Genomic DNA, 40,975 nt, shown 5'->3' with positions numbered 1-40,975 from the left:
CGTCCTGATGGATATCCGGATGCCTGACGGAGATGGACTCTGGGCGACCGAGCAGATCGTCGCCGACCCCGCGCTCGCTGGGACTCACGTCGTCGTAGTCACCACTTTCGAACTCGACGAGTACGTTGCTCAGGCGATCCGAGCCGGAGCGAGCGGGTTCCTCGTGAAAGACACCGAACCGGTGGAACTGATCCGCGCCGTGCGGGTGGTCGCAGGCGGCGACGCGCTCCTGAGCCCGAGCGTCACGAAACGTTTGCTGGAGCGCGTCGCGGGCAATCTGCGAGCTGAGCCCGACGTCTCGGCGCTGGTGAACCTGACCGATCGCGAGCGCGAGGTGTTGACGCTCGTCGGGCAGGGTCTGACGAACGACGAGATCGGCGGCCGCCTCTACCTGAGCCCCCTGACGGCAAAAACCCACGTCTCACGCATCATGTCGAAGCTCCTCGCCCGCGATCGCGTGCAACTCGTCGTCATCGCCTACGAGAGCGGCCTGGTCACACCCGGCTCGGAGTAGCGTCAGCGCCGAAACTTGCTCCCGCGGGAGTAGCCGGATCACTCCCGGCAGCGGATTCGCTTCTCGCGACATCGGACGAATGTGGGGATGTCGGATCCACTCAGGATTCGCAGAAACGGAGACACCCCACATGTTCACCGCACTTGCTGTGAGCGCCCTCGCCTTCCACCACTGGGGCGGCGGCTTGTTCTTGCTCTTCATCCCGCTGTTCTTCGTCGTCATCCCGATCATCCTGTTCGCGATCTTCGGACGCCGGTGGCGCAAGCGCCACGGCGGTTACGGCTACGGCATGGGCGGCTTCGGCCCGCACGCCTACTGGGCACGCGCCCAGTCCGCGTCGAGCGCCGAGTCGACCCTCGCGCAGCGTTTCGCGAACGGTGACATCGACGAGAAGGAGTACCGCGCACGCCTCGAAGTGATTCGGGCGAGCGGGGCTGTTCCGCCGACTGCGTAACAGTGGACGAGCCACGAGGTGGCGCGAGGACAGCCGGCGGCGAAAGTCGTCGGCTGTCTTTTCTTTAACCCTCGAGGTGGTCAAGCCCCGGGGTCCAGGACTGACCGGGTGAGCCCCAGCTCCGCTTGCGCACGGCCTTCGCGATCTCTTTGTCGTGGGGGTGCACGAGGCGATCGGCGTACAGGATGCCGTTCAGGTGGTCGAACTCGTGTTGGAAGATGCGGGCCAGCCAGCCCGAAACCCGTAGCTCGTAGTGCTGACCGTCGAGGTCGGTCGCGGTGAGCACGGCATCTACCGATCGTCGTAGCGGGAAGCGCTCACCCGGGATCGAGAGGCACCCCTCTGACTCCTCGTCGTCGTCCAGATCGCCGAGCTCGGTCGGGGTGACGAGCAACTCGGGGTTGATCGCTGTGCCGCTGTGAACGACGCCGTCGTCATCGACCCAGGAGTACACGAAGACGCGCAGCGAGACGCCCACCTGGGGGGCGGCAAGACCGACGCCCGGAGCGGCCGCCATGGTCTCCTCGAGATCGTTCACCAGTTGGCGCACAGATTCGTCGATCTGAGGCACCGCCTGGGCGACGGCATGCAGCACCGGGTCGCCCGTGATCAGGATGGGTCGAACGGCCATTCGCACAGGATATCGGCGCTGCGACCAGTAGATTCTTGGAGTGATCGAGCTCGACGACCTGACCGGCGTGAGCGCCATCGGCAACTACGCACCGATCGGGATCGCCATCGCCCTGGTCGGTGCGATCTTTCTGTCGCTCGGCGCGCAGTTCCAGCACCGAGGTGTCGAGGTCGTCGAGCAGCGACACGGCACCGGGAACAAGGCCGGGCTCAACGTTCGCCAGATGCTGCGGCTCCTCGCGCGACCGTCATGGCTCATCGGCTCGGTCATGTTGGGTTTGGCGATTCTCTTTCAACTGACCAGCCTGGGATTTGCCCCGCTGATCGTCGTGCAGCCGATCGGAGCTGTGGCGCTCGTCATCACGGCAATCGTCAACTCGCGCGTGACCGGTGTGAAAATCAAAGGCGCCGTGTTGCGCGCGATCGGGTTTTGTGTCGCAGGCATCGCACTTTTTGTCACTGTCGCGGCGTTCGTCGCGTCGGAACAGCTCATCACCGAACTTCAGCTGGCGATCATTCTGGGCGTGCTCGGCGGCGTGATCGTGTTGCTTGCGCTGGCGTTCATCCTGTTCAGAAAGCGCGCAACGGCGTTGTTCTACATCGTGTCGGCCGGAATCCTGTACGGGTTCGTCGCGACGCTCGCCAAGGTCGTTATCAACCGTCTCGGAAACCTGGTGGCGGGCGTTATTCCCGGACCATTCGAGTGGTTGACCATCGGGTGCATCGTTGCGCTGCTCGCCGCGATGGCCCTCGGTGCCTACTTCGTGCAGACCGCGTACTCGCTCGGTTCGCCGGATTTGGTGATCGCCGGACTGACCGTCGTCGACCCCCTGGTGGCGGTGACCCTCGGCGTCAGCGTGCTGGGCGAGGCGGCAAACGCACCGCTGTGGGTCGTGCCGGTCTGGTTCGTCGCGGGCGCGATCGCGATCTACGGAGTGTTCCAACTCTCGCGGCACACCCCGCAGACACAGCGGGTAACGCACGGAACTGACGCTCCGGTCGGGTAGCGTCATCCGAGTGCGAATCCTGATCGGCGGCGACACCTTCGCCCCGGATATCAACGGTTCCGCATCCTTCGTCAAACGCCTCGCCGTTGTGCTCGCCGGTCGAGGTCACGAGGTGCACATCGTCGCACCGTCACCTGATGGCCCGGGGCGTGAAGGCTTCGAGATGCATGACGGCATCCAGCTGATGGTTCACCGTCTGACGAGCTGGCGCTGGTACCCGCATCCCTGGTTGCGTTTTGCTCTGCCCTGGCGCGCCAAGCCCAACGGTCGCCGGCTGATGAAAGAGGTCAAGCCGGATGTCGTGCACTTCCAGTCGCACATCATCATCGGCAACGGGCTGGCGCCCGCCGCGAAGGCAGCCGGTATCCGCCTGATCGGCACGAACCACGTGATGGCCGAGAACATCGCTCAGCACGTCACGATTCTTCCGCCGCCGCTGTTGCGTTGGCTCATTCGCGTGCAGTGGAAGGCGGCAGGCAAGGTCTACGGACTTGCTGATGAGGTCACCACACCGACCAAGCGGTCGAGCGACTACTTCGAGCAGATGACCGGCCTGCGCGGCGTGCACTCCATCTCGAACGGCATCGATGCCGCCAACTACCACCCGAACTATGAGCCGCGGGTCGGGAATCGGATCGTCTTTGTCGGGCGGCTCGACGAAGAGAAGTGCATCCATGAGTTGCTCGAGGCGGCAGCCCTCCTCGACCCTGCGCTCGGGGCGAAGGTCGACATCGTCGGGATGGGGGAAGACCTCCACCGCCTTCAGAAGATCGCGCGAGATCTCGGGATCGCCGACGTCGTGACCTTCCACGGCGCGACGTCAGACGAGCAGCTGCGCGACATCCTGACGGCTGGTGCCGTGTTCGCGATGCCGTCGCGCGCCGAACTGCAGTGCATCGCGGCCATGGAGGCGATGGCATCCGCGCTTCCCGTGGTTGCGGCGGACGCCATGGCCCTGCCGCACCTCGTGCACCCCGGCGAGAACGGCTACCTGTACGAACCGGGCAACATTCCCGAGTTCGCCGCCCACCTGACTTCCGTGCTCACGGCCGCCCCTGCCGAGTACACGTCGATGAAGAAAGCTTCGCAACGGATCGTCGCGAAGCACGACCTTCAGCACACCGTCGACGTATTCGAGGCGCTGTATCGTGGGGACGCGGTGACCGACCCGGTTACCGAGCCTGTTCCCATCCCGCGCATCAGCCCGGAGTGAACGGCGCGGGGCGGTAGCTCAGCTGGTTAGAGCAAGGGACTCATAATCCCTGGGTCGCGGGTTCAAGTCCCGCCCGCCCTACTTGGGTCCAGCCACAGAAGAAAAGCCCCTCGTGACCGTGAGGTCTTGAGGGGCTTTGTCTCTGTTGCGACTAGTGCTGGGTTGCGACGAGTTCTGGGTTGCGACTAGTGCTGGCTCGGCAATGCCCATTGTCCGTTGGGGATATAGCTGAACTCGTAGTCGTCGGTCGGGTACGAACTGAGTTTGACCAACGCAATAATGAAGTCGATCAGGACGCCGATTCCGAAAAGCCCAGCGGTCAGGATGTAGAGGATGCCTAGGCCGATCTGACCGCGCAGGAACCGGTGAACCCCGATTACGCCGAAAAAGAAGGTCAGCAGGATGTACACGACCTTGTTGACCCGCCGTGTCGGCAAGACGGCGCGGGGCGGTGGGGGATTCGAAGCGTCGGTCATTGATCGTTCCTTTCGGTGGCCAGCATGCGTAGATCGTTCAGCGCGAGCCTAGGGCAGGTCACCCTCCATGACCGCGACCGGCCCACTCACGACGAAGCGGTCGGCGTCGAGCGTTAGAAGGTGTTGCCGTCTGTGCAGGTCTGCTGTGTCGCGACCTGCCCGTTGATTGACGGAGGTAGCTGAACGACGGCCGTCGTGTCGGGGGGTGTCGTCGGGTTGGACGGCGAATTCGTCGGAGATGGGGACGGCGTCTCCACGACATCCGCGCCCCCGACCACTCCGCCGCCCGGATGTCCGGTGACCACGATCTGCGCATCGGCCGCGATCGCATCCGTCAGCACTTTCGCACTGCCCACGATCGGCTTCACGCCGCTGACGCCGTCGACCTCGGTGGGTCCCGCGGGGTAGAGGACGAACGAAATGTTAGCCAGCGGGATGTCTTTGACCGCGAGTGCCATCGCAGTCATCGCGTCGACGGAGTTGAGCGAGGTGCTCAACTGCATGTTTTCCGCCGCGGCCCGCGCGATCGCGTACACCGTAAGCGGATTGGACAGGGTGCCCTCGGCCTTGATCTTGCGGATGAGCGCGGACAGGAACAACTGCTGGTTGCTGACCCGGGTGGTGTCGCTGCCATCGCCCACGCCGTGCCGGCTGCGCAAGAACTGCAACGCATCCCATCCCTGCAAGGTATGAGTGCCGGCTTCCAAGTCGAAGTGGATCTGCAGGTCGTGCATCGGGACCGCTACACAGACCTCGACGCCGCCCACCGCGTTGGACATCGCGATGACGCCATCGAACTCGATCTTCGCCGCGTAACCGATGTTGAGGCCGGTCAGCGACTCCACCGTCGACACAGCGCACGCGAGGCCGCCGTCGGCAAGCGCTTCATTGATTTTGCGCGTCCCCTGGTTGCCGTGGCACGCGGTGCCGTTGATCGGCACGTACATGTCGCGCTGCAGGCTGACGGCGATCGCGCTGTGGCTGACCGGGGAGATATGCAACAGGATTGTGACGTCGTTGAGGGTCTCTCCGCGTGCCCCATAGGCCGCGTTGCCGTCGCCACTGTCGCTTCCCACGAGAAGAATGTTGACCGGCTCGTCGATCGGGCCGATCGCGGGCGGGGGCTCGCCATTGGTTTGGATGTTGACGCCGGGTTGAAAGCTCGTGCCGATCTGCCAGACGGCAATGCCCGCGACGGATGCTGTGCTGACGAGAACCACCGCAACGGCAGCCCCGACGAAAGAGAGGATGGGCTTGACGGGGCCGAGTCGTGCGAGTCGTCCGTGGCGGGTCATGCTGGTCACGCCGTCGACCCTAGCTGGCCACTCCTTAGGTGTTCCTGAAGGCGGGCCGGTGCACAGCTAACAGGCGGCTGCACAGCTCACCCGCGCGCCCGTAACCTCGTGCCATGAGCGACCGAGTGCTGCCGGACCCCCGCTGGAGCGCGTGGCGAGTCGTTGTGGGTTTCGGTTTGGTCAGCCTCGCGGTCGACTTGGTCGCCGACGGGGCGAAATCGATTCAGGGACCATTGCTCGCGTCACTCGGCGCGAGCGCTTTGGTCGTGGGAATCGTCACAGGTGGCGCTGAAGCGGCAGGATACGGGCTGCGACTCGTGTCTGGTCCGCTCGTGGATCGCACCAAACGGTATTGGGGATTCGCGATCGGCGGCTACGCGCTCACCGCGTTGTGCATTCCGCTGCTCGCGTTCACCCCGTGGATCGGACCGGCCGGGGTCGTGGTGGCGGCGACGCTCATCGTCGTCGAGCGGGTCGGGAAAGCGATCCGGAGTCCCGCGAAGACGGTGCTGCTCGCCCACGCCGCCACCGCGGTCGGTGGTGGCCGCGGATTCGGCGTTCACAAGCTCCTCGACCAGGTCGGGGCGTTCTCGGGGCCGTTGATCGTGGCGGCCGTGATCGCGATCAGCGGCGCGATTTGGCCGGCGTTCGCCATCCTGGCGATCCCGGGGCTGTTCGCGTTGGCGTTCTTGTTGTGGATGCGGCGGCGCGTTCCCGATCCGGGAGCGTTCAGTGCGCCGCTGCTGAGATCGGCCCAACCTCAGGCAGCAGTCTCGTCGTCGCGCGCGATTCCGCGTTCCCTGTACTTGTTTAGCCTCTCGGCGGCTTTCACCAGCTTCGGGCTCGTGGGTTTCGGGGTCATGTCGTTCCACCTGACCGACGCCGGACTCGTTGACGTCGCAGCGGTGCCGCTGGTGTACGCGGTGGGGATGGCGGCCGCGGCGGTTGCGGCCGTGATCACCGGTCGCGCCTACGACACTTTTGGGGGAGCGGTGCTCCTCGTCGTGCCGGTCATGGTCGCCGCCATCCCCGTGCTGACGCTGTCATCCACCTTTGCCTGGGTGATCGTGGGCGTCATGGTGTGGGGTGCGGCTACCGGTGTGCACGACTCGACCGTGAAAGCGCTCGTGGCCGACCTCGTTCCGGTCGCCAGACGCGGAACGGCCTACGGGGTCTTCGCGGTGTTTCAAGGAGCCGGGACGTTCGCAGGGGCGGTGGTGGCCGGGGCGCTCTACCCTGACGCAGGCACTCTGAGCATCATCACGATCCCGGCTCAGATCGCCTCCCTGGTGCTTCTCATTGTGGTCGTGCGCGCGCGTCGTCGGGGTGTCAACCGGAAGACCCCGCCCATCCGTCGTGAAAATGAAGCTCGCGCTGGGCATAACGAAACGGAGCAATCATGACTTACTCTCTCGACATGACGACTGCTCGACGAAATGCAGTAATTGCGGTGGCGGCACTCTCACTCGTTGCCCTGGCGGGCTGCGTTCCGACAGCCACACCGGGGGGCGGCAGCTCCAGCCCAAGTGGCTCGCCCGCCTCGAGTGCGACTCCGAGTGGCTCGCCGACGACAGCCGCGCCGGAGGCGGTGACGTTGGTGATCCAGGCCGAGTCAATTCGAGTTCTCGGAGCCGACGACGCACTCATCACCGAGATCCCGTATACGGCATCCGGCGCGTCTGCGGTGAGCCTCCTGACCGACCTGATCGGTAGTCCGGTCGTGAAGAACTTTCCCGCCGACGGCAGCTGCCAGACGGCGACCATCAAGTACGACTGGGGCGGATTCGTGCTCTCCGACCCCGGTGAGGTCATCGTCGGACCGGGCGCGCTCTACTCGGTGCTGGCGACTTCGGTTGCCACGTCGGGCGGGGTTGGCCTCGAGGCCACTGACGGAGAGCAAGTCGGCACCACCTCTGCCACCGTGCTCTCGACCTACCCCCACGTCACATTCGACGACGACGGATCGGGCGGGGGAGTGCTGCATTTGCAAACCGCCGCAGGCGGATCGGGCGCCGACTCGTGGGGTGTCGGCGGCTTCGTCAGCGCAGGCACGATGGATCAGATCGTGTCGCCGATCTACTTCTACGGCGACTGCTGAGGCCGTGGTAGCGCCGTAGCCTCTACCGCAAGTCACGCATCCGAGGCCCGCGGGTCTTGTCGCCGCCGGTGCGTCGCTCGAAGCCAATAGCGATGACGAGAAGTACTGTCGCGGCGGTGCCCAGGGCGACGTAGAGCACAACGGCGTCGATCGCCGTTCCGAGGCGCACGAGCACGACGATGATCTCGATACCGAAGGTCACGAGGCTCAGGATGAACGGGGCCGCGTAGCGGAAGAACGAACCGCCGAGCAGCATCACGAGAGCGAGCGCGATCACGAGGATCGCACGCCAGGTCGCCGGGTTGGTCCCCGTTGCGAGCACTGAGGGCAGCACCGTCACCACGAGTCCCGGACTGATCGCTACCCACGACCGCGTGAAGCCGACCGGCCACGAGATCGCCGTTCCACCCGTCGCACCGACGCCGCGCGTCAGCGCGAGCACGCCGGCTGCGGTGAGCGCGAACCCGAGGGGGAGCGAGAACCATTCCACGTTCAGTTCGCGCGTGCTCCATCCGGCGACCGCGACCGCCCACGCCACGGCGAAGGTCGCCCAAACGGGAGGCAACGTGGTCGGGCCCGCGAGCGCGCGCACGACTGAGACGATCATCAGGGCGAGAAGCGCGAGCATGAGTCCCCACAGGGTCCACATGGGCGCGCCGGGGGCGACAGCAGTGATCGGGCCGAGCCCGAGGAAGACGAGGGCCGGAAGCAACACCCACCGGCTGGGACCGGTCGCCGAGCGAAGCCGCAGCGAGAACCCCGCGGCAGCGGCCAAGAGTGTCGCGGCGATGGCGTACGCGAGCACCGTCAGCATCACGGATTGAGAATCAGTCGTGGCGAGGTGATCGGCCCCGACTCCGTAGCGGGCGCCCTGCACGGCACCCGCCGCGGCGGCACCGATCCCCGCCGCGAGCACGGGAATACGCAGCACTGAGAGTCGCCAGCGGCCAGTCCCGCGGTCGAGCACAACGCCGATCACGAGCAGAACGAGGGATGCCGTCAGGAGCGCCAGCGCACGCCAGGGGAGCACGGCATCCGGTCCCGATCCGCTGACTGCCAGTACGACCAGGGATGTCGCCAACGCGATCGCGAGCCCTGGGCCGACGAGCGCGCCGCCGCTGCGACCGCGCAGGGTCAGCATCAGGCCGACGAGCGCCGCACCGAGCGCGGGCGGATAGACGTACGGCTCGATATCGGCGATCCCGACCAAGCCCCAGACGCACCACAGGGCGGCAGTCCAGGATGCGGCGGCCGCCCACCAGCCGAAGCGGCGCTTCGCGAATACTGCCGCGGCGGCAGCCCCAATCCCGAGGATGACGAACACCGTGAGCGAGGTGCCCAGGTCGGGAGTCTGAAGCACGAGCGAAAGGAGGGCCGCGATTGCGCCGGTCACGAAGGCCGAGATTTCGATCCAGCGCTGCACCGACCGGGACTGATCATCCGGAATCTCTCCGCGACGCAGCGAATCGCCGACCAGTGGCGTGATCGGCAACACCAGGGCGACCAAGGTTGCGATGATCGGCAGAGTGACGGGTGCGCCACCGCCGCCGTTCCAGGCCGGCACGATGTTCGTCTCTATGATGCGTGGGACCAGGTTGACGACCGCGACCGCGAGTGACGGCAGCATCAGAGCCGCCGCAGCACTGCGGAGCACGATGTTCAGTCCCGGGCGGCGCGTCAGAGTGAGAGTAAGTGCCAGGGCGAAGATCGCCGCGTTCGCGAGTGCGGTCTCCCAGGTGCGTTCCGCGATGACCGTCGCCACACCGATCAGGAACGGGACGGCGGTCACGCCCAGAACGGCATACCAAAGACGTGCGCGCACGCGTCGGATCAGGGTCACCGCGAGCGCAAAGAGCGATGCGGCGGTTGCGGTGTACGAGAGCACCGGGATGGCGTCGAGACCGAGCAGGTCGAGCCCGCGAGCCACGATGATGAGTGCGAAGCCATACCCGACGACGACGTAGGCAGGTCGCGCGGCGGCGGGCATGGCTAGGGCAAGAAGCGCGAACGAGGCGACGATCAGCACGCCGGCGGCAACGACCACGCGGTCGTCGACCCACGAGATCGCGACGAGGTAGAGCAGGATGACGTGCGCTGCCGCGAGCAACGGGATGCGAAGTGCGAGGGCCGCCGTTCGAACGCGCGGCACCACAACCAGCGCCAGCGAGATTCCCGCTGCGAGGACGATGCCCAACACGATTTGCCCAGGGCGAGAAAGGCTTGACCAACCTGGCGCCGCAGCCAGGGTGGCGCCGGCGAGCCATGCGCTCAGAATGAGGAAGGCACGCCCTGGGCCGCTGCTGCCGCGCCGGGCGGCTACGGCGACCGCGAGCACACCGGCCGCGGCAACGCCGAGGCCCAGGATCGCGGCAAGGCTCATGACGCCCGGAATCAAGGACGACGACCGCGCCATCGGTACCAACCACCACGAAGGGTCGCCCGCGGTACTGCTTCCGTACCGGTCGCGAGTAAGGGGCGAGAGCAACTGGGCACCGGCAATCACCGTTGCGGGTACGGCGGCTGCAAGCATGACGGCGAGGCCGCCGATGCGGAGTGCCGCGCGCCGCACCGTGCCCGGCCACGGCGTCACGACGAGGGCCGTCAGCGCGACCGCGGCTGCGGCTGGAACGAGGGCCAACATCCATACGTCGTCATGGAGGTCGAGAGCGAACGGCAGGATGCCGACCGCGGCAACTCCGAGAACACCGACTGCGGCGCTCCACGCCTTCGCGGCGAGAGTGCGGGTCGCGGCGGCGGCGAGGAGAGCGGTGACAGCGAACACGACGGCGGTGCCGACATCGCGTTCGACACGTCCGTGAACCGCGATGGAGGGCAGGGTGAGCAGCGCGACGGCTGCGAAGCCCGCCGCGAGCACGACCATCGTCACGCGGTCGGCGAGCAGGGGGCTGGCAAAGCGTGCCGCGAAGCGACGGGCAAACTCGTACCCGACCAGCGCTACTGCGGCAGCACCCAGGTGCCCGACGATCGTCGACCACGGCCCCTCGGTCGCGTACCCGAAGAACGCGGGCACCAGCACCAGGCCGACGAGCCCCAGCCACAGCCAGGTGCGCAGGCGCACCAGGAGGGCGATCAGCAGGGTGAACACGGAGGCGACCAGGGTGGAGATCGCCGCGAGCGTCCAGGGACTCAGGTCACCCGGAGCGAGCTCGGAGATCGCCCAGACGTCGAGCGCGACGAACACCATCGCAAGAGCTCCCACCGCCTCGGCGGAGAATCTCAGGGTCAGCCGCGCGAGCAGCCAGGCGAAACCCAAGAACAGCAGGGTGACGATTCCGAGCACGATCCGGCGCGCAGAGAGGTCGACATCCTGACTGAAGAACCGGAAGACGATAACGGCCACGGCAAAGAGCGCCGCACCCGCGATGGCGAGCACCGACTGGAGGCTGATCTGAGAACTGACCGTTGCGGTTCGTTGGGCAGGGACCCCGACTACCGGAGGGGCTCCCACCGGTGCTGGGGAGCCGACCGCCGACGGTGCGCCCACAGGTGGGGGCGCGAGGGCAGCCTTCGTGGTGAGGCGCCCCACGATCTCTTGGCGCCGCTGCAGCAACGATGCGGCCTGCGCCGAGACGTCTCGCAATTCGTCGGCGATCGGGCCAACGAGGATGGCTCCGCAGTACGGACAGTACTCCGAATTGACCGGACCGCGCTCACACCGGGGACACGTTGTCGACCCGAGCAGATATCGGGCAGCTTGATCACTCCACGGCATGGCCGGAGTCTAAACACAGCGGATGCGCTCCATGGGCGGGTCGCCCGAAGTTGGGGAATTCGGCCGTGTCCCCAACGGTTGACTCTGGTGACCTGAGTGAGGATGGACCGCATGACCGTGACCGACTCGAGCACCGACTCGACTTCGAATGTGCCCGCCGAGAAGTCACCCGAAGAGCAGCTCGCCTACTTTCACGAGAGGCGGCAACTGGCGGTCACTCAGCCGCTCGGCAGCCTCGCGCTGACCAACACCCAGGTGGTCGACGTCGAGCAGCCGATCTGGGGCGTTCCGGGCCGCTGGGCACCGCTCCCCGCGGAAGAGTCGGGCCTCAAGGTGATCGCTGCTGCGGCTGACGGCATCCTGGTGGATGGCGTGCTCGTCGACGGTGAAGCCATCGTGCGCGGCAAAGATGACCCGAACCCGTCGGATGTCGTGTTCAGCGATACCGTGCGCGGGGTGGTCATTACGCAGGCTGGCGGCGGGTACGCGCTTCGAGTGTGGGACGCGAAGTCTGAGGCGATCGAGAACTTCGGCGAAATCGACACCTTCCCGTACAACCCCGACTGGATTGTCACCGCGGCGTGGGCAGAGAACCCCGAGGGCACGACGATGGGCTTTGAGCACGTCAAAGATGAGGATGGCAAGGCGGACCCTCGCGAAGAGGTGATCCCCGGCAGCATCCGGTTCTCGCGGGACGGGGTCGGTTACGACCTCGTGGCGTTCAAAGCGGGTCGTGCGCTGCAACTGGTCTTCGCCGATGCCACGAGCGGCGACTCGACCTACAGCGTCGGGCGCTTCCTGTTCGTCGCTCCGAACCCCGACGGCACCATCACTCTCGACTTCAACCGTGCGGTCCTCCCGCCGTGTGCGTTCAGCTACGCCTTCAACTGCCCGCTGCCGCCGAAGCAGAATCGCTTCGGCATCCCGATCGAAGCGGGCGAGAAGAACGTACTCGCGAAAGACGGCTCGCTGTTGCACGGCTGAGCGCGCTGACGTCGGCGTGACGTCAGTCGTTATCGCACCGAGTTGGCGCGTCGCCTCCGTTGACCACGCCGGGGAGACCCTGCGCGTCGAGGTAGTCGGACAAGATCTGCAGGACGCGAAGGCCGATCAGGTCCGCCTCGAGACGTGCCCGCGGGTACGGCGCAAAGGCTCCGGGCTCCGTTCCCCAATCGGCCAGATCCGCGGAGACATCGATCGTCGAGAGGTCGAGACCTGCGAGATACGCACGAGCGCGGGCGAGCACAGCCGGGTCGCTCACCGCGAAGAACACCGTCACGTGTATCTCGCAAACCTCGCCTGATGCGGTGATCCGAAAGCCTTCGAAATCTGGGGGTGTCACACTCCAGTTGCCGAACGGTCGCCCGGCGAGGTCAGCGGCAGTCGGCCGCGGGTCGTCCTGATATATGGGCGGCGGAGGCTGGCATTCGTGGGTCTCGGCGACGAACACCTGCGCGTTGGGGCTACCGGACTTGTGGACGGCATTCGTCGCCCCGTCGCGCAGCAGCTCGAGAACGGAGGCGATCTCGACGGAAGTCGCAGATTGGGTGCCCCCGAGTCCGGCCGGCGTGATCCCCGCTGCGGCCGCGCCGTTCAGGGTTTGCAGGTCTGCCGTGCGCAGGTACCGTCGAGCGACCAAGGACGAGGATTCGCGGTGATCGTTGACGAAGGCGGTGAGACGCAGATACCAAATTTCACCCGACGAGGCGACATAGGCGCGAGTGACGGTGTCATCGACGGCGATGGGTGACGGTCGCAGCATGACTGCCGCCGCGCCGGCGACCACGCCCGCCGCGAGAACGGCAAGGGCGCCGATGGTGAGCGCGGTCCGCACCGGACTGCGTCGTGTCATCTGTTCACCTCCGTAGCCATCCTCGATCCTCCATCCTCGCTGAGTCAGACAGTGTGGTGTGTGTGGCTGACGGCAGACTGAAGGCGTGCTGATCACCCTGCGCTCGACGTCGACCGGCGTTGTCGCGACGGACCTGGATGATGACGGCGCCGTCGGAGTCGTCACGACCCTCGATCCCGTTGGGCTTGCCGCGTGGGTGGCAGCCCGGGAACTTGAGCACCCGCGATGGGTGTGGAACGACACCTCCCGCTGGTATCCACCGCTGCTTGCCGCCGGCGTGAGAGTTGAGCGGTGCATCGACCTTCGGCTGTGCCACGTGATCCTGCGCAACTCGGCGTCGTCGGTCACCTCCGAGATTGCGGGTGCCGCCCCTGATGACTGGGATCGTCCCGCGCGAACTGCGGCAGTGGCATCCGATGCCCTCTTCGACCTCGAGCCGCTGCCCGACGATGACGACCCGGTCGCGGAGTACCTCCGGCAGCGGGCGGCAGTCGCTGGGGTGCCGCGACTCGGGTTGTTGCTCGCTGCGGAGAGCGTCGGCGCCCTGGTTGCGGCCGAGATGCGGTTTGCCGGCCTGCCGTGGGATGTCGGCGTACATGACGAGTTGCTCACCGACATCCTGGGTCCGCGCGTCGCGGGCGGTCGTCCGGAGAAGCTTGAGGCGCTCGCCGCGAAGCTGCGCGAACTGCTCGATGCACCAACCCTCAACCTCGACTCCCAACAGGATCTGCTCAAGGCTCTTCAGAACGCTGGATTCCGGGTCGAGTCGACCAGCAAGTGGGAGATCAAAGAGATCGACCATCCGGCCGTCGAACCGCTCCTCGAATACAAGACCCTGTCGCGGCTGCTGTCGGCCAACGGCTGGCACTGGCTCGAGGAGTGGGTGCACGACGGCCGCTTCCGGCCGGTCTACGTCCCCGGTGGAGTCGTGACCGGACGGTGGGCATCGGATGGCGGGGGAGCGCTGCAGTTGCCGCGCCAGGTGCGCAGCGCCGTCATTCCGGATCCCGGTTGGAAGTTCGTGGTTGCCGACGCCTCCCAGTTGGAGCCGCGGGTTCTCGCCGCAATGTCGGGCGATCGGGCAATGGCACTCGCCGGACAAGCGGCCGACATGTACCAGGGGATGGTCTCGTCGGGAGCGGTCGAAACGAGATCGCAGGCGAAGTTCGGGATGCTCGGCGCGATTTACGGCGGCACGACAGGCGAGAGCGGGCGGATGAAGCCGCGCATCGAGAAGGCGTTCCCCGCGGCGATGGCGTACGTCGAAGCCGCGGCGCGAGCGGGGGAGCACGGGGATGTCGTCTCGACCTGGCTCGGTCGCTCCTCGCCACCCGGAGAGGGCCTGGGCTACGACGAGATCGCCACCGAGGCCCAGAAGCGTCGCACCCAGCAGCGTGCCGCCGCCTGGGGCCGTTTCACCCGCAACTTCGTCGTCCAGGGCACGGCCGCCGAATGGGCGCTGTGTTGGATGGGGTCGCTGCGTCCTCGGCTCTGGGAGCTGCCGGGATCCACCCTGGTCGACAAGCCGCACCTGGTGTTCTTTCTGCACGACGAATTGATCGTGCACACCCCAGCTGAACTGGCGCCTGACGTCGAAACCGCGATGCGGGATGCGGCCGCCGAGGCCGGGCGACTGCTGTTTGGGCCGGTGCCGGTCGAGTGGGCGGTCTCGGTGGCTACCGTCGACCGGTACAGCGACGCCAAGTGATGGGACGTGACAGCGGTTTCTGAGAATCATCCCGGTGTAATCACAGTCTTGTGATTCTCGGCATTTCTCGTGCATAATCGCACTTGAGTCATATATCTCGAACACATTCACCAGGTCGATGGGGAAGTCGCATCCTGACGAATGGAGAGAGAAGTGGCTGCTGTGCAATCGAAGATCGCACGCGGAGTGGTCTACATCCATTCCGCACCGAGCGCGTTGCGTCCCCACGTCGAGTGGGCGGCGGGTCGCGCCCTCGGCCGTGCCGTCAATTTTGACTGGCGTGAGCAGCCCGTGCTCAAGGGCTCGTTCCGCACGGAGTTCTTCTGGGAAGGCGACCGGGGCACCGGGGCGGCTCTGGCATCCGGCCTGCGTGGCTGGGAGCACCTCCGTTACGAAGTCACCGAAGATGCCGGACTCGGCACCGACGGCGGCCGGTGGATGCACACGCCCGACCTCGGGATCTACTTTGCCCAGGCCGACACCGCGGGAAACCTGGTCATTCCCGAAGACCGCATCCGCTCGGCGATGGAACTCGCCGGCTCAGACGCCTTCGAACTCCACCGCGAACTGCGACTCGTGCTCGGGCAGGCCTGGGACGACGAACTCGAAGCGTTCCGGTTGGCATCGGAGGAATCTCCGGTGATCTGGCTGCACAAGGTCGGCTAAGGGAAGGGCTTGAGGATGCGCACGCTGATCCTGCTGGATGACGTCGACCAGATTCTCGAGGGCGACACGATCATCGACACCTCCGCGCTCGCGCCGCTCGGCGTCGACGGTGAAGGGGACTGCGGCGACCACGCCGGTTGCCGCTCGCTTTAGCCGGAGACCTCAGGCGTAGAGGCCGCGCGAGTAGTTCGGCGCGTCGTAGTACGCGTCGAGCGTCTCGATCGAGTCATCCGGCCGCTCGCAGAGCTGGGCGATGACCGCGCGTCGCGGTACCTGGCCTTCGGGATCCCAGGTCGAGGCATCCCAGAGTTGGGAACGCAGGAACGCCTTCGAGCAGTGGTGGAAGATCTGATCGATCTCGACCACGATCGCCAGCAGCGGCCGGTGGCCCTTGACGACCATGTCGTCGAAGAACGGCGCCTCGCGCACCAGGTGGGCGCGGCCGTTGATCCGCAGGGTGTCACCGCGACCCGGGATGAGGAAGATCAGCCCGACTCGCGGGTCGCTGAGGATGTTGCGGTACCCGTCTGCGCGCCTGTTGCCCGGACGTTCGGCGATCGCGATCGTGGTGTCGTCGATGACGTGCACCAGCTGACCCGCCGGGTCGCCCTTGGGGGAGGCGTCGCCGCCGTCGGGTCCGGTGGTCGCGATCACGCAGAACGGGGATGCCGCGAGCCATGCGCGATCGATCGTGAGGAGCGCTTGGCGTTCCTTGCTCGCGGTGCGCGGGAGCGGCATCCCGATCACTTCCACGAGCGCGTCGAGGTCGTCGATCGTGGTCCAGGTGTCAGAAACTGTCACATTTCCAACCTACGCCGAGTTTGTAACGGCCTGGCGGCACTAACTCTCGGTATCCGGGGCACTTGTCAACGAGACGTCGATGAGCCCGCAGATTTCCGAGAGTTAGGGTCGCGCCCCGCCCCGCGCAGCCCGCTACTCGTCGTAGGAGCGGATCGCGACGACCGCGTTGTGCCCGCCGAAGCCGAACGAGTTGCTGATCGCGAGTTGCGGGGCATCTCCGAGGGCGTGCGGCTCGGTGGGCACGAACAGGGGGATCTCGGGATCCTGGTTGTCGAGGTTGATCGTCGGGGGCGCAGTGCGGCTCTGTACCGCAAGCACGGTGATCATCGCTTCGAGGGCTCCCGTTCCGCCGAGCAGGTGCCCGTGAGCGCCCTTCGTGGCCGACACCGGAATTTCCTTCACCCGATCACCAAATACCGCGTGCAGCGCCCTGTATTCGGCAATATCGCCGACCGGCGTGCTGGTCGCATGCGCGTTGATGTGAGTGACGTCGTCGACCGTGGCTCCGGCCTGCGCGAGCGCGGCGAGCACCGCCCGTGAGGCTCCGCGACCTTCCGGGTCGGGAGCGGTGATGTGGTACGAGTCGCTCGTGACGCCGCCGCCGGCGATCTCGGCGTAGATCTTGGCGCCGCGGGCCAGCGCGTGTTCGAGGGTCTCGAGCACGAGCGTCGCGCTGCCTTCGCCCATGACGAAGCCGTCGCGGTCGATGTCATAGGGCCGGGATGCCGCGCGCGGGTCGTCATTGCGACGCGAGAGCGCCTGCATTGACGAGAACGACGCGAGCGTGATCGGGTGCACGCACGACTCGGTGCCGCCGGCCAGGATCATGTCGGCGTAGCCCGCCTGAAGGTGGTCGTAGGCGTTGGCGATCGCCTCGGTGCTCGAGGCACAGGCCGAGACGTCGGTGCGCGCAAAGGCGCGAGCGTCCAGATCCATCGAGACGGCAGCGGATGCCGCGTTCGGCATCAGCATCGGAACTGTCATCGGCAGAACGCGACGCGAACCCTTCTCGCGCAGGGTGTCCCAGGCGTCAAGAAGCGTCCAGAGTCCGCCGATACCGGTGGAGAACTCCACGCCGAGGCGGGTCTTGTCGATGTCGGGCGCGCCGGCATCCTTCCACGCCTCGCGGGCTGAGATGAGGGCGAACTGGCTGTTCGGGTCGAGGCGTTTGGTTTCGACGCGTTCGAGCACTTCGGAGGGCCGAACTTTGGCCTCCATCGCGAAGTTCACCGGGAGGTCGTACATGCCCGCCCACTCGTGGGTCAGCGTATTGGCGCCGGACTCCTTGGCGAGCAGAGCCTGCCAGGTCTCGGGGGCGGTTCCACCGAGCGGCGTTGATGCGCCGATTCCGGTGACGACGATTCGCTTGGTCATTCGAATCACAGCTTCCTGAATAGATCTGGTTCCTGAAAAGTTGGGCGGGGGCTCTCGCCCCCGCCCAGCTACAAACCTGCGGTTGTTAGCTCTGAACCCTTTAGCCCTGGGCCTTGACGATAAACGAAACAGCGTCGCCGACGGTGGCCAGGTTCTTGACCTCTTCGTCGGGGATCTTGACGTCGAACTTCTCTTCGGCGTTGACCACGATCGTCATCATCGAGATCGAGTCGATGTCGAGGTCGTCGGTGAACGACTTGCCCAGTTCCACGCTGTCCGTTGCGATTCCGGTCTCGTCGTTGATCAGTTCCGCCAGACCGGCGAGAACCTCTTCGGTGGACAGTGCCATGGTGTTTCTCCTTGTGTGAGGGGTGAAGCGTCTGAGGTGAAGCGTGTGAGGTGAAGCGTCAGGATTCGAGTGACCGAGGTCGATTCTACCGGGGGTACAGGGCTGCTAGGGGAGACGAACGACCTGAGCGCCGTAAACCAGCCCGGCCCCGAAGCCGATCTGAAGCGCCAGGCCACCGCTGAGTTGCGGGTTCTCTTCGAGCAATCGGTGGGTGGCGAGCGGGATGGATGCGGCCGAGGTGTTTCCCGTTGTCTCGATGTCGCGGCCGATGATCACCGACTCGGGAAGCCCGAGTTGCTTGGCGAGTTCGTCGATGATGCGCATATTCGCCTGATGGGGAATGAAGGCAGCGAGATCGTCGACCGTGACGCCGGCCTTCTCGAGAGCCTGCTTGGCGACTTTGGCCATTTCCCAGACGGCCCACCGAAACACGGCCTGGCCGTCTTGTCGCATCGTCGGCCACGGCTTGACCTTGTCGAGGTACTCCTCGAAGGTGCCGTTCATGCCCACGGCGTCCCACTTCGAGCCGTCGGAACCCCAGACTGTCGCCGAAATGCCCGGTTCGTCGGCGGGGCCAACGATGGCCGCACCCGCGCCGTCGCCGAGCAGGAACGAGATCGACCGGTCTTCGGGATGCACATACTGCGAGAGCTTCTCCGCGCCCACCACGAGCACGTACTCGGCGGCACCGCTTCGGATGAGGGCGTCGGCCTGCGCGATCCCGTAGGTGTAGCCGGCACAGGCGGCACTGATGTCGTAGGCGGGAGCGGGGGTTGCCCCGATCTTGTCGGCCAGTAACGCCGCCATCGACGGGGTTACGGCGACGTTGCTGATCGTTGAAACCAGCACAGCACCGATCTGGTCGGGTCGGATGCCCGCCTTCTCGATCGCTTCGCGGGACGCGGCCTCAGCCAGGTCGATCGCATTGACGCCCTTGCTGGCGCGCTTGCGGGTAATGATGCCGGTGCGCTGGCGAATCCACTCATCACTTGAGTCGATCGCTGCGACGAGGTCGTCATTCGGAACGGTGAGATCTCCGCGTGCCGCCCCGAGGGAGAGGATGCGCGTGTACTTGTGGCCTTCGGCCTGCTTCAGAGTGGTCATGACGGTGCGCTGCTCTGTTCTTCGATGAGGGCGATGGCGGCCGGGATGTCATCCGGAGTTTTGACGGCCACGGTCGGCAACCCTTTGAGGCCGCGCTTGGCGAGACCCACCAGAGCACCGGCCGGGGCGAGCTCGACGAGTCCGGTAACGCCGGCGTTCTCGAACGCGGCCATGCAGAGGTCCCACCGCACCGGGTTGGCGACCTGGCCAACCAGCAGGTCGACGAACGCCGCACCGGATGCGATGGTCTCGCCGTCTCTGTTGGTCCAGATGGTGAGGGTCGGGTCGCTGATGGCGATTCCTGAGGTGGCTTCGCGCAGCCGTTGCACGGCGGGCAGCATGTATCGAGTGTGGAACGCGCCGGCCACCTGAAGCGGGATGACGCGTGAACCGGCGGGCGGGTTCTGCGCCAGCTGCGCGAGAGCAACCAGATCGCCGGCGACCACGAGTTGCCCGCCACCGTTGTAGTTCGCGGGGGAGAGGCCGAGATCGTTCAACTGCTCAAGAAGGTCGTTCTCATCTCCGCCGATCACCGCAGCCATGCCGGTGGCCTCGAGAGATGCGGCCTGAGCCATCGCGCTGCCGCGTTCGCGCACCAGAGCAAGAGCGTCGGATTCGCTGAGGATGCCGGCCGCGGCTGCCGCGGCAAACTCGCCGACCGAGTGGCCTGCGACGCCGGCAAGTCGGTCACGGTGACTCGCAAGGGCGCCGAAAGCGAGCAGCGAGGCGGCGACGATGAGGGGCTGGGCTACTGCGGTGTCGCGGATGGTGTCGGCGTCAGAGACCGTGCCATGCGCCTTCAGATCGATCCCGGCGGCGTCTGCAAGCGCACCGAGGTGATCGGCGAATCGGGATTCGGCGAGCCAAGGTTCCAAAAACCCGGGAGTTTGGGATCCCTGCCCTGGGGCTACGACGACGACACTCACGAGAGTCCATCCTGCCAGCCCGAGCGACTCGGGGCCGAATACATCCGACCAAGAAAGTTCGGAATCGTTGGGGGATTCGTCAGTCGAGGCTTCTAGCTACGGCTCTTGGGCGAGCCGGCGATCGCACCGACGATGAGCGCCGCCTGAAGAATGAGCGCTTCGCGCGCACCCGTTGCGTCGTAGCCGATGACCTCAGAAATGCGCTTCAGGCGGTAGCGGACCGTGTTCGGGTGAACGAACAATTCGCGGGCTGTGGCTTCGAGCGACCGACCGTTGTCGAGGTAGCACCACAGAGTCGTCAGCAACTCGGTGCTGTGGTCGTGCAGCGGTCGATAGATGCGGTTGATCAGAGTCGAACGGGCCAGCGGGTCGCCGGCAAATGCGCGCTCAGGCAACAGGTCGTCGGCAAGGGCAGGTCGGGGAGCGTTGCGCCAAGCACGGGCCACGGCGAATCCAGCCAGCGCGGCTTTAGCGCTTCGTGCGGCCTCCAGCAGCGACGCGACGGTGTGTCCAAGGACGAGATGTCCCGAGCCAAAACCGGGCTCGAGTTGACCGGCAATCTCCAGAAAGGGACGCTGTTCGACGGGGGGAGTCGTCTCGTCGACCTCCTGCTCGACCCGACCGATGACGATGACCAGTCGGCTGCCCTGAACACCGATCAGCACGTCGGCGTCGAGGTGACGCGCGGTGCGACGCAGCATGTCGACATCCAGCATCTTGGGTGCGGTGCCGACCAGTACGCTCACCTCGCCGTGCCCGTTCCAGCCGAGAGCCGCGATGCGGGACGGAAGTTCTGAGTCGTATTCGCCGGTCAGAATCGAGTCGACGACGAGCGCTTCGAGCCGCGCATCCCAGAGACCGCGGGCTTCGGCGGCGCGCGCGTAGACGTCGGCGGCGGCGAAGGCGATCTCGCGGGAGTACAGCAGGATGGCTTCGCGCAGGCTCTCATCGTCGTTCTTGACGCGCTGCTCGACGATCTCGACCGTGACGCGGATGAGCTGCAGGGTCTGCTGCAGGCTCACCGAACGCAGGAGCTCCCGAGGTGCTGCGCCGAAGACATCCGCCGCGATCCAGGGGATCGACTTGGGGTCTTCAAACCACGAAATGAAACTCGTGATGCCGGCCTGGGCGACCAGTCCGACGGCACTTCGGCGACCAGGGGGCATGTCGCGGTACCACGGCAGGGTGTCTTCGAGACGTTTCAGGGTCGCCGTCGACAGCTCGCCCGTGAGGGTGCGCAGCCAGGCAAGCGTCTGCTGCTTCGTGCGTGGTGCCGCCAATTAGGCCACCGCGGAGGGGGCTACGGGACACACTAGCTCTCGCCGCCCGCCGATCCAGATGTGCCAGCTGTCACGTCCAACAGCCGGTACCGCGCGATGGCCTGCGCGGGCGCGTCGGCCGCCACCGCGCCGCGGCGAGCGAGTGACTGCAGCACGCGCACCACGATCGACGGGCCGTCGATTTTGAAGAACCGTCGTGCGGCCGCGCGGGTGTCGCTGAACCCGAAGCCGTCCGCCCCGAGGGTGAGGAATTCGCCCGGGACGAACTGCCGAATCTGGTCTTGCACGGCGTGCATGAAATCGCTCACCGCGACGAACGGACCTTCCGATCCGTGCAACTTTTGCCACAGGTAGGGCACCTGAACGGGCTCTTCGGGGTGGAGGAAGTTGTGTTCGTCGGCGGCGAGACCGTCGCGCCGCAGCTCGGTCCACGAGGTGACGCTCCAGACATCCGCTGCCACGTTCCAGTCGCGGGCCAGGATCTCTTGTGCTTCCAGAGCCCACGGAACGCCGACACCCGACGCGAGAATCTGAGCGCGCGGCCCGAAAACTTCGGACCCCTTCAACTTGTAGATTCCCTTCACAACGCCTTCGACGTCGAGTCCTTCGGGTTCTGCAGGCTGTTGAAGCGGCTCGTTGTAGACCGTGATGTAGTACATGACATCCGGGTCGGGATGCGGCTGACCGTTCGCGTCGAGACCGTACATCCGGTCGAGCCCCGTGCGCACGATGTGGCCCAGTTCGTATCCGTAGGCAGGGTCGTAGGAGACAACGGCGGGGTTGGTCGATGACAGCAGGTGCGAGTGTCCGTCGGCGTGCTGGAGCCCTTCCCCGGTGAGCGTCGTGCGACCGGCCGTTGCTCCCATGATGAAGCCGCGTGCCATCTGATCTCCGGCAGCCCACATCGCGTCGCCGGTGCGCTGGAAGCCGAACATCGAGTAGAAGACGTACACCGGGATGAGCGGCTCGCCCTGCGTTGCGTACGACGTGCCGGCCGCGGTGAACGCAGCGAACGCGCCCGCCTCGTTAATGCCGGTGTGGATGATTTGCCCCTGAGGGCTCTCCTTGTACGCGAGCAACTGCTCGCGGTCGACCGAGGTGTAGTGCTGTCCGTTGGGGTTGTAGATCTTCGCCGTCGGGAAGTACGCGTCCATGCCGAACGTGCGCGCCTCATCCGGGATGATCGGCACGATCCGGTTTCCGAGGCCCTTGTCGCGCAGCAGATCCTTCAGGAGCCGGGCGAACGCCATGGTGGTCGCGATCGACTGCTTGCCGGAGCCCTTCTTCATGTCGGCGTAAACGTCGTCACCGGGAAGCGCAATCTGGGTGTGCTTCGTGCGCCGCTCGGGGAGGTAGCCGCCGAGGACGCGACGACGTTCCTGCAGGTATTGGATCGCCGGGTCGTCGGCACCGGGGTGGTAGAACGGCGGCTGATACGGATCCGCCTCGAGCTGGGCGTCGGTGATCGGGATGCGCATCTCGTCGCGGAACTGCTTGAGGTTGTCCAACGTCAGCTTCTTCATCTGATGGGTCGCGTTGCGGCCCTCAAACGACGGGCCGAGGCCATACCCCTTCACGGTCTTGGCCAAGATGACGGTCGGCTGGCCCTTGTGCTCGGTCGCCGCCTTGAACGCGGCATAGACCTTGCGGTAGTCGTGGCCCCCGCGCTTGAGGTTCCACAGCTCGTCGTCGGTCAGGTCTTTGACCAGGTCGGCGGTTACCGGGTCACGGCCAAAGAAGTTCTCGCGAACATAGGCGCCCGACTCGGCCTTGTAGGTCTGGTAGTCACCGTCGGGGGTGACGTTCATCAGGTTGACCAGCGCGCCAGTGGTGTCCTTGGCGAGCAGGTCATCCCACTCGCGGCCCCAGACGACCTTGATGACGTTCCAGCCGGCCCCGCGGAAGAACGACTCCAGCTCCTGGATGATCTTCCCGTTGCCGCGAACGGGGCCATCGAGACGCTGCAGATTGCAGTTGATGACGAAGGTGAGGTTGTCGAGCTTGTCGTTGGCGGCCCATTGCAGCGCGCCACGGCTCTCGACCTCATCCATTTCCCCGTCGCCGAGGAACGCCCAGACGTGCTGGTCGGACGCATCCTTGATGCCGCGGTTGGTGAGGTACATGTTGGCCTGCGCCTGGTGGATGGCATTGATCGGGCCGAGACCCATCGATACCGTCGGGAACTCCCAGAACTCGTTCATCAGGCGCGGGTGCGGGTACGAGGAGAGGCCGTTGGGCGCCTGCGACTGCTCCTGACGGAAGCCCATCAGTTGCTGTTCGCTCAGGCGGCCCTCAAGGAACGCTCGGGCATACATGCCGGGGGAGGCGTGACCCTGGTAGAAGATCTGGTCGCCACCGCCCGGGTGGTCCTTGCCGCGGAAGAACCAGTTGTGGCCGACCTCGTAGAGCGCCGCAGACGAGGCGTAGGTCGAGATGTGCCCACCGACCCCGACGCCGGGACGCTGGGCCCGGTGCACGGTGATGGCCGCATTCCAGCGAATCCAGGCGCGGTAGCGACGTTCGAGTTCTTCATCCCCGGGAAAGTCGGGTTCGTTCTCCGGCGCGATGGTGTTGATGTAGTCCGTGGTGGGAACCATCGGAACGCCGAGATGCAGGTCTTTCGAACGCTTCAGCAGGCTGAGCATCATCTCGCGGCCGCGGGCATGGCCCTTTGCGGCAACGAGAGCGTCGAGCGACTCCTGCCATTCAGCTGTCTCGTCGGGATCCTGGTCGGTGTTGTTCACCGAATAGGGGTCCTGGTCGTTCACGGACACCGGTGACCTCGCATAGGTTGTCGAGCGCAGAGCGTTCTGGGGTGGCGGGGCGGTCTTGTGGACCGCGTCGCGCAATGGCGCGCAACGAGTCTAGTTGGCCGGACTAATGACGTACCGGGGCGTATGATCGGCGGCTGGACCTGAAAGTGTGGTCCGGACCCGAAAGGAACGTTGCGCCGCCATGGCTCTGGAGAACGACACCCAGGCACCCGATTTCGATCTTCCCAATCAGTTCGGGGAGCACGTGCGGTTGAGCGACTTTCGAGGCCTCAAGCCCGTCGCGCTCGTCTTCTTCCCGTTGGCGTTCTCGGGCGTCTGTACGGGCGAGTTGTGCGCCCTCCGTGACAACGTCGACATCTTCAAAGACCACGACGTCGAACTTCTCGGAATCTCGGTCGACTCGAAGGCCAGCCTTCGTGCTTTCGCCGAACAGGAAGGCTACGACTTTCCGCTCCTGGCCGACTTCTGGCCGCATGGCGCCGTCGCCAAGGAGTACGGCGTGTTCCTTGAGGAAAAGGGCTTTGCGAACCGCGCGACCTTCGTGATCGATGTCAAGGGCATCATCCGGGCTTCCTTTATCTCGGCACCGGGCGAGCCGCGTGCCATCGAGGAGTATCGCGCCGCACTCGACGACGTTCGGCCGATAAAGGCTGGCGTCGCGTAGTCATCGTCCTTACGGGACCGTGACGACCGCATTCACGTAGTCGGCGTTTCCGCCGAAGTCGACGACCCACAGTTCGATGTAGAGCTGCGTGCCTGACGGCAACGTTTCAAGCGCGTACTCGAGGCTTCCGAGATCGGCATGCAGACGCACGTCAGATGCGGGAAGCCAGGTGTACGAGCCGTCGGTGATGTCGTAGAACTGAAGAGTCGGCTCGATGAAGCCGGTCGAGTCAGCGGTCAGCTCGCCGTACGTGCCCGTGTCGGTGTTATACGAGTAGTAGTTTGTCGACACGATCTGCCCGGTCGCAGAATCGAGGCCGAGCGTGAGTACGGCAGCCAGCGGATCGCTGGATCCCGGGGCGTAGTAGTTGAGGGGCACGTCGATCGAACTCGACCCCGAGCTGTCTTGAGTGAGCGACATATACGACGGCGAGGCGGGGTTTGATCCGTCGTCGATCGTCAGATAGGTGAGGTCGTAGAACGCACTCGCGATGCCGGAACCGTCGGTCGAGACCTGTGCGGGCTCCTCGCCGAAGAAGTTGACCGAACCGTCGGACTGCAGAACTCCGTACTGGATGTAGGCATGCGAGATATTCGCCTCGGCGTCGGCTCCGAACGAGCCCTGGATGTAGAGCCCACCATCGGCGAGTCGGGTCTGCGCGTCATTGGTGACAAACGCCGGCAGGTTGCCTTGCGGAATCTGTGAGCCGGCGTGGTAGTAAGCCGTCAGGAAATCAGCCCAGCCGTTGGCCGACGCAACCGCCGCATAGTCGGGGTTGTACAGCTGACCGTCCGGCGGGAAGTAGATCGACAGGCCGGTTGCCCCGCGCGTTGCCTGGCCGTCGACCTTGTCGAGCACGACATCGTTGACGGCGCGCACCACGTTGTCCGCCTCGTCGGCAACGTCGAGGGCGTCGACGCTGATCTCCCCAGCGAGGATCGCGAGATCTTTCATTTGGGTGTCATACCGAGGGTCGGGGTTGGTGCCGAACCCGAGGGTCTGGGCGAGCGTTCGACCGACCGTTGGGGCGACGTCAGACACCCGTTCGGTCATCGCCTTCGCGAACGCGGTCACGGCGGTATCGACTTCGCTGAATCTGGTCAGGTCGATGAGCGCGAGAGTGATCTCGTTCTCCGTTCCCTGCTGAAGCGCCTGGTTGTGGAAGCCGTCGATGATCGCCTTGCCGACGTCGTCCACCGACTCGCCGCGGTAGGCGGCCTCCAGCGCTGTGTAGTCCCAGCCGTGGCCGGGCTCGAGTTCCTGGGATGCGACCATCCGGTCGGCGTGGGCGGCCATGACGGAAGCCACCTCGTACGTCGCCATGAGGCACGCGTCGAAGCCGAGAAGGTCGAGCTTGTCGACGCCCGCTCCGGCAAGGCCGTCGCCGATGCCCTGATTGAGTTCCTCGAGAGTCAGCGTGTCGTAGTTGGCAGATTCGTCGCCGCCAACGCCCGGCCACGAGGCACCGTGGTCAGAGATGATCAGCGCGTAATGCGCGGCCGGAAACTTCAAGATGCTCTCGCGGATGAAGTCCGCCAGCAGAGCCGGGTCGCCGGTGTCGACCGGCCCGAAGTCTTGCAGGACGTTCGCGGTGCCGCCCGGCTCGACCTGAAGCCACTTCGCTCCGGTCCAGTTCGGAATGCCGAGAACCGAGGTGTCGGTGTAGCCCTCGGCTCGGTCAACGAACGAGATCAGGTTGAAGCCAGGCTTTGAGCCGACCTGACCCATCTCTTCGACGTCTTGCATCATGAACGGTTCGAGGTTGGTGTCAGCGATCTCGTAGGTGAGTACCGTCCAACTGTCGGCTGCTTGGATGCCGCCCGGCGTTCCGACGCAGGCGGATAGCCCGGCAGCGGCGAGAGCCGCGACTCCCAGTCCACCGATGGTCCTCAGAAACCGTGACCGCGACATCCCTTGCCTCTTCCGTCGTTCGCTAGTTGGGGCTCGCCCAGCATATTGGCCCGATACCATCGGAGGGTCCGATCCCGTTCGTTGGGTCGGGGCTCTTAGCTCAGTTGGTAGAGCGCCTCGTTTACACCGAGGATGTCGGGGGTTCGAGTCCCTCAGGGCCCACCGGGTCGCCACCCACCGAATCGCCGCCAACCACATCGCTGACGAAGCGATAGCCCATCCCGGACTCGGTCATGAGATAGCGCGGCGTCGAGGGTTCGGGTTCGAGCTTCTTGCGCAGCTGCGAGAGGTATAGCCGGAGGTACCCGGTGTCGGAGGTGTATTGCGGTCCCCAGACTTCGGTCAGCAGCGTTTCGCGGGTGACGAGACGTCCGGGGTTGCGCACCAGCAGTTCCAAGATGCGCCATTCCGTGGGCGTCAGTCGAACCATTGAACCGTTGCGGGTGACGACGCGAGCTCCGAGGTCGACGACGACGTCGCCGAAACTCACGACAGGTTCGTCGGATGCCGTTGGGGTGCGCCGCGACAGCGCCCGCACGCGGGCGAGCAACTCGTCGACCGCGAACGGTTTGGTGACGTAGTCGTCCGCGCCGGCGTCGAGTGCCTCCACCTTGTCCCAGGAGTCGGTGCGCCCAGAGACGACCAGGATCGGAACCGCCGTCCAGCCGCGCAGCGCCTCGATTACCTCGACCCCGCTGAGGCCCGGCATCCCGAGGTCAAGCACGACGAGTTCGGGATGCACTTTGGCGGCAGCGTCGAGGGCGGCCTTTCCGTCGGAGGCCGTCGTCACGTCGTACCCACGCGCACCCAGGGTGATGCGCAGCGCACGCAGGATCTGCGGATCGTCGTCGGCGATGAGGATTCTCACGACGCCACCACCGCGACGGCCGGGAGTTCAACGACCATGGTCAGGCCGCCGCCCGGAGTGTCTTCGGCCTCCAGCCTGCCGCCCATGGCTTCCACGAAACCCTTCGAAAGTGCAAGACCCAAGCCGACCCCGGTGGTGTTGTCGGTATCGCCCAACCGCTGAAACGGCACGAAGACATCTTCTCGCCGTTCCAGGGGGATGCCGGGTCCGGTGTCGATGACCCGTAACTGCACGCGCTCGCCGAGTTCGCTGGTCGCCACGATCGGGGGTGTCCCCGCGGGCGCGTATCTCAGGGCGTTGGTGACGAGGTTCACGATCACTCGTTCGAGCAGAACGCGATCGCCACGAACCTCGCTGACCGGCGCGAGGTCGAGGGTCACATCTCCTGGCCCGAGCCGGAGTTCGTCGATTGCCCCGCCCACGACGTCATCGAGGGCGACATCACCGAGTGAGACGCCGAGAACTCCGGCCTGCAGACGGCTCACATCGAGCAGGTCGGTCACGAGGTCGCTGAGCGCGGCAAGGCTCTCGTCGGCAGTGGCGATCAGCTCATCCCGGTCGCCTTCCGCGAGCTCGACCTCGTCGCTGCGCAGTGACGTGACTGCCGTGCGGGCTGCCGCAAGTGGTCGACGCAGATCGTGCCCGACAGCCGCCAGGAGCGCACTGCGCAGCCGGTCGGCTTCAGCGAGCGGGCGGACCCCCGCGGCCTCGGCTCGGAGTCGACCCTGTTCGAGCGCGGTCTCGAGTTGAGAAACGAAGGCACCCAAAATCCTCCGGTCCGAAGGCGTCAGGGATCGCCCACGAAGGTCGAGACCCGCGTTGGCACCAATCGGGATGGTTGTCTCTTGGTCGTTGTCGGCCATGAGGTCGGGGTCGCGAGCGACGGCGACGATTTCGCCGTTTTGCTGAAGCAGCACGCTCGCCATGCCGAAGGATTCACGCAGCCGCGTGACCAGCGCCTGCGCGGCCTCCTCGCCGCCGAGGACGCTTCCCGCGATCGTGATGAGTACTTCGGCCTCCGCCGCCGAGCGGGCTGCCGAGCGGGCTCGGCGAGCCGCCTGATCGACGACGACGCTGACCAGAACGGCGACGGCCACGAAGATCAGCAGCGCGAGGAGGTGCAGCGGTTCCGAAATCGTGATGGTGTACAGCGGGTCGACGAAGAAGAAGTCGAGCAGGAGACCTGCGCCGATCGCGGCCAGCAACGCCGGCCAGATTCCGCCGACGAGAGCGACAATGACGACCAGAAGTTGGAAGGCGAGCACGTCACTGGTAATCGACTCGTCGCTGCGACCTGCCGAGAGCAGCCAGGTCAGGAGGGGAAGCCCGACCAGGGTAATCCCGAAGCCGATCAGGCGACGCTGAAGCGAGAGCGATCCACCCAGCCGTGGCAAACGACGCTCACCGGCTTGCGCGTGCGACACGATGTGCACGTCGATCTCGCCCGAGAGTCGGATGACGGTGCCCGAGGTTCCCGCACCCCCGAGCAGAGCCTCAACGCGACCGCGACGGCTCACCCCGATCACGAGCTGGGTCGCCTCGACGCTCCGCGCGAAGTCGACAAGGGCCTCGGGAACGCGGTCCGACACCACCTGGTGATACGTGCCGCCCAGCGTCTCAACGAGCGCACGCTGCCCGGCGAGCACCGCCGGATCACGCTCGGCGAGGCCGTCGGGACTGGTGACGTGCACGGCGAAGAGCTGCCCGCCGCTTGAGCGCGCGGCGATTCGGGCTCCGCGGCGCAGCAGGGTTTCGCCTTCGGGGCCACCGGTCAGCGCGACGACGATCCGCTCCCGCGCTTCCCACGGCGCCGAGATGCCCTGCTCTGCGCGGTACTTCTTGAGGGCAGAGTCGACCTCGTCGGCCAGCCAGAGCAGCGCGAGTTCGCGGAGCGCCGTGAGGTTGCCGAGTCGGAAGTAGTTACTGAGAGCCGCGTCGACTCGGGTGGCCGGGTACACCAGCCCTTCGGAGAGCCGGTTGCGTAGCGACTGCGGCGCGAGATCGACCAACTCAACCTGGTCGGCCTCGCGCAGCACGGCATCCGGAATCGTCTCGCGTTGGATGATGCCGGTGATGCCTTGCACAACATCGTTGAGCGACTCGATGTGCTGGATGTTGACGGTCGAGATCACGTCAATTCCGGCATCCAGGAGTTCGGACACGTCTTGCCAGCGCTTCTCGTGGCGCGAACCGGGAGCGTTGGTGTGTGCCAACTCGTCGACCAAAGCGACGGTGGGATGCCGGGCGAGCACCGCGTCGAGGTCGAGTTCGTCGAGCACGACCCCGCGGTGTTCGACCACTCGGCGGGGCACGACTTCGAGCCCGTCGAGGAGCGACGACGTCGCAACCCGCCCATGCGTCTCGACGACGGCGACCGCCACATCGATACCGAGGTGCTGAAGCCTGCGCCCCTCTTCGAGCATGGTGAAGGTCTTACCGACCCCGGGTGCGGCCCCGAGCATCACCCGCAACCGGCCTTTGGTCATGGCGTGCGGCGCCGACCGGGGGCACGCCACACGCCGAGGGTGAGGCGACGCGGGATGAACAGAGCAGAGGCAAGAACCGCCACAAAGGTGACGGGGAACACGACGTCCGTCGCGACCAACAGCCCAACCCACGATCGGTCCGAGCGTGTGAGCGGCTCGGCAGCGTCCAACTGGAAGAGCGAGCTCGTCAGGATCGTGACGGCGGTAACGGCGACCAAAACGCTCAGGATCACGAGAATGACGGCGAGCCAGACTCGCGCAGAGTCCGACTGAACGACGCGCACCACCAACGCGATCACCGCGAACGCGACCACGCCGATGGCGAGACCGATCGTCAGACCCCCGGTCGGCACTTCGTAGGCGATATCGAGGGCGCCACGAACGCCCGGAAATAGAATTGTCACGACTGACGGAAGGCGCGGTGCCAGCGCGAAAGCGAATACCACCGTGACAATCGCGGCGACGGCATCCCAGGCGAGAGCCACCACAGAAAATGCCCAGAGCGCAGCGCCCCCGGTCGATGTGGAACTTTCGTGCGCCATCCGGCTAGGGTATCGGCGGCCACCCGGCTGCGGCCGGGGTGCTTCGGTCGACACGACGTCCAACGTCACCCCAGCTGCGCGAGGGCGACGTTCAGTTCCAGCACGTTGACTGTCGGCTCGCCCAGGTAGCCGAGAGTACGACCCTCAACGTGAGCATCGACCAGAGCGCGCACCTCGGCTTCGGAGAGCCCCCGTGCGGTGGCGACCCTGGCGACCTGGAGGTAGGCGTACTCCGGACTGATGTCGGGGTCGAGTCCGGACGCTGACGCTGTAAGTGCGTCCGCGGGAATGCTGGCTGGGTCGACACCGTCGAGGTCAGCGATCGCCGCTCGGCGGGCTTCGATCGCGGCGATCAGGTCGGGGTTCTCCGGTCCGTAGTTGGAGCCGGACGAGGCACGCCCGTCGTAGCCTGTGCCGGCAGCGGACGGCCGAGACTGGAACCACTCCGGGAGAGCATTCCCGTCAGCATCCGTGAATGACTGGCCGATCAGGCTTGAGCCGACCACCCGGCCGTCGACGGTCAGCAGCGAACCGTTCGCCTGGTTCGGGAACGCGAACTGACCGATGCCGAGCACGACGAGCGGGTAGCCGATGCCGAGCACGATCGTGAATACCACGAGCGCGCGGAGCGCCGTCCAGGTCTGGCGGAGGGTTCCGCGACGGGTTGCCATGACTATTCCTTCTTCTGCGCTGAGTTCTTCGATACCCGGACTAGAAGCCCGGGATGAGGCTGACGATGAGGTCGACGAGCTTGATGCCGATGAATGGGGCGATCAGGCCACCACCGCCGTAGATCAGGATGTTGCGCGACAGAATCCTGCTCGCCGACACCGGGCGGTACCGCACTCCACGGAGCGCCAACGGGATGAGCGCCACGATCACCAGGGCGTTGAAGATGACCGCCGAGAGGATCGCCGAAGCAGGGGAGTGCAACTGCATGATGTTGAGAACGGCAAGGCCGGGAAAGACTCCAGCGAACATCGCGGGAATGATCGCGAAGTACTTGGCGACATCGTTCGAGATCGAGAACGTCGTGAGCGACCCGCGGGTGATCAGCAACTGCTTGCCGATGCGCACGATCTCGATCAACTTCGTCGGATCGGAGTCGAGGTCGACCATGTTGCCGGCCTCTTTCGCGGCGCTCGTGCCGGTGTTCATGGCGACCCCGACATCCGCCTGCGCGAGTGCCGGTGCGTCATTGGTGCCGTCGCCGGTCATCGCGACCAGGTTGCCGCCCTCTTGTTCACGCTTGATGAGCGCCATCTTGTCTTCGGGTGTTGCTTCGGCCAGGAAGTCGTCGACGCCGGCTTCTGCGGCGATCGCCTTCGCGGTGAGCGGGTTGTCGCCGGTGATCATCACGGTACGAATGCCCATCGCCCGAAGTTCCGCGAATCGCGCGGTCAAGCCGTCTTTCACCACGTCCTTGAGGTGCACGACCCCGAGGACGCGAACCGACTTCCCGGACTTCTCGGCGACGACCAGGGGCGTGCCACCCGACTCGGAGACCCTCGACACGATCGCATCGAGCCCCTCGGGCGAGACTCCGGCCCACTGGGCGATCATCGATCCAGCGCCCTTGCGCAACTCACGGCCTCCGGGAAGGTCGAGCCCACTCATGCGGGTCTGCGCGGTGAACGGGACCACCACGGCGCCCGTCGGAGTGTCAACGATGCCGCCAGCGAGGGTGACGATCGAGGAACCTTCCGGCGTCGGATCGCCGAGCGAGGAGAGGCGCGCGACATCCCGTAACTCGTCGACGGTCACGCCCGGGAGGGCGAGGAACTCGCTCGCCTGACGGTTGCCGTAGGTGATCGTGCCGGTCTTGTCGAGCAGCAGTGTTGTGACGTCTCCGGCCGCTTCGACGGCACGGCCCGACATGGCGAGCACGTTGCGTTGCACCAGGCGGTCCATGCCCGCGATGCCGATCGCCGAAAGCAGAGCGCCAATCGTGGTCGGGATGAGGCACACCAGCAGTGCGACCAGCACCGGCAGGCTGGCCGGCTTGCCCGCGTACGACGCCAGGGGGTTGAGCGTGACCACCACGGCGAGGAAGACGATCGTGAGGCTGGCGAGCAGGATGTTGAGCGCCACCTCGTTCGGCGTCTTCTGCCGAGACGCACCCTCGACGAGCCGGATCATTCGGTCGACAAAGGTCTCGCCCGGCTTCGAGGTGATCTTCACCAGAATCCGATCGGACAGTACCCGGGTACCACCGGTGACCGCGGATCGGTCGCCGCCGTGCTCGCGCACCACAGGAGCCGACTCGCCCGTGATAGCGGACTCATCGACCGAGGCGATACCCCAGATGATGTCGCCATCACCGGGGATGATCTCGCCCGCGGTCACCACGACGATGTCGCCGAGTCGAAGATCTGCTGACGAAACCTCGTCGGGAGAGGCGGCCAGGCCGTCGGAGCCGTCAACGTAGCTGCCCAGGCGGTGGGCCGGGGTGGAGGTCCGGGTCGCACGCAGCGTGGCCGCCTGCGCCTTTCCACGCCCCTCCGCAACAGACTCGGCCAGATTCGCGAAGATCACCGTGATCCACAACCAGACCGCGATTCCGGCGGTGAACGAGGGAGCCAGGTCTGACCCGCCCGACGACGACCGACCGATGAACGGCTCCGCGATCGCGATCGCCGTCGTGAGCACGGCGCCCGCCTCGACGATCAGCATCACGGGGTTGCGCCACATCAGGCGCGGGTCAAGCTTTCGCAAAGCACCGGGAAGTGCTGCGACGAGCTGCCCGAACGAGAACGCGCCCGCGGGCGCCGATCCGGTGTCTCGGGAGGGGGTGTTGGTCAACGTGGTCATGGTCAGTGCAACCCTTCCGCGAGGGGTCCCAGCGCGAGCGCGGGGAAGTAGGTGAGCGCTGTGACGACCACAGACGTTCCAAGAAGCAGCCCAATGAACTGGGGCCGGTGAGTGGGGAGCGTTCCGGCCGTGACCGGCACCTTGTCCTGCGCGGCCAGCGACCCGGCGAGCGCGAGGACAAAAACGATCGGCAGGAAACGCCCGAGCATCATCGCAACGCCGAGGGCTGTGTTGAACCACGGGGTGTTCGCCGTCAGACCTGCAAAGGCCGATCCGTTGTTGTTCGCCGCGGAGGTGAACGCGTAGAGCACTTCCCCAAAACCATGCAATCCGCGGTTCCAGATCGAAGTGGCTTCGACGTCCGCCCGCACGGCCGGGATCGCGAAACTCAGGGCGACGCCCACCAGCACGATGATCGGCGTGGTCAAGATGTAGAGGCTCGCGAGCTTCATCTCGCGTGCGCCAATCTTCTTGCCCAGATACTCCGGCGTACGACCGACCATGAGGCCGGCGATGAACACCGCGATGATCGCGAGCACGAGCATCCCGTAGAGACCCGACCCGACGCCGCCGGGGGCGACCTCGCCGAGCATCATGTTGATCATCGCCATCCCGCCGCCCAGCGACGTGAAGCTGTCGTGCATCGAGTTGACCGACCCGGTGGACGTGAGCGTGGTGGCGGTGGCATAGATCGTCGAGCCGGGGATTCCGAATCGCACTTCTTTGCCTTCGAGGGCTCCGCCGGCGAGTTGTGGAGCGGTTCCCGCGCCGTTGAGCTCGGCGAGGGTCATCAGAGTCACCGACACCAAGAACAGCGTTGCCATCACCGCGACGATCGCGTAGCCCTGCTTGCGGTCGCCGACCATCCGGCCGAACGTCGCCGGGAGCGAGAACGGGATCGCGAGAAACAGGAATACCTCGAACAGGCTCGTCCAGGCGCTCGGGTTCTCGAAGGGATGAGCCGAGTTCGCGTTGAAAAAGCCGCCGCCGTTCGTGCCGAGGAGTTTGATGGCCTCCTGGCTTGCAACCGGTCCGCCGGGAATCGTCTGGGTTCCACCGGTGATCGTCGCGACATCCTGGAATCCGGAAAGGTTTTGGATCACGCCGCCTGCAAGCAGCACGACCGAGGCGAGTACCGACAGGGGCAGAAGGATGCGCAGGGTTCCGCGGGTGAGATCAACCCAGAAGTTGCCAAGTGTCCCCGACGAGCGTCGGACGAACCCACGGATGACGGTGATCGCGACGGCGAGGCCGACGGCAGCCGACAGGAAGTTCTGTACCGCGAGGCCCGCCATTTGAACGGTGTAGCCGAGGGTTTGGTCGGGTGAATACGACTGCCAGTTCGTGTTCGTCACGAACGAGATGGCGGTGTTGAAGGCGAGAGGCTCGCTGGTCGCGGGCAGCCCGAGCGCATATGGCAGGAATTCCTGCAGACGCTGGAGACCGTAGACCGCGAGGATGCCCAGCGCTGAGAAGACTAGGAGCGAGCGCAGGTAAACGGGCCAGGTCTGTTCAGACTTCGAGTCGACCCCGATCGCGCGGTAGAACCCGCGCTCCACAACGTTGTCCTTCACCGACGTGTAGACGTGGGCGAGGTGGTCGCCCAGGGGACGGTGGATGACGACCAGCGCGAGTGCGAGGGTCGCCAACTGCGCGACGAAGACCCAGATCTCTGTGCCTGTCAGCTCGTTCCCCATCAGAAACGCTCCGGCTTCACGAGCGCGACAACCAGATACCCAATTGCCGCGATGGCGAGCACGACGGCAATGACCTCGAACACGATCACAGCCTCTGCACGCCCTTGCCGATCAGAGCGATCAGCGCGACGAGCGCCAAGATCGCGCCGACATAGACGACATCGAGCACGGTGCTTCTCCCTTGGTCAGACGGGTTCTCGTACCGAGTGAACGCCTGCCTCGAGCCGGCAACCCGGATCCTGACGGAATCCCTACGCCGGTACGACAGATCTCGGCGGAACCCTCACACCGACCGGGGTCGTCGTAGTTTTGCTCAGATTCGCGCCGGGAGTTGCGGCCCGTCGCCGCCTCGAAAAGTCGCCCGCCCCTACAATCCGAGAATGACCGACGTACCACCGGGCAATGACGGACCGGCGGGCGAGCCCGATCCGGATGCGTTCCAAGGGCGCCGCCGGTCGACGTTCACGCCTCCCGAGGCGAATGCAGCGCCGCCGTCATTCGACGATGACGCCCTCGCCGACGTGCTGGCAGCGCAGGTCTCGTCGTATACCGCCCCGATCACGGTGACCCCGCCGCTTGAGCGATCTGCGACACCTGCGACACCGGCCGAGCCCGAGCTCGCTGCCGAACCTGAGGCGTCTGCGGGACCGGACATGCCGGCAGCCACGGACGCACCACCCGAGCCCGGGCTGCCCTCGACGGTCGACCCATCGTCGAGTGCCACGCTCGACGCGATCGAGCGGTTGGAGAGCGAACTGCGCCGTCGCGCCGATGACGCGCAGGTCGCGCCTCCGGCCCCGGTGCAGGTTGCCCCGATCGACATTCAGCCGCCTCCCATGGTGCCGCCGGAACCTCACGTTCCTCCGGACGGGGAGCGGTTGTTTCCGTCGCCGTTCCGACCCTTCGGGGCCGGTCCAGTCGCGACCCCCTCCGAACCGTTGCCGGAAGCGCCGTTGTTTGCGGATCCGCCCCCCGAAACGTTGCCTGAAGCGCCCTCATTCTCGGAGCCGCCCTCGTTTGCGGAGCCGCCCTCGTTCCCGCAACCGCCGTCCGATCCCGAGCCGTCGTCGTTTGCACCACCGGAGCCGGACTACGACGAGGAACTGCCGCCGAGCTGGGAGGTAGCGCCCCCGCCGACGTATCTCCCGCCAGCACTGGTCGAACCGCCGTCCTTCGGGATGCCTGAGCCGGCAACGCCGACCCCGCTCGAGTCGAGTCCGCCACCGCCTGGTGCCCAGGTATTCGATGCGCCGCCGCCGAATCCCGGATTCGGGACTCCGCCCCTCACCCCGCCGATTGACCTCCCTCCGCCCGGCGCTGCCGCACTCGTCGATCTTGCCCACCTTCCGCCGCCACGCGGCATCGAGCCTGCCGCCCTGCCGCCGTACGAGCCGGATCTCCCCAACAGCGGGCTTCGCGACGACGGGAACGAAAGCACCAGGACGGGCGCACTCGCCCCGCTCGCATCCGACTTCGAGGCCTTACTCGGTGCGCCGCATCCCGACGACCTCCCTAGTCCGAACGTCGCAGACCCCGAAATCGGTATGCCGACCACACCTTTCACCGATGAGGACGACGATGTCGTCGACGACGTCGATCGGGCCTTCGGTTCCGCGCCGATCGCGGTCGACTCCACGGGTGCTGCCGGCATCGTTGCGCCGCCGTCGGAGCCGGTCGCGACCCTGAGGCTCGGCGATGACGAAGCGGCCATGGTCGACGAGGAACTTGAGCACCATCCCGCTTTCCTGGTCGAGCACGCGGGTGTCGAGCCGACTCCACACGATCTGCGTGCGGGCCGTGCTGCCCGGATGTTCTGGCTCTGGTTCGCCACGAACTCGTCGGTGGTCAGCCTGACAATCGGCGCGGTGCTCTTGGGCATGGGGATGAGCGTGCGGCAGGCGCTGGTCGCCATCCTGATCGGGGTCGCGATCTCATTCCTCCCGCTCGGACTGGTGACCCTCGCGGGCAAGTGGAGCGGTCAGCCGACGATGATCGTCTCGCGCGCCACTTTCGGCTTGGTCGGCAACGCGCTCCCGGCGGTTCTCGCGCTCGTCTCTCGTGTCTTCTGGGGTGGAGCACTGCTTTGGATGCTGTCCGCCGGCGTGGCCAGCGTTCTCGTCGATGCGGGCCTCGACGCCGGTCTCGGAGCTCAGGTCTGGACTCTCGTTGGGCTCGCAGCCGGGTTCCTGATCGCATTCGTGGTCGCGGTGTTCGGCTACGGGCTGATCGCGCGCCTGCAACTCATCCTGAGCATCGTGACCGGCCTCCTCGTCATTGGGCTGATCGTGATCACCTCCCCGCACCTCAACGTCGCGGCCGCGCAAAACATCGCTGACGGTCCGTGGATTCTGTTGGTCAGCGGAATCGTTCTGGTCTTCAGTTTCGTCGGCCTGGCCTGGGTGCACTCGAGTGCCGACGTTGCGCGTTACCAGCGGGCGGGGAGCGACGGCGGTTCCACGATGCTCTGGGCCACTTTCGGCGCGACGCTCCCGGCTTTCCTGCTGATCGCTTGGGGGGCGTTGCTAGCCGCGTCGGACCCGGTACTCGCGCAAGCCCTGGCTACAAACCCCGTTCATGCGATCGCCAGCCTTCTGCCCCTGTGGTACCCGGCACCGCTGCTCGCTGCCACCGCACTCGGGTTGCTGTCGGGCGTTGTGCTGACTATCTACTCCGGCGGTTTCGCGCTGCAGTCGCTCGGGGTTCGGGGCAGGCGGTCCTTCACGACTGTGCTGGCAGGAATCCTCGTCCTCGCGATGGGTGCGGGACTGGTGTTCCTCGTCACCGACGCCCGCGAACTGGTGCGGGATGTCGCCACCACGATCGCCGTTCCGGTCGCTGCGTGGGCGGGCATTTTCGTCGCCGAGATGATGATCCGGTCGCGATTCTCGGCCGGTTTCCACTCCGATTCGTTGCTGCGTCGTGGCGGGATCTACCCGGCCGTGCGCTGGGGCAACCTGATCGGCTTGATCCTGATCACGGTGGTGGGCTTTGGCCTCACCTCGGCGGTTCTTCCCGGTCTCGACTGGCAGGGCTACCTGCTGCCGTTCCTGGGCCTCGGTGCGAACGATCCGCTTCTGACCAGCGACGTTGGTGTGCTGGTCGCACTCGTGCTCGGCATCCTTCTGCCGCTGGTGAGTGCCGTCCCGGCCATCCGCCGGCAGTCGCAGCCCCTCGTAGACTCGGAGCCGTGACTGCGCCCCTGAACGACGGCACTCCGGCCGCCGGGGAGCTGGCCGCCGTGACCCTGGCCGCCGTGACGCTGGCCGAGGTTGCGGAGTGCGTCGAAGCGCTCTGGCCCCTGTCGGGTGCCGAGTCGTGGGACGCAGTCGGACTGCTGTCGGGCGATCTTGCCGCACCCGTCGCTCGCATCCATCTGGCCGTCGATGCCGTCCTGGACACCGTCGATGAGGCCATAGCCGCGCACGCCGATCTGCTGCTCGTGCACCATCCGCTTTTGCTGCGCGGGGTGACGACGGTCGCCGAGACCGGCTACAAGGGCGCGGTCATCGCGCGGCTCATTCGGGCAGGTTGCGCCCTCTTGGCGGCTCACACCAACGCGGATGTCGTCGCACGCGGTACCTCCGCGGTGCTCGCCGAGCGGATTGGTTTGCGCGACACTCGGCCGCTCGTGCCCACGGCATTCGATTCGACGATCGGGATCGGTCGGGTGGGCGACCTCGCGGAGCCGACCACTCTCGGTCGCCTGGCCGGTGGTCTTGCTGAACTGCTGCCGGCGACGGCGCAGGGCGTACGAGTCGCGGGAGAGTACGACCGCCCGATCAGCCGGGTGGCACTCTGCGCAGGAGCGGGGGACGCCTACCTCGCTCTCGCCGACGTGATGGCCGCCGACGTGTACATCACGAGCGATCTTCGGCATCATCCGGCTTCCGAGGCGAGCGAGAACGGTCGAGTCGGCGGCGGGCCCGCCTTGATCGACATCTCTCATTGGGCCAGCGAATGGCTGTGGCTCGACGTCGCGGCCGCCCAGTTGCGCCATGCGCTCCCGGGTGTCGAGATTACGGTGAGCGAGTTGCGCACCGACCCGTGGACTTTTTCGATCGTGTGACGAGGGCACGATTGCCTCGGCGATCGTGAGAAAGGAAATCCGTGCCACTCAAGGCCAGTCCCGAAGATCAGGCGCTGTTGCTCGACCTTCAGGAGCTCGACACCAAACTGCAGCAGCTCGCGCATCGCATCGCGAAGTTGCCGGAGCGCGACGTCGTCGACTCCCTCGCTGGACAACGTTCCGGGCTGGAGCGGCTTCGCGCCGAGCAGTTCGGCGCCGTCGAAGACATCCGGCTCGAACTTTCGCGCACCGAATCGGATGTTGCCGTTGTCGATGCGCGCATCGCGCGCGACGGCGACAGGTTGCGCACCAGTTCGTCGGTGAAAGACGTTCAGGCGCTCGAGCAGGAACTCGAAGCGCTGGCCCGACGCAAGAGCGACCTGGAGGATATCGAACTCGGGGTCATGGAAACCGTGGAAGCGCGCGAGTCGGCACTCGCGACGACCGCATCCGATCTGACCGCTCTCGACGAGGCGCTTGCCGCGGCGACAGCAGCACGCGACTCCGCGCTCGGGGTCCTCGAATCCGAACGCACCCACACGGCCGCGAACCGGCAGACGGTCGCCTCGAAGGTACCCGCCGACCTGCTCGCGCTCTACGAGAAGCAACGTGATCGCTACGGAATCGGAGCTTCACACCTGCGTGGCGGAGTTTCGGGAGCGAGCGGGGTGGCTCTCAACTCAACCGACATGAATGTCGTGCGCGCGGCAGCGCCCGACGATGTGCTGCTGTGCCCCGACTCGAACGCGATCCTGGTGCGCACGTCGGAGTCGGGGCTGTGAACAAGGTCTGGCCTGTGAACGGAGTCTGGCCTGTGAACGGAGTCTGGGCTGTGAACAAGGTGACGCTGTGACCCGCCTGCTGATCGTCGAGGCCGACGGCGGTTCGCGGGGCAACCCCGGACCCGCGGCCGGCGGATCGGTCGTCATCGACGGCGCGACCGGTGAAATCCTTGCCGAGCTCGGCGTCTACGTCGGGATTGCGACCAACAACGTGGCCGAATACAGCGGGATGTTGGAGGGCGTGCGGCGTGCGATGGCGATCGACCCGGATGCCGAACTCCACGTCCGCTTGGACTCCAAGCTCGTCGTCGAGCAGATGAGCGGACGCTGGAAGATCAAGCATCCCGGCATGGCTGATCTGGCTGCCGAGGCGCGGGAACTGCTCTCGGGCACTCCGGTGTCGTTCGAATGGATCCCGCGGGCGGAGAACGCGCGCGCTGACAAGATGGCCAACGAATCGATGGACAGAAAAGCGTCCTTCGCGCGACCCGAGACGCCGTGAGCCCGGTTTGCTAGCCTGAGCACGCAAACGGGCCGGCCAGACGGTCGCGTCATCCTCTCGGTTTCGATCGAGGGGATGCCGAGGAACGTCCGGGCTCCACAGAGCAGGATGGTGGGTAACACCCACCCGGGGCAACCCGCGAGAAAGTGCAACAGAGAGCAGACCGCCACGGGACTTCGGTCCCGGGGTAAGGGTGAAACGGTGGTGTAAGAGACCACCAGGGGCCCGAGTGATCGGGCTCGCTAGGTAAACCTCGTCCGGAGCAAGGTCAGACAGACACCGTTGACGCGGCTCGCCGAGGTGTCGGGTAGACCGCAAGAGGGCTGCGGCAACGTAGTCCCGAGAGAGATGGCCGTCACGAATCCTTCGGGATTCGGACAGAACCCGGCGTA

General features: G+C 65.9%; 35 protein-coding genes, 2 tRNA genes and 1 other RNA gene. 18 read left to right on the top strand and 20 right to left on the bottom strand.

Annotated features, from left to right (window positions below; all coding sequences use genetic code 11):
• On the top strand, positions 1-514 hold a 514-nt coding region (locus tag ABIR17_RS02270; protein ID WP_348002734.1), incomplete at its 5' end, for a response regulator transcription factor.
• Between the two features lie 130 nt (positions 515-644).
• Positions 645-968: a hypothetical protein gene (locus ABIR17_RS02265; protein ID WP_348002733.1), complete on the top strand. Its 324-nt coding sequence runs from the start codon at positions 645-647 to the stop codon at positions 966-968.
• A gap of 64 nt (positions 969-1,032) precedes the next feature.
• Here the strand turns inward: ABIR17_RS02265 and def are convergent, their stop codons facing one another.
• Entirely contained in the window at positions 1,033-1,599 is a 567-nt protein-coding gene (gene def, locus ABIR17_RS02260; RefSeq protein WP_348002732.1) for a peptide deformylase, read from the bottom strand.
• A gap of 40 nt (positions 1,600-1,639) precedes the next feature.
• Here def and ABIR17_RS02255 point away from each other — a divergent pair, with 40 nt between their 5' ends.
• The 3 genes from ABIR17_RS02255 to ABIR17_RS02245 all read left to right on the top strand — a co-directional run bounded on the left by ABIR17_RS02255 (position 1,640) and on the right by ABIR17_RS02245 (position 3,899).
• Positions 1,640-2,605, top strand: a complete 966-nt coding sequence (locus ABIR17_RS02255; protein WP_348002731.1) for a DMT family transporter — start codon at positions 1,640-1,642, stop codon at positions 2,603-2,605.
• A 10-nt stretch (positions 2,606-2,615) separates the two neighbouring features.
• Positions 2,616-3,818 carry a glycosyltransferase gene (locus ABIR17_RS02250; protein ID WP_348002730.1) on the top strand — a complete coding sequence of 401 codons (1,203 nt, stop codon included), beginning with the start codon at positions 2,616-2,618 and terminating at the stop codon, positions 3,816-3,818.
• A gap of 7 nt (positions 3,819-3,825) precedes the next feature.
• Positions 3,826-3,899 (top strand) — tRNA-Ile (locus ABIR17_RS02245).
• Between the two features lie 104 nt (positions 3,900-4,003).
• On the opposite strand, the gene ABIR17_RS02240 is transcribed toward ABIR17_RS02245, so the two are convergent.
• The gene (locus ABIR17_RS02240; protein ID WP_348002729.1) at positions 4,004-4,294 is read right to left on the bottom strand and encodes a TM2 domain-containing protein; all 291 of its coding nucleotides are present in this window, start codon (positions 4,292-4,294) and stop codon (positions 4,004-4,006) included.
• Between the two features lie 113 nt (positions 4,295-4,407).
• The gene (locus ABIR17_RS02235) at positions 4,408-5,589 is read right to left on the bottom strand and encodes an LCP family protein (protein ID WP_348002738.1); all 1,182 of its coding nucleotides are present in this window, start codon (positions 5,587-5,589) and stop codon (positions 4,408-4,410) included.
• Between the two features lie 113 nt (positions 5,590-5,702).
• Between ABIR17_RS02235 and ABIR17_RS02230 the strand changes: the two genes are divergently transcribed.
• Together ABIR17_RS02230 and ABIR17_RS02225 are read left to right on the top strand one after the other, a co-directional pair.
• Positions 5,703-6,992 carry an MFS transporter gene (locus ABIR17_RS02230; protein WP_348002728.1) on the top strand — a complete coding sequence of 430 codons (1,290 nt, stop codon included), beginning with the start codon at positions 5,703-5,705 and terminating at the stop codon, positions 6,990-6,992.
• Complete coding sequence (locus ABIR17_RS02225) at positions 6,989-7,687, top strand: hypothetical protein (RefSeq protein ID WP_348002727.1); 699 nt, start codon at positions 6,989-6,991, stop codon at positions 7,685-7,687. The genes ABIR17_RS02230 and ABIR17_RS02225 overlap by 4 nt, the downstream gene beginning before the upstream one ends.
• 22 nt (positions 7,688-7,709) lie before the next feature.
• Here the strand turns inward: ABIR17_RS02225 and ABIR17_RS02220 are convergent, their stop codons facing one another.
• On the bottom strand, positions 7,710-11,420 hold the full coding sequence (locus ABIR17_RS02220; protein ID WP_348002726.1) for a hypothetical protein: 3,711 nt from the start codon (positions 11,418-11,420) through the stop codon (positions 7,710-7,712).
• Between the two features lie 111 nt (positions 11,421-11,531).
• On the opposite strand from ABIR17_RS02220, the gene ABIR17_RS02215 reads away from it, so the two are divergent.
• A complete protein-coding gene (locus ABIR17_RS02215; protein ID WP_348002725.1) occupies positions 11,532-12,404 on the top strand; it encodes a DUF1684 domain-containing protein in 873 nt (290 codons plus the stop codon).
• A 22-nt stretch (positions 12,405-12,426) separates the two neighbouring features.
• On the opposite strand, the gene ABIR17_RS02210 is transcribed toward ABIR17_RS02215, so the two are convergent.
• Positions 12,427-13,272, bottom strand: coding sequence for a hypothetical protein (locus ABIR17_RS02210; RefSeq protein WP_348002724.1), 846 nt, complete (start codon positions 13,270-13,272; stop codon positions 12,427-12,429).
• An 85-nt stretch (positions 13,273-13,357) separates the two neighbouring features.
• Here ABIR17_RS02210 and ABIR17_RS02205 point away from each other — a divergent pair, with 85 nt between their 5' ends.
• From ABIR17_RS02205 to ABIR17_RS02195, 3 genes are all read left to right on the top strand, one after another.
• The gene (locus ABIR17_RS02205; RefSeq protein ID WP_348002723.1) at positions 13,358-14,980 is read left to right on the top strand and encodes a bifunctional 3'-5' exonuclease/DNA polymerase; all 1,623 of its coding nucleotides are present in this window, start codon (positions 13,358-13,360) and stop codon (positions 14,978-14,980) included.
• Positions 14,981-15,142: 162 nt separating this feature from the next.
• Positions 15,143-15,646 (top strand): DUF3145 domain-containing protein, encoded by a 504-nt coding sequence (locus tag ABIR17_RS02200; RefSeq protein WP_348002737.1) that lies wholly within the window; start codon positions 15,143-15,145, stop codon positions 15,644-15,646.
• 15 nt (positions 15,647-15,661) lie between these two features.
• The gene (locus ABIR17_RS02195) at positions 15,662-15,799 is read left to right on the top strand and encodes a hypothetical protein (RefSeq protein WP_348002722.1); all 138 of its coding nucleotides are present in this window, start codon (positions 15,662-15,664) and stop codon (positions 15,797-15,799) included.
• Positions 15,800-15,808: 9 nt separating this feature from the next.
• Here ABIR17_RS02195 and ABIR17_RS02190 read toward each other — a convergent pair whose 3' ends face one another.
• From ABIR17_RS02190 to aceE, 7 genes are all read right to left on the bottom strand, one after another.
• A complete protein-coding gene (locus ABIR17_RS02190; protein WP_348002721.1) occupies positions 15,809-16,447 on the bottom strand; it encodes an MSMEG_1061 family FMN-dependent PPOX-type flavoprotein in 639 nt (212 codons plus the stop codon).
• A 132-nt stretch (positions 16,448-16,579) separates the two neighbouring features.
• Complete coding sequence (locus ABIR17_RS02185) at positions 16,580-17,821, bottom strand: beta-ketoacyl-[acyl-carrier-protein] synthase family protein (RefSeq protein ID WP_348002720.1); 1,242 nt, start codon at positions 17,819-17,821, stop codon at positions 16,580-16,582.
• Positions 17,822-17,921: 100 nt separating this feature from the next.
• On the bottom strand, positions 17,922-18,170 hold the full coding sequence (locus ABIR17_RS02180; protein ID WP_348002719.1) for an acyl carrier protein: 249 nt from the start codon (positions 18,168-18,170) through the stop codon (positions 17,922-17,924).
• A gap of 105 nt (positions 18,171-18,275) precedes the next feature.
• Positions 18,276-19,274: a beta-ketoacyl-ACP synthase III gene (locus ABIR17_RS02175; RefSeq protein WP_348002718.1), complete on the bottom strand. Its 999-nt coding sequence runs from the start codon at positions 19,272-19,274 to the stop codon at positions 18,276-18,278.
• Positions 19,271-20,200 carry an ACP S-malonyltransferase gene (locus tag ABIR17_RS02170; RefSeq protein WP_348002717.1) on the bottom strand — a complete coding sequence of 310 codons (930 nt, stop codon included), beginning with the start codon at positions 20,198-20,200 and terminating at the stop codon, positions 19,271-19,273. The genes ABIR17_RS02175 and ABIR17_RS02170 overlap by 4 nt, the downstream gene beginning before the upstream one ends.
• 92 nt (positions 20,201-20,292) lie before the next feature.
• On the bottom strand, positions 20,293-21,480 hold the full coding sequence (locus ABIR17_RS02165) for a helix-turn-helix domain-containing protein (protein ID WP_348002716.1): 1,188 nt from the start codon (positions 21,478-21,480) through the stop codon (positions 20,293-20,295).
• Positions 21,481-21,512: 32 nt separating this feature from the next.
• Positions 21,513-24,254 carry a pyruvate dehydrogenase (acetyl-transferring), homodimeric type gene (gene aceE, locus ABIR17_RS02160; protein ID WP_348002715.1) on the bottom strand — a complete coding sequence of 914 codons (2,742 nt, stop codon included), beginning with the start codon at positions 24,252-24,254 and terminating at the stop codon, positions 21,513-21,515.
• 181 nt (positions 24,255-24,435) lie between these two features.
• Here aceE and ABIR17_RS02155 point away from each other — a divergent pair, with 181 nt between their 5' ends.
• Positions 24,436-24,918, top strand: coding sequence for a peroxiredoxin (locus tag ABIR17_RS02155; RefSeq protein WP_348002714.1), 483 nt, complete (start codon positions 24,436-24,438; stop codon positions 24,916-24,918).
• 9 nt (positions 24,919-24,927) lie between these two features.
• Here the strand turns inward: ABIR17_RS02155 and ABIR17_RS02150 are convergent, their stop codons facing one another.
• Positions 24,928-26,829, bottom strand: coding sequence for a clostripain-related cysteine peptidase (locus ABIR17_RS02150; protein ID WP_348002713.1), 1,902 nt, complete (start codon positions 26,827-26,829; stop codon positions 24,928-24,930).
• Between the two features lie 89 nt (positions 26,830-26,918).
• On the opposite strand from ABIR17_RS02150, the gene ABIR17_RS02145 reads away from it, so the two are divergent.
• Positions 26,919-26,991, top strand: a tRNA-Val gene (locus tag ABIR17_RS02145).
• Here the strand turns inward: ABIR17_RS02145 and ABIR17_RS02140 are convergent.
• The 7 genes from ABIR17_RS02140 to ABIR17_RS02110 form a co-directional block, all read right to left on the bottom strand.
• Positions 26,951-27,697, bottom strand: coding sequence for a response regulator transcription factor (locus ABIR17_RS02140; RefSeq protein WP_348002736.1), 747 nt, complete (start codon positions 27,695-27,697; stop codon positions 26,951-26,953). The genes ABIR17_RS02145 and ABIR17_RS02140 overlap by 41 nt on opposite strands.
• Positions 27,694-30,183 carry an ATP-binding protein gene (locus tag ABIR17_RS02135; RefSeq protein WP_348002712.1) on the bottom strand — a complete coding sequence of 830 codons (2,490 nt, stop codon included), beginning with the start codon at positions 30,181-30,183 and terminating at the stop codon, positions 27,694-27,696. Before ABIR17_RS02135 ends, ABIR17_RS02140 begins: the two co-directional genes overlap by 4 nt.
• Positions 30,180-30,725, bottom strand: coding sequence for a hypothetical protein (locus tag ABIR17_RS02130; RefSeq protein ID WP_348002711.1), 546 nt, complete (start codon positions 30,723-30,725; stop codon positions 30,180-30,182). Before ABIR17_RS02130 ends, ABIR17_RS02135 begins: the two co-directional genes overlap by 4 nt.
• Positions 30,726-30,790: 65 nt before the next feature.
• Positions 30,791-31,396: a potassium-transporting ATPase subunit KdpC gene (gene kdpC / locus ABIR17_RS02125; RefSeq protein WP_348002710.1), complete on the bottom strand. Its 606-nt coding sequence runs from the start codon at positions 31,394-31,396 to the stop codon at positions 30,791-30,793.
• 40 nt (positions 31,397-31,436) lie between these two features.
• Positions 31,437-33,536 (bottom strand): potassium-transporting ATPase subunit KdpB, encoded by a 2,100-nt coding sequence (gene kdpB, locus ABIR17_RS02120; protein WP_348002709.1) that lies wholly within the window; start codon positions 33,534-33,536, stop codon positions 31,437-31,439.
• Between the two features lie 2 nt (positions 33,537-33,538).
• Entirely contained in the window at positions 33,539-35,233 is a 1,695-nt protein-coding gene (gene kdpA, locus ABIR17_RS02115; RefSeq protein WP_348002708.1) for a potassium-transporting ATPase subunit KdpA, read from the bottom strand.
• Complete coding sequence (locus ABIR17_RS02110) at positions 35,233-35,322, bottom strand: potassium-transporting ATPase subunit F (RefSeq protein ID WP_348002707.1); 90 nt, start codon at positions 35,320-35,322, stop codon at positions 35,233-35,235. Before ABIR17_RS02110 ends, kdpA begins: the two co-directional genes overlap by 1 nt.
• Positions 35,323-35,613: 291 nt before the next feature.
• Here ABIR17_RS02110 and ABIR17_RS02105 point away from each other — a divergent pair, with 291 nt between their 5' ends.
• From ABIR17_RS02105 to rnpB, 5 genes are all read left to right on the top strand, one after another.
• Positions 35,614-38,424 (top strand): cytosine permease, encoded by a 2,811-nt coding sequence (locus tag ABIR17_RS02105; protein ID WP_348002706.1) that lies wholly within the window; start codon positions 35,614-35,616, stop codon positions 38,422-38,424.
• A 47-nt stretch (positions 38,425-38,471) separates the two neighbouring features.
• Positions 38,472-39,299, top strand: coding sequence for a Nif3-like dinuclear metal center hexameric protein (locus ABIR17_RS02100; RefSeq protein WP_348002735.1), 828 nt, complete (start codon positions 38,472-38,474; stop codon positions 39,297-39,299).
• Positions 39,300-39,340: 41 nt separating this feature from the next.
• Positions 39,341-40,081: a hypothetical protein gene (locus ABIR17_RS02095; RefSeq protein WP_348002705.1), complete on the top strand. Its 741-nt coding sequence runs from the start codon at positions 39,341-39,343 to the stop codon at positions 40,079-40,081.
• A gap of 67 nt (positions 40,082-40,148) precedes the next feature.
• A complete protein-coding gene (locus ABIR17_RS02090) occupies positions 40,149-40,583 on the top strand; it encodes a reverse transcriptase-like protein (protein ID WP_348002704.1) in 435 nt (144 codons plus the stop codon).
• Positions 40,584-40,611: 28 nt separating this feature from the next.
• Positions 40,612-40,975, top strand: an RNA gene (gene rnpB, locus ABIR17_RS02085) — RNase P RNA component class A; the annotation flags it as partial.

It is taken from the genome of Pseudolysinimonas sp., assembly GCF_039912695.1.
Taxonomy (GTDB): Bacteria; Actinomycetota; Actinomycetes; order Actinomycetales; family Microbacteriaceae; genus Pseudolysinimonas_A.
The sequence above is the reverse complement of the archived record's forward strand: the minus strand, read 5'-3'. Positions and strand labels throughout refer to the sequence as shown.

Bases quoted from the DNA above. Each gene is read 5' to 3' on its own strand.
- ABIR17_RS02265 (WP_348002733.1), top strand. From the start codon at position 645: ATGTTCACCGCACTTGCTGTGAGCGCCCTCGCCTTCCACCACTGGGGC.
- def (WP_348002732.1), bottom strand. From the start codon at position 1,599: ATGGCCGTTCGACCCATCCTGATCACGGGCGACCCGGTGCTGCATGCC.
- ABIR17_RS02240 (WP_348002729.1), bottom strand. From the start codon at position 4,294: ATGACCGACGCTTCGAATCCCCCACCGCCCCGCGCCGTCTTGCCGACA.
- ABIR17_RS02235 (WP_348002738.1), bottom strand. From the start codon at position 5,589: ATGACCCGCCACGGACGACTCGCACGACTCGGCCCCGTCAAGCCCATC.
- ABIR17_RS02230 (WP_348002728.1), top strand. From the start codon at position 5,703: ATGAGCGACCGAGTGCTGCCGGACCCCCGCTGGAGCGCGTGGCGAGTC.
- ABIR17_RS02225 (WP_348002727.1), top strand. From the start codon at position 6,989: ATGACTTACTCTCTCGACATGACGACTGCTCGACGAAATGCAGTAATT.
- ABIR17_RS02220 (WP_348002726.1), bottom strand. From the start codon at position 11,420: ATGCCGTGGAGTGATCAAGCTGCCCGATATCTGCTCGGGTCGACAACG.
- ABIR17_RS02215 (WP_348002725.1), top strand. From the start codon at position 11,532: ATGACCGTGACCGACTCGAGCACCGACTCGACTTCGAATGTGCCCGCC.
- ABIR17_RS02210 (WP_348002724.1), bottom strand. From the start codon at position 13,272: ATGACACGACGCAGTCCGGTGCGGACCGCGCTCACCATCGGCGCCCTT.
- ABIR17_RS02195 (WP_348002722.1), top strand. From the start codon at position 15,662: ATGCGCACGCTGATCCTGCTGGATGACGTCGACCAGATTCTCGAGGGC.
- ABIR17_RS02185 (WP_348002720.1), bottom strand. From the start codon at position 17,821: ATGACCAAGCGAATCGTCGTCACCGGAATCGGCGCATCAACGCCGCTC.
- ABIR17_RS02180 (WP_348002719.1), bottom strand. From the start codon at position 18,170: ATGGCACTGTCCACCGAAGAGGTTCTCGCCGGTCTGGCGGAACTGATC.
- ABIR17_RS02175 (WP_348002718.1), bottom strand. From the start codon at position 19,274: ATGACCACTCTGAAGCAGGCCGAAGGCCACAAGTACACGCGCATCCTC.
- ABIR17_RS02155 (WP_348002714.1), top strand. From the start codon at position 24,436: ATGGCTCTGGAGAACGACACCCAGGCACCCGATTTCGATCTTCCCAAT.
- ABIR17_RS02150 (WP_348002713.1), bottom strand. From the start codon at position 26,829: ATGTCGCGGTCACGGTTTCTGAGGACCATCGGTGGACTGGGAGTCGCG.
- ABIR17_RS02135 (WP_348002712.1), bottom strand. From the start codon at position 30,183: ATGACCAAAGGCCGGTTGCGGGTGATGCTCGGGGCCGCACCCGGGGTC.
- ABIR17_RS02130 (WP_348002711.1), bottom strand. From the start codon at position 30,725: ATGGCGCACGAAAGTTCCACATCGACCGGGGGCGCTGCGCTCTGGGCA.
- kdpC (WP_348002710.1), bottom strand. From the start codon at position 31,396: ATGGCAACCCGTCGCGGAACCCTCCGCCAGACCTGGACGGCGCTCCGC.
- kdpB (WP_348002709.1), bottom strand. From the start codon at position 33,536: ATGACCACGTTGACCAACACCCCCTCCCGAGACACCGGATCGGCGCCC.
- kdpA (WP_348002708.1), bottom strand. From the start codon at position 35,233: ATGGGGAACGAGCTGACAGGCACAGAGATCTGGGTCTTCGTCGCGCAG.
- ABIR17_RS02105 (WP_348002706.1), top strand. From the start codon at position 35,614: ATGACCGACGTACCACCGGGCAATGACGGACCGGCGGGCGAGCCCGAT.